Source organism: Acetobacterium sp. MES1, assembly GCF_002237635.1.
In the GTDB taxonomy this organism is placed as follows: Bacteria; Bacillota; Clostridia; order Eubacteriales; family Eubacteriaceae; genus Acetobacterium; species Acetobacterium wieringae.
This window is the reverse complement of the sequence record NZ_MJUY01000022.1, coordinates 1-42,523: the sequence shown is the minus strand read 5'-3', so window position 1 is coordinate 42,523 and position 42,523 is coordinate 1. Positions and strand designations below refer to the sequence as shown.

Here is a 42,523-nt window from a genome sequence, read left to right as displayed (position 1 = left end):
GGGGCAAGCAAAAGTGGCAAAGGCCATAGAGCCTGAACGAAGTGAAGGCCAGCGTCTTGAGGCGCCGGCCGGTAACAGAGGCTTATAGCCTCAGAGCAAACCACCCGTTAGACGGGTGGTGCTGATTGGAGGGAAAATGAATCTAGACAACAAACGGATCGCATTTTATGGCAAGGGCGGGATTGGTAAATCGACGATTGCTGCCAATGTATCGGCAGCGCTGTCAAAGGCTGGTAAAAAGGTCCTCCATATCGGCTGTGATCCAAAATCGGACTCGACCCGGATTCTGATGAAGCGACGGATTCCCACCGTCTTGAAAACACTCAAGGAAAAAGGGGAGCAGCTGAATCAAGCAGATATTTTGTTTACGGGGGTCTACGGTGTCACCTGTGTTGAAGCCGGCGGCCCGGAACCAGGGGTTGGTTGTGCCGGGATGGGTATTTCGGCGGTGATCGAGACCCTGGAAAAGCTGGACGTCTTTACTATGGACTGGGATCTGATTGTCTATGATGTGCTGGGTGATGTGGTCTGTGGTGGTTTTTCGATTCCGATGCGTAGGCAATGTGTTGATGCGGTTTATATTGTGACCTCGTCGGAATTTATGTCGTTGTACGCCGCCAATAATATTTTAAAGGGCATTGCGCACTACGAAACCCCGGCCCAAAAACTATTTGGTGGCTTTATTCATAATCGCTGGTCGTCTCAAACTGATAAAGAGGTGGTTGATCATTTTATCCAAATGACCGACAGCCGTCTGTTGGCCTCAATTGAACAAAACCAGGCGATTAAGCTGGCCGAGTATCAAAGAAATACCATGATTGAGGCCGCTCCCCTGGCCCCTCTTTCACAGGTCATTGAAACCTTGGGGAAGGATCTGTTTTGCGAGGTTCCAGCCTGTGATTCCCGTCCGCTAGATGATGACGCAATGGAATCCCTCTTTGATTTTGTTTCCGCAAAGAACCAGGAAATCACCAGATGAGCAGTATTACCATTGAAGCGTCGGTCAATAATTTAGGTGATATGGAATTGGCCAAACGAATTTTTGAGATACCAGACACCTTAGTAGTAGCCATCGGACCGCCAGCCTGTATTCGCATTTTATACTTCAGGGCCTTGGAATGCGGGCACTTGTCCAAGCTCAAACTCATACCCATTGGTGCATTGGATTACACCTTTGGGGATTATCTGAAAAAAATCAAGGGAGCTATTGCAGCGGCGTTACAAAAAACCTGCTATCAGGGTATTATTCTCTATGTTTCTTGCCCCGATCTGCTTTGCCAAACCGATTTTGATCGGATGGTTCAGGAACTTGATAATCCCCAACAGATACCGGTCGAGATTTTCAAACGTGGTCCCATGGAGAAACGAAAAACCAGCCCCTCCCAACGTTTAGATAAGATTGCAGCAAAAATCGCGGACTTTGTTAAGACCCGGCCGCTGGTTTTATCAAAAAATGAAGCGGTTTGTGAGTTGCCGCCGCTGGCCGCAGATTATACGGGAGTACTTTCTTTATTCCCCGATGATCCGGCTGTTTGTCAGTTTTTGATGACCGGCTCCGGCTGCGCAAACTGTCCCAGTTCCATTGATAAATTGAATCACAACATGTTTATTTTTTCCCGCTTTGATGACTTGCAGGCGGTTTATGGCTGCACAAATGACATCGGTGAAGCCATTACAAAGCACTTTCAAATGTACCACCAAACCAAAGAGAGTGAATTATTGCTATCCATTGGCACACCGGTTACCTATATGACCGGGATGAATGATCATTCTTTACAAGGCTGTGATCTGTTTGCGACAACCGCTAGGATTGAGACCAACGGTTTTCAGACCGCCGAAGAAGGGGTCGCCATGGCGCTGTTAAAAATCGCCAAAGCGACGCTTAAAAAAATCGAAACCCGCAAAAAACGGATCAATCTTATTGGTTATAATCCTTTTTTATTTGGGACAAGGCAACACTTTCATGAAATTGAAACCTGCCTGACGTCCCTGGGCTATACGGTGAATTTTCTCGGTTATGAGAGTCTGGATTCGTTTAAAATGGCAGCAGAAGCTGAGCTGAATCTCGTTTTTTCCAGACACGGTCTGAGTTTGGCAAAATGGATGGCGGAGGTGTTTGAAATTCCCTATCATTTTGCGATGCCGATCGGCATTGATGGCTTTAATCAGTGGCTCAGAGCCGTCGGTGAGTTGTTAAAGACTGTGGTCCCGGCATCGTATTACATAAATAGAGCGCCGCAGCCATTCCCGAACATTCGAGTACTGCTGCTGGGCGAAAATGAAATTCTGGATCAGCTTGTAACAACGATCCCCAATGATTTTGGGATTCCAACCATTCGGGCAAGCAAAATTACGGATCAGGAATTATCGCAAATGAAGGTTACCCACATCATTGCTGATCCGCTTTATCAAAATAGAATCAACATGATGTCATATCAATTTATCCCCATGCCCTATCCCAGCCTCAGCGGTAATACGTATATAGAGTTGGAGTATCAATACATGGGACAAACAGGTTATGCTTATTTAAAGCGTTTCTTTACAAATGAAGTGACAGCTTAAATTAAGAATAAAATAAAAATTTGAGGAGTAGAAGAGATGAAAAAAAGATTGTTATTGGTTATCTGTATCGGTCTGTTTATGTGTATCGCCATGGCTGGCTGCGGCAGTCAGATCAAGGAGTCGGAAAGTAAAACACCCGAAAAACTGACAGCGGTGATGGATCAGGGTGGCAATGAGGTGCAATTACCGGAAACTATAACCAAGGTTGCCATTACTCCGATTCCCTGGGCGTCAGCGATGTGGACCATTGACGGCGGCAGCGAGCGGATCGTATCGATTAATCCCAGCGCAATGGCACAATATAAGGGCAGCTTTATGCCCACCCTTGACCCGGCTTTTGCCTCTATTTCAACAGCCGAAATCACCAAAGATTTTGCCATCAATGTGGAAGCCTTGATGAACTTAAAGCCGGAAATCGCCTTTATCTGGAATGATCAGACAGCCGAAGCTGAACAATTAAAAGCGGTCGGGATCACCCCGGTGATGCTGAATTATGCGGAAAACCTGGAAGACTTGAAAAAGGATCTGCTGCTGGTTGGTCAGGTCTTGGGTAAAGAAGAAGCAGCTGAAAAACTGACAGATTATCATACCGAGGTCGAAAATTATTTTATCGACAAAAAAGCCAAACTTGATACTGTGACAAAAAAGAAAGTGTTGTATTTGCAGAACAGTAAACTCAGTGTGGCTGGGGCGAAAAACATCAATAATTATTTGTTAGAGTTAACTGGTGGCACCAATGTCGCATCCGGACTCGATAAGAAATGGTCGGAAGTGAATATGGAGCAAATTATGGAATGGAATCCGGAAATCATCTATCTGTCAAATTTTGATGAAACAATGCCGGAAGACCTGTATCAAAATAAAATAGAAGGTCAGGATTGGAGCAATATCGATGCAGTAAAAAATCATCGGGTTTATAAAACACCAGTTGGGATTTTGCGTTATGATGCCCCCTGTGTGGAAACACCACTGATGCTTAAGTGGATGGGTAGTATTCAACAACCGGAACTGTTTAAAGATTACGATCTCCGTAAAGATTTGAAAGCTTTTTATAAAGAGTTCTTTGCCTATGATCTGACCGATGAAAATATTGATACGATTTTGAAAGTTGATGCGAATAAATAAGTCGGCCCAACCGCAAAATCAGAAAGTTGTAGTGAATGTTTAAAAATATCAGTATTAAAGAAAAACGTATGAATTTTTCAGCCTTGCTGGTGCTGTTAGTGATTATTTTAGGCGCCCTGGTGATTGTTTCATTATGCTTGGGACGCTTTCCCATCTCAATTCCAGAAGTGATCCATGTGCTGGCGGCCAACATTTTACCGCTGCCATCAGTCGGGGATGCGAATGTGGAGAGTGTGGTTATGACGCTGCGTTTCCCCCGGGTGGTGGCAGCGATTCTGGTGGGTGGTTCATTGGCCTTGTCTGGGGCGGTGTATCAGGGGGTTTTTCAAAACCCTCTGGTTTCCCCGGATTTACTGGGGGTGTCTTCCGGCGCCTGTGTCGGAGCCGCCATTGCGATTTTAATCGGGATCGGAACCTTTGGTATTCAGATTGGGGCCTTTGTCGGCGGTATTCTGGCGGTGGCGTTGACAACAACGGCGCCGAAGCTGATTAAAAACAGCTCCAACATGATGCTGGTGATGTCAGGGATTATTGTCGGGGGATTGATGAGCTCAATCATGGGGATCATCAAATATATTGCTGATCCGGAAACCGAACTGGCTGAAATAACCTATTGGCAGATGGGTAGTATTGCCAAGGTGTTGCCAAAGAGTATCCTGATGGTGGCACCGGCGATGATTGTGGCAATCATTATTATCATGATTCTGCGTTGGAAAATCAATGTGTTGTCATTAGGCGAAACGGAGGCCCGAAGCCTGGGGATCAATGTGAAAACCACCCGGCGGATTGTCATTATCTGCGCCACCTTGTTGACGGCCAGTTCTGTTTGTATCAGCGGAACAATCGGCTGGGTTGGTCTGGTGGTGCCGCATCTGGGGCGATTGATAGTCGGCCCCAACAATATGAAATTATTACCGGTTTCTTTCGTTTTGGGAGGAATCTTTTTGCTGATGATTGACACCATTGCCAGAACCATCACCAGCGCCGAACTACCGCTGAGTATCTTAACCGGTTTGATTGGCGCACCATTCTATTTTTATCTGTTAAAAAAAGAGAGGATGAATCTGTCATGAATTTAAGGATCACTGAACTGGGCTTTGCCTATCCCAACGGCAAACAGATTTTTACAGAGGTTGATTTCAGTCTGAAAAAGGGCGAAATCTTCACCATCTTGGGGCCCAACGGTGCTGGAAAATCGACCTTGCTGAATTGCATCGGCAATCTGAGTGAGCCGACACAGGGGGGCATCTTCTTAGAAGAGGATAATATTAAAGATCTGACGCTGCGCCAGTTTGCTAAGCGGGTTGCCTATGTGCCCCAGATCCACCAGCCGACCTATGCCTTTACCGTTGAAGAATTTGTTGCCATGGGCCGAACCCCCTATTTAAGTGCCTTTAAAAAACTGGGGCATCAGGATCAGCGGATGATTGAAGAAGCCATGGAACTGGTCAGGATCACCCATCTTAGGAGCAAAGCCTATACGCAGATAAGCGGTGGGGAACGACAGCTGGTAACCATTGCCAGAGCCATTGCCCAGCAACCGGACTTTATTTTACTGGATGAACCTACCGCCCATCTGGATTTCGGGAATCAGATCAAAACCATGAAGCTGGTTAAGAAATTGTCGGATCGCGGCTATGGCATTATTATGACAACCCATAATCCGGATCAGGTGTTTTTTATCGGTGGTCGAGTCGGGGTGCTTAATCGCTCGGGGGTCTTTGAAATCGGCGTGGTGGAGCAGTATTTATCCGAAGATTTGTTAAGTCGACTCTACAATGAACCGGTCCATCTGTTTTACTCAAATCAACTGCATCGTAATATCTGTACTGCTGGGGCTTAGATATTTAGATTTGGGGCAGGGATATGATTTTTATACTAATTTCACAATATGTTATTGACAAATGTTAATAATTAGAGTAAACTAACGTCAGCTTAATCGTATTATAAAAGGTAGCCAATGAGGCATTTTCTCCTTGAAAGGAGTTGTGTTTTGTTGGCTTTTTTTGCACAGGCGAATTAACAGAATCTTAAGGAAATTGCTCAGACTCGATTTGAAAAAAGGGCTGTCACTTTTGAAAAGTGTCGTAGGAGTAAAGTGTCTTTGTTGTATTGGTAAAAACAGTTTAATATTGATATCAACTATGTGTCTGAAGACTCACTTATGTGGGTCTTTTATTTTTTGAAAATTTAAGGAGAAAAGAAAAATGAATCAGGAATTATGGGAAAAATCAGTTGAATTTCATGGACATCATTGTCCTGGGTTGGCCATTGGCGTCAGAGCTTCACAGGAAGCGATTAAGGCACTCAACATCTCTTTTTCAGAAGATGAAGATGTGGTGTGTATCACCGAAAACGATGCCTGCGGTGTTGATGGGGTGCAGGTTATTTTAGGCTGCAGCGTGGGAAAAGGCAATCTGTTGTTTAGAAATCGGGGGAAACAGGCTTTTACTTTTTTTAATCGCAACAGTGGCGAAAAAATCCGTCTGGTTTTAAAAGCTTTGCCGGAAATGGAACGGGATGAAATGGAAGCGTTCATTTTAAATGAGCCCGACGCCAGCAAGATCTTTGACTTTAAAACCCCGGATTATGAGCTGCCGGAACGGGCCCGGATTTTTCAAAGTGTGATCTGCGAGGAATGCGGTGAAAAAACGGCCGAGCATATGATCCGGCTGGAAAACGGCAAGAAAGTTTGTGTTGATTGCTCGAATCCCTACACCCGAGGTTTTTAATTAATTTTTGAGTGGGAAATGCAGTGAGTTGAAAGAGGAGAAAAGTAATGAAAAATAGAATAAAAAAAGTGGCGATCATTTTGTTAAGTTTAGTGATGATGGTATCTTTTGCGGCCTGCAGCAATGCAAAAGCAGATGATACCGAAAGTAAAGAAGCAGAGGCCACCACAAAGGTAGTAACCGACAGCCTCGGCCGTCAGGTGGAAGTGCCAGCCGAAATTGACAGTGTTGGTTCCCTTGGGGTGATGCGGCTGTTAACCTACATGGATGCCGTTGATCTGGTTAAAGGTGGAACTGATATGGACAATGTTCAGGTGTTAACCCGTCCTTATACCCTGGTTAATCCAAATTTTGCCAGTTTAACGCAAATTGGGCAGGGTGGTTCCGGTGGTATTGTTCCTTTTGACGAAGAAATCGTTAAGTTGGCACCCGATGTCATTTTTGTCGTGTCGGATTATACCCAGTCTGATGAGTTGCAGGCAAAAACCGGTATTCCGGTGGTGGCCGTAGCCAGCCCCGGCTTATTTGATGGAAAAATGAGTGCCTCCATGGATCTAATTGGTCAGGTATTGGGCAAAGAAGATCGGGCCAAGGAAGTCAATGAGTATATGGATCAGGCACAAAAAGATCTCAATGACCGCACCAAAGATATTCCGGAAGCCAGTCGACCCAGTGTTTATAATGGCGCTCTGAATTTCAAAGGCAAACACGGCTTTGACGGCACCAGCGGGAATTATGGCCCCTTTGTGGCCATCAATGCCAATAACGTGGTCGACCAAACCGGTCAAAAATCGGCCTTCTCCATTGACCTTGAACAGGTTCTGGCCTGGAATCCGGAGATCATTTTCCTGAATCCGGAAAATATGGATCTGGTCAACGAACAATACACCCAGAACCCGGATTTCTTTAATTCCTTGCAGGCGGTTCAGAATAACAAGGTTTACACCCAATTGGCATATAATAATAACTACACCAATGTCGAAATTGCCCTGGCCGATGCCTATTATGCCGGTACCATTATTTATCCCGATAAATTTAAAGATGTCAATATTGAAAAGAAAGCCGATGAAATTTTTGAGTTTCTGCTGGGCGAAAAATTATATGCTAAATATACGGCAGCGGGACAGGGCTTTGGTCCACTGACAATTGGAAAATAATGGTTAATCAAAAAAAGACAGCCTGCGGCGTCAACTATGATCAATACATCTACCGTAAGATTCTGACGATCGTGATTCTGGTGATACTGACATTTCTAACCGCACTTTTTGCGATCACCGCCGGTTCGGCTGATATTCCGGTTACCGAAGTGTTAAAGGCCTTATTCGGATTGGGTGCCGCCAAAAATGTATTGGTTACCGTCAACATCCGTCTGCCCCGGATTCTGATGGCCATCGTCGGCGGGATTGGCTTGGCAGCGGCTGGCTGTGTCATGCAGAGTATCTTAAAAAACCCCTTGGCATCATCATCTACCCTGGGGATCTCCCAGGGGGCTTCCTTCGGGGCGGCCATTGCTATCACCTTCCTGGGTGGTGGTGCCGTTATGGGGAACACTGCCGATGCGGTGACCGTCAACAACCCCTATTTAACCAGTATCTGCGCTTTTATTACCTCGATGTTTGTCACTTTTGTGATTTTGGGTTTATCGAAAGCCCGCAAGGCATCTCCTGAAACTATGATTCTAGCCGGGGTGGCCCTCAGTTCCTTGTTTGCTGGTGCTACGGCGCTACTGCAGTACTTTTCCTCAGATGTTCAGATGGCCGCCATTGTCTTTTGGACTTTTGGCGATCTGGGCCGGGCCAGTATGCAAAATATCCAGGTGGCGGCAATAGTGACGGCCGGAGCGCTGATTTATTTCATGTTTAACCGCTGGAACTACAACGCCCTGGAATGTGGCGAACATACCGCCACCGGCTTGGGGGTTAATGTCTCCCGGGTACGGCTGATTGGGATGACGGTCGCTTCGCTGACGGCGGCGACGATTGTATCTTTTGTGGGGATTATCAACTTTATTGGTCTGATTGCTCCCCATATCATGCGGCGCTTTGTTGGCAATGATTACCGTTATCTGCTGCCGGCATCAGCCCTGATGGGGGCGCTGATGCTATTGATTAGCGATACCTTTGCCCGGTTAATTATTTCACCGATCATTCTGCCCATCGGAGCCATTACCTCATTCCTGGGGGCTCCGCTATTCTTATATCTGATATTTAAAGGAGTGAGTCACAATGCTGAAAATTGATGCTTTGGAATTTGGTTATCGATCCAACCGAAAAATTCTGGATCGCATTGAATTTGATGTTGCTAATGGCGAATGCGTCGCGATTCTAGGCAATAACGGGGCGGGCAAAAGCACCATGCTAAAGTGTCTGAATAAGATTATCGCACCTCAAAAAGGCCGGGTCGTCGTCAATGAGGTCGATATTCTCAGGATGACCCGCCTGGACATTGCCAAAAATACTGCCTATGTTGCCCAGAAAAGTGAAGGGAGTCAAATAACGGCTTATGATGCTATTTTATTAGGGCGCAAACCCTATATTAAACTGGCGCCGAAAAAAGAAGATTACGAAATAGTTGAAACGATTATTGCCAGTATGGGATTGGAACAATTATCACTGCGTTATATCGATGAGTTAAGCGGCGGTGAACTGCAAAAGGTGATGATTGCCCGGGCTCTGGCCCAGGAACCGAAAGTGCTGCTGCTTGATGAGCCCACCAGCTGCCTGGATTTAAAGAACCAGCTGGAGGTACTAAAGCTGATTCAGAATATTACCAAAGAAAAAGAGATAGCGGTGGTCATTGTCATCCACGATTTAAATTTGGCGCTGCGATACTGTGACAGGTTTCTCTTCTTAAAAGACAGTGAAATTTTCTGTTACGGTGGTTTGGACATAATGACCTCCGAAAACATTGGCGCAGTCTATCAGGTGCCGGTGGTTGTGGAATCCTATCAAAATCAGAAAGTCGTGATCCCTTTAACGTAAAAAGAAAAGCTCTGGTTTGCATGTTGAATCAGAGTTTTTTTTATTGCCGTTGAGCTAAATAATACGATTGTCGCCTTTGAAGAATTCTGATAAAATGAATAAAAAACCAAAAGGAGGGCTTTTTATGTCAGCATTCAAAAACACCGCACCGGTCGTCTGGTTATTGATATCCATTGCCGTATTTATTGGCGGCATGATTATGCTTTTGGACGTGAAATTGGCCTGGGATATTATTATCACCGGCATATCGATTATGTTAGTCGTCGTTGGAGTGATGTACCTGTCAGCCATTTTTTTAAAAAAAGATGAAAGCAAGCTAAAAGAGTTGGGAATCGGGTTATTGTGCCTGTTTGGGGGAATTTTTACCTACGCCAACCCGCAATTTTTGAAAGTGCCGTTTAGTTTCGCTATTGGTATGCTGGGAATCATTATCGGTTGTTTTGTTTTAATCAGTAGTTTGAAACTTAAGAGCGATGGAGCCTCCTGGGGCTGGACCATGCTGGTGGCCCTGGTTTATATCGGGTTGGGGATTGATATGGCCTTTTTTGCCACCACCGGCCGGATTTTTGGCATCATTTTTGGAGTATATCTGATTTTCTTCGCTTTTAATATCTTCGGCGATGCACTGGTCAGTTTAATGAAACACAATAGCGGCGCTCAAAAAGCCAAGAAGCACATGCGGGTCACCCTGCCTCTGGTATTTGCGGCTTTTTTACCGATGCGGATGTTAAAAAAGGTCAATCAACTGGTTGAAGAAGAACCGGATGCGCTGTTGTTATTGGAAGACCACAGCATTGAACGAACCACCGATATGGAGATATTTATCCACACCCGAGAAGGCCTGATTCCGGGAATGGGGCATGTGGATGCCTCAATGGGGGAGTGCGTTTACAGCTATGGCAATTATGATGATTCCACCTGGAAATTAGGAGGATTCTTAGCTGATGGTGTGTTGGTGGAGATGCCTAAAGAGGAACATGTAAAACAAGCCCTGAAAGTTGAAAAGAAAATTTTAATGGGATATGGTTTGTCGCTGACTCCGGAACAAAAAAGTGGGGTTCAGGAACAACTGGAAAAATTGCTTTCGCAAACAATGCCCTGGGAACCCAAAGCAGAACAGGCCGATAAAGGTGAAATAGCAGGCGAGCCGAGAGATTTTTCCGATGTTTCCAGTCAGCTTTATAATGATGCCAAAGCAAGTTTTTATAAATTCAAACAGGGCAATGAATTTAAAACCTATTATGCCCTGGGAACCAATTGTGTTAAACTGGTCGATACCATTGTCGGTAAAACCGGGATTGACCTGATCAAGGTCAATGGCATCATCACCCCCGGCGCCTATCTCGACTATCTGGATCGGCTTTATGACCGCGGCGATTCGATTGTGGTTTCCCGCACGCTTTATCAGGATATCGAAAATAATATGGCAAAAGATAACCGTGTCAGTTCGGTGTAAAAGTTGTGAAACCGTGCAATTAAATGTTACAGCAGTTTGAAATGGTTATTGGTGTATTCAATGATGCCTTCTTTCTGAAGCTTGGAAAGCACCCGGGATAAGGCAGAGCGATCCACACATAAAAAATCGGCCAGCTCATTGCGGCTAAAGGGAATCTCAAAAGCGAGGTTTCCTTTTTTTTCGGCCTGCAGCGACAAATAGGAGAGGACCTTGTCCTGAATGGTTCGACGGGATAACAGCTGATTCTTATTACTCAGCAGAATGTTTTTACGGGCCAGAATTTTTAGCAGGTTTTCGATCAGGTGATTGTGAAAAACGCAGGAGTTGGGGCAGGTATTGATAATCCGTTCGATGCCCAGAAACATGACACTGGCGTTGGTCTTGGCAAGCACCGTTACGGGACTTTCTTTAATCCCGGCACTGGCAAAGGCTTCGCCGAAAATATGGCTGGGGCTCAGTTCGGTAAGAATCGAGCGATTGCCATAATAATCCTCTTGAATAACCTGAACTTCTCCCGATAGAATAACCCCGACTGCGGGAACTGGTTGGCCGGTTAGCAGGATGATTTCCCCCCGATCATAGGTTTTTACCTCGCCACCGAGACACTGCAGCATGGCTTCGAGATTTTCATCAATGCCATCAAATAGTTTAACTTTTCTTAAGACTTCGATATTTTTATCCATATTTTCCCTTTGTGTTGCATATGCAACGGTAGTTTTGGGTAGATTATATTATGATTAGCTCAAGAAATCAATACATGATATTTCAAGGAGGAAAAAAAGATGATCCGAAAAATAATTTCGATAGATGAACAAAAATGTAATGGTTGTGGCTTATGTGCCGAAGCCTGCCACGAAGGCGCCATTGGTATGGTGGATGGGGTGGCCAAGCTACTGCGCGATGACTACTGCGATGGATTGGGGGATTGCCTGCCCAGCTGTCCCACTGGGGCGATTACCTTTGTGGAACGGGAAGCAGCTGCCTATGACGAAGCTGCCGTGCTGGAAAATATGAAAAAGAAAGAAATGGCTCAAAACAGTGGCGAGAAAAAAGCTGGTGGTTGCCCCGGAACGCATGCAAAAACGATTGTCCGGGAAAGTGCAGCAGCGGATGATGGTTTGGAACCACTGGCCTGTGGGTGTCCGGGCTCCTCGTCCAAGGCGATTGTTCGAGAGTCAGCAACAGCGCCGGAATCAACGGAATCGGCTGCTCCGGAGTCACAATTGCGACAATGGCCAGTGCAGATTAAATTAGCACCGGTTAATGCCCCCTATTTCAATGGTTCACATCTGCTGATTGCGGCAGATTGTACCGCCTATGCCTATGCGGATTTCCATAATCGCTTTATTAAAAATAAAATCACATTGATTGGATGTCCAAAACTGGATGCCGTTGACTATGCTGACAAGCTGACGGAAATAATAAAGCTTAATGACATCAAAAGTGTGACAGTGGTGCGGATGGAAGTTCCCTGTTGCGGTGGTATAACAGCAGCCGTGACCACGGCTCTTCAGAATTCCGGAAAAATGATTCCCTGGCAGGTGCTAACCGTCACAACAGACGGAAAAGTGCTGGAAAATGTCTAAAATACCATCGTAAAAAAACAACGAATTACAGAAACGGGTGGAGACATTATCCATGTGGTTTCGGCAAAAGAACAATCCATGAAGCATTTGATTGATATTTTTCTGCTGCCGTGGAAGTCTCTCACGATGAATGAACACGGATTTGTTTTCAATAAGTGACCTACTGATAAAAATTTGTCCTCAAATTTATTGCCTAAAAAATACGGCCATATCCCGAATCTCCGGGGATATGGCTTTTTTTCGATCAGAATAAACAAAGGAAGGACCATGGCAATGAGAAATTAAATGAATTTCAGATCATGGAAGGTCAGATCTGATGCAAAAAAAACGCAGGTCTTATCATGGTTTCGTAAACCTTTGCAAAAATTGTTTAGAAATATTTTGCAAAGGCCTTAATTTGTGCTTTAAGTGATAAAGTTATGTTGTAAAATCAGAATGATTATGATATGATAGCCCTGTCGATACATATATATACAAGTTGACAAAATACGAATTTTTCCTGTTGAAAAATCAGTGATAATAACATACACTGTTTAAAGAAAATTGACCGGAGAAACGATAATGGAGGAAAATATTATGGCTTTTAATATTGCAGTTGCAGGTAAAGGTGGCGTTGGTAAAACAAGTCTTACTGGTATGCTTATTGAATATTTAGTTGCAGAAGGTCTGGGTCCTATTTTAGCAGTAGATGCGGACGCCAATGCAAACCTTAACGAAGTACTGGGGGAAGAAGTTGATCTTTCCATCGGTGAGATCAAAGAAGAAGTAAATCGGGCTGAAATGGAAGGTGTGCCACTGCCTCCCGGTGTAACGAAAACAGACTTTTTAAGACTTCGTTTAAATCAGGCAGTTGCTGAAGGAAATGGTTATGACCTGCTGGTTATGGGTCGCAGCCAGGGAGCCGGTTGTTACTGTTACGTTAACGGAATTCTGAAAACGCAAATTGATATGCTGGCAACAAATTATCAATATATCATCGTCGATAACGAAGCGGGGATGGAACATCTAAGTCGCGGAACTCTTGGTAAAATTGATATGCTGATTCTGGTCAGTGACTGTTCACGTCGTGGTATTCAGGCCGTTGGCCGAATTAAAGAGCTGGTTACCGAACTGAAACTAAAAGTACCGGTGATCAAGCTGATCGTTAACCGGGCGCCTGATGGCGTTTTAAACGAAGGAACCGCCGAAGAAATCAAAAATCAGGGCCTTGACCTGATTGGGGTTGTGCCATTGGATCAAAATGTTTTTGAATATGATGCCTATGGTAAACCACTGGTTCAGTTACCTGCTGATTCACCAGCCAAGGTTGCCTTAAGAGATATTGTCAAGAAACTGGAAATTATCAAAAACGGCAAAAAATAGATCTGAAATAACAAACGGGGCTGGTATCCAGCCCTTTTAGACGGAAACTGCGGAAAAGGGGAGATTGTTATATGAAAAAGGTACGATTTAATATTAAAGGAAAAAGAACGGTTGATTTAATTGCAAGCGATGGAGAAAACTTACTGGAAGCAGCCAGAAGAGCCGGTGTCATGATTGACTCACCCTGCAGCGGGAATGCGACCTGCGGTAAGTGCAAGGTGAAGATTGTATCGGGTCAGGTTAAAACCGAAAAAACCAGACATATTTCTGAGGAAGAAATGGCCAGTGGGATCGTTCTTTCCTGTAATGCAACGATCATTGAAGATATCGAGGTGGAAGTACCAGATTTAGCATCTTCTTTTGTAAACGAAATGCAGATTACCGATCTATCAAACAATGAAAATGAAAACATCAAGTATGTTCGAAAAAAAATGATCAAAGAAGGCATGACTAATCAGAGCCGATTGTGGTCGGAAATTATTCAGTTGCCATGCCCCACTATTGAAGACAATTGTGCGGATGAAGATCGGCTGAAGCTTTATTTTAAACACAATTTAGGCTATGAAGATATTACCATCAGTTTGAACGTGATGAAAAAACTGCCGGATGCCTTCAGGAAAAATGATTTTTTAATCGAAGTCGTCTATTTAAAACGTCGGGAAGTAGCTGAAATTCTCGATGTCAAACCGGCCAATAGCGAAAAATCAGTGCTGTACGGGATCGCCCTGGATATTGGTACAACTTCTGTATCAGCCTGTCTGGTGGATATGAATACCAATGAGATTTTAACAAAGGCTTCGATGGGCAATGCCCAGGTTAAATACGGGGCTGATGTGATCAATCGGATTGTTTATTCAGAAAAACCCGGCGGATTGGAAAACCTTCGTCATGCCATCGTCGATGAGAGTATCAATAACCTGATCGAAAAGATGGTTAAAACCGTTGGGATTAAAAAAGAAGACATCTACGAGGTCTGTGCCGCTGGTAATACCACCATGAACCACCTGTTGTTGGGATTAAATCCCGATTATTTACGGCGTGAGCCATTTATTCCAGCCATCAATGACATTCCCGAAATGAAATGTGCTGAGTTGGGTATCAATGTTAATCCGGAAGGAAAAATATATCTGGCCCCATCGGTGGCCAGCTACGTTGGTGGCGATATTACCGCCGGAGTCTTTGCGGTACCAGTCTGGATGCGCGAAGACTTTACGATGCTGGTGGATCTGGGAACAAATGGCGAAATTGTCTTTGGTAACAAGGATTTCTTAATGACCTGTGCCTGTTCGGCGGGTCCGGCTTTTGAAGGTGGCGAAATCAGCTGTGGTACCCGGGCCGTGCCTGGTGCCATCGAACAGGTTACCATCAATGAAGAAGATCTTAGGCCTTTTTATAATACCATTGGCCATGTCAGTCCGGTGGGAATTTGCGGATCGGGGATTATCGACCTGATTTGTGAAATGAAGCGAACCGGCATTATCAACGGCAAAGGTCGAATGGAACGGGATCTGAACCATCCCCGGATCAAATTTGACGAATACGGAATTGGCCAGTATTATCTTTATTCCAAGGAACTGGATAATGGCTCTAAAGATATTTATATCACTGAAATTGATATTGACAGCTTTATCAAGGCCAAAGGAGCCGTGTTTTCGGCGATTTATATTTTAATGGAAAGTTTGGATATGCCCATCGATGTGCTGGAAAACATTTATGTTGCCGGTGGCATCGGCACCAATCTGGATATCACCAATGCCATTGCTCTGGGAATGCTGCCAGATATACCAGTCGATAAATACTTCTATATTGGCAACAGCTCAATGCAGGGGTGTTATCTGGCTCTGACCCTCAGTGAAGGAAAAGATAAGATCCGTGAGATCTCTCAAAATATGACTTATATGGAATTGAGCGTCCACCCGACCTATATGGATGAGTTTATCTCAGCTTGCTTTATTCCGCATACCAACATGAATTTATTTCCGTCTCTGGAAAACTGAAACAGGAGATTTTAAATGGAAAATACCTTACGGGATGAAACCGCAATTGAAGAAAAAAGAAAAGATAAAATACCCTACGAACACTACAAGAGCTTGTTAAAAGACCTGGATCCCCAGACTGTTGCCAAAAACAGCACCTGTCCTTATGATGAAGAAGGGCGCTTCTTTACGGCTACGCTGATGGGAACCCCTTATAAGGTCGCCTATCCCCAGGGTGATGTGACCGATATGAACGGACAGGACTTTGATAATTATAAACTGAAAACCATGATTTTACGTTATCTGATCAATGCCAAAGGGATTAAGGCCACCGGTGAAAACATTGCCTACCGGGATGTTTCCGGCGGGAATATTTATTATCCCTGCTTTGAAGGCCGTTGTCTTAAACGTTTTGCCTTCACCTTCAACTATAATCTCGACGGTTTGAAAAAAGCAATGGCAGTTCTGGACGCCGAACCTCAAAAAATCGGTGATCTGTCCTGGCGTTTTGAGGTCATTAATAATATGTTTATGACCGTAATTTTATGGATCGGTGATGATGAATTCCCACCAGAAGCACAAATACTATTTGATGCTAATTTCCCCAGTGCTTTCAGTGCCGAGGATATGGCAGTGATGGGTGATATTTTTATCCCGGCATTAAAAGAACTTAGTAAGAAATAATGAAGCAAACAAAAATACATAATATTGATCCCCATTTTTCGGAAAGTAGTTATGTCATTAACCGTGATTTATTTAAAAACTATGATCCCGGTGAGATGAGTAAAAACTCGTCTTGTCCCTATACACCGGAAAGTGGGCGGTTTGAAATGACCGTCCTGGGTGAAACCTATTTTGTTGACTACCCCAGTGGTATGGTTGTGAATGCCCGGGGCGAGGATTTTGATAATTATTCGGTCAAAATTTTTATTCTCAGATATTTAATGAATGCCAACGGAAACGAAGCGACCAATGAATGGATCAGTTTTAAAGAGTTTCCGGATGGCCCCATTTACTATTCTAATTTCCATAAACGCTGTCTTCAAGTTTTTGCACAAATCGGCAATGAAATGCCAGAACAACTTAAAAGTTACATGAGTTGGTTAAAAGCTGTGCCTTACAGCAAGGGTGACCTTGCCTGGCAGTTCACAGTGACAAGTGGTGTTGATATCATCTGGATTTTATGGTTTGGGGATGATGAGTTTGAAGCAGAGGCCCAAATCCTATTTGATAAAAAATTAACAGATGTCTTCAATATTAAAGATTTAGCAATTTTAGGGGATGTTTTAATGATTTCACTGAAAACCTTTACTTTCTCTTTAGACTCTAAAAAAAATTAGGATAAATTTTAGAAAAATGCCGAAAATTAATTGACAAACTTTTAACTAATATAGTACAATCTGTGTATACTTATATATACAGGTAAAAAGCTGTAGAATATGCAATGGTTTTAATTTGGTTTTAAAGTGTCATGCTTTGAAATAAATATTTTGAAAAAAGGTAACAGGTTAGGAGGAAACAAAAAAATGCCATACAAAAAAGCAGAACAAAAATTTAGTGGCAAGATCAACGTATGCGAGTTAGGTGTAGGAGATGCAGCTATCAGCATAGGTGGAGAAAACTCATTACCATTTTTAGGTACTGAAGGATTCAAGACCGCAGTTGGAATCGCAATCTCAGATACCACCGATGAGTGGGCAGATTGCTTCAAAGCACTTTACGGAGATGATTTGAAAAACCCTGCAGCTTTAGCAAAAGCAGCAGTAGAAAAATCAGGTGCTGATTTCTTGTTAATTAAACTTGAAAGTGCTGATCCAAACGGCGCTGATGCATCAGTTGAAAGCTGTGTTGCTACAGCTGTAGCAGTAGAAGCTGCAATTAACGTACCTTTAGTTGTAGAAGGATGTAAAAACGCAGAAAAAGATGCTAAGTTATTAGAAGAAGTAGCTAAAGCTCTTGAAGGAAAAAATGTCGTTTTATTCTCTGCAATAGAAGATAATTACAAAACAATCGGTGCTGCTGGTGGAATGGCTTATGGTCAAAAAGTTTCAGCGGAATCATCAGTTGATATCAACCTTGCAAAACAATTAAACATCTTATTAACACAATTAGGCGTTAATAGTAAAGAAATTTTAATGGATGTTGGATCATCAGCAGCCGGTTACGGCTTTGAATATGTTGCTTCAACAATGGATCGTATTCGCCTTGCTGGCCTTGGTCAAAACGACGAAAGTTTACAAATGCCAATTATAACAAATATTTCTGGCGAAGCCTGGGGCGTTAAAGAAGCTGTAACAACAGTTGAAGATGCACCAGAATGGGGCGATCAGGAAGCTCGTGGGATTGGTATGGAAGTTTCGACAGCAGCATCTTGTGTTGTTAGCGGATCAAACGCAATCGTTGTAAGACATCCAGAATCAGCTAAAACTATTAAAGCTTTAGTTGCTGGAATCATAGGTTAGGAAAGGAAGGCGAATACAAATGGCAGTAAAAGGTTTAGATATCTTTAAACTCACACCAAAAACAAACTGTAAAGAGTGTGGTTTCCCAACATGTATGGCTTTCTCAATGAAAGCAGCAACAGGCGCTGTTGCTATTGAAAAATGTCCATATATTTCAGAAGAATCCAAAGCATTGTTATCAGAAGCAACAGCTCCACCAATGAAAACAATCAAATTTGGAGCTGGTGATACAGAAAAATCACTAGGTGGCGAAACAGTTTTATTCAGACATGAAAAAACATTAGTTAACAAAAACTTGTTTGCAGTTGAATTATCAGATGCAATGAGCGATGCTGAAATTGATGCAGCTTGTGCAAAAATAATGAAAGTTAACTATGAACGTATCAGTGAAATGATGTTTGTAGAAGTTGTTGCAGTTCGTTTTGTTGCTGATGCAGCTAAATTTACAGCACTCGTTAAAAAAGTAGCTGAATGTGGCAAAATCCCAATGATCATTACAACTGATGCTGAAGTAGCAAAAGCAGCGGTTGCTGGTGCAGGTGCTGGCGCAATTATCATGGGTGCAACTAAAGACAATGCAGCGGCTATGGTTGAAGTTGCAAAAGCAGCAGCAGCTGTTCTTGGTGTTTCAGCGGATACGATTGAAGCATTACATGATTTAGTTGAAGAAATTGAAAAAATGGGTTATAAAAACCTAGTCTTAAATGTAGGCGAAACCACAATTAAAGATGCTTACGCAAATGCAGTTAATATTCGTACAGCAGCAATCAAAGGAGATGATCGTTCATTCGGATATCCTTCAGTTGTATTTGCAAATAAATTGGCACCAGCTAATACCAACCTGCAAATTGCTTTGGCATCGGCTTTCGTTCTTCGTTATGGTTCAATCATCGTTATGGACGAAATGGACTTCAACGCTGCTTTACCACTGTTTGGTTTAAGACAAAACATCTTTACCGATCCTCAAAAACCAATGCGTGTTGAACCTAAGGTTTATGAATTCAATAAACCAACAGGTAAAGATCCAGTGCTAGTAACAGTTGACTTCGCTTTATCTTACTTTGTAGTTGCTGGCGAAATCGAACGATCTAAAGTTCCTGCTTACCTGGCAATTCCAGATGCAGGCGGTTACTCAGTTCTTACTGCTTGGGCTGCTGGTAAATTTGGTTCTTCAGTTATTGCTAACTTCATTAAAGAAGCCGATGTTGCCAGCTTAACTACCTCTCGTAAGTTAATCTTACCAGGTAAAGTTGCTGTACTTCAAGGCGATTTAGCTGAATTACTGCCTGAATGGGAAGTAATCGTTGGACCAAACGAAGCAATGCAATTACCTAAGTTCTTAAGAGATATGCAAGCATAATATCAATCTGTGTCCGGGGTTATTCCCGGACACACCTAAACATTTTTTCAATTTGAAAGGGGAACAATATGTCAAAATTTATGGTTATTGGTGAAAGAATTCACTGTATTTCTCCAGCAATTCGTCAAGCGTTTGCAGATAGAAATCCAGAACCAATTCTTTTAAGAGCAAAAGAACAATTAGATGCTGGGGCAGATTATCTTGATTTAAATATCGGACCTGCTGAAAAAGGCGGCGAAGAATTAATGCAGTGGGGAGTAAAAATACTTCAAGAAAACTTTGATAATGTGCCAATCGCTTTAGATACAGCCAATATGAAAGCAATCGAAGCTGGGATTAAGGTTTATAACCGATCAAAAGGAAAACCAATCGTAAACTCAGCTGATGCTGGCGACCGAATTGGTTACCTGGATTTAGCAGCAGCTAATGATGCTATGTGTATTGCTCTTTGTTCTAAAGAAGGTGTTCCAAGCAATAATGACGAACGGATTATGTATTGTTCTGAATTATTAGAACGTGGTATGGAACATGGTATGGAGCCTACAGATATGTTATTTGACCCATTATTTTTAGTTATTAAAGGTATGCAGGACAAACAACCTGATGTATTAGAAGCAATTCAAATGATTTCAGACATGGGACTTTTGACAACTGGTGGGCTAAGCAACGTATCGAATGGCGCACCAAAACACATCCGTCCATTATTAGATAGCGCTACAGTTGCTATGGCAATGCAATGTGGATTCAGTTCTGCTATCGTTAATCCTTGCGACAAACGATTAATGGAAACCATTGTTGCCTGCGATATTATCAAAAATAATATCCTTTATGCAGATTCAGTACTTGAGTTCTAGAAATACCTTTATAAATCAATAAAACAGGTATTTGAAAATACTCATAAAAAAAGCCCCCGACCACAATTCACCACTTGCCGCACAAGTTAAGATGAAAGTCAGGAGCAAACAACTATGTATAATGTATCACTCACCTACATTGTATAACATTTAACAATGTTTGTAAAGGGTAATTTGATTATTTTTTTCGATATGATAAAACTTTTTACAAATCCGTAAAAAATAACTATTATACGAAACAGGTGCGTTGATATAAATTATAAAATTTAGAGAGGTAGAAAAAATATGAGCAATGAAGTTTTGAATTATGATAAGATTGCTGAAGCATCTCTAGCGAAAGCTCAAAGAGATGGCGCAGAAACAATGTGGGATCGTCGTGCAGCCCAAAAAACCCAATGTGGTTTTGGAGAAGCAGGGGTTTGTTGTAGAATTTGTACAATGGGTCCATGTCGAGTTAGTCCAGTTCCTGGAAAAGGTGCTGAAAGAGGTATTTGTGGAGCTAACGCTGACACAATTGTAGCAAGAAACACAGCAAGAATGGTCGCTGCTGGAGCATCTGCTCACTCGGATCATGCCCGTGATATCGTTCATGCATTACATCATTCAAAAGCCGAAGGTCCTTACAAAGTTCGTGACGAAGCTAAATTAAGAAGAATTGCTAAAGAATGGGATGTTGTTGATGCCGATACAAAAGAAACCTATGCGTTAGCACATGAAATGGCTGAATTAGCATTAGAAGAGTTTGGAAAACCTTTTGGTACCCAACGTTTCTTAAAAAGAGCTCCAAAAGCCCGTCAGGAAATCTGGGCAAGAGAAGACATTGCACCACGTGCTATCGATATGGAAGTTGTAACCTTAATGCATTCAACACATATGGGTTGTGCAGCTGATTACGAAAGTCTTTTCCGACGTGCGATGAGAACTGGTATGGCAGATGGTTGGGGCGGTTCCATGATCGGTACCGAATTCTCTGATATCTTATATGGTACCCCAACTGCTCGTGCTTCATCTTCTAACTTAGGTGTTATTGATGCTGAAATGGTAAACATCATGGTTCATGGTCATGATCCAAACCTTTCCGAAATGGTTGTTCTAGCAGCTCAAAACCCAGAAATGGTTGAATTAGCTAAATCTAAAGGTGCCAAAGGCATTAACATCGTTGGGATGTGTTGTACTGGTAATGAAATGACCATGCGTCATGGTATCAAAATTGCCGGTAACTTCTACCAACAGGAAATGGCAATCATTACTGGTGCCATGGAAGCCGTTGTCGTTGACGTTCAATGTATCTTCCCAGCACTGCCAGAACTTGCTAAAACTTACCATACCCGATTTGTTAGTACCTCACCAAAAGCTAAAATAGCTGGTGATATCTTCATCGAATTCTCAGAAGCAACTGGTTTAGACAATGCAGCTGAAATTGTTAAATTGGCAGTCGAAAACTTCCCAAATCGGGATGCTTCAAAAGTAGAAATTCCAGATATCAAACAAGACACAATGGTTGGTTACTCAGTAGAAACCATTATCGAACATTTAGATGCAGTTGTTAACTCTCAATTAGAAGATGAACTGGGAACCGTTAAACCATTAACCGATGTTATCTATGCAGGCGTTATCCGTGGTGCTGCTGGTGTAGTTGGTTGTAATAATCCAAAACAACAACATGACTATGCTCATATTACTGTTATGGAAGAACTGATCAAACGTGACGTCATCTGCGTTGTTACCGGTTGTGCTGCTCAAGCTGCTGCCAAAGCTGGTTTATTAACATTAGAAGCAAAAGACAAATGTGGTCGTGGTCTTAAAGAAGTTTGCGAACGTGTAAACATTCCACCAGTTCTTCATATGGGTTCTTGTGTAGATATCAGCCGTATCCTGCATATTGTAAACTTATGTGCTGACCAACGAGGCGTTGACCCTGCATTATTACCAGTTGTTGGGATTGCACCAGAATGGATGTCAGAAAAAGCCGTAGCGATTGCTAACTACGTAGTTGGTTCTGGTATTAATACTTATCTGGGCGTTATTCCACCAGTTTTAGGCGGACCTAACTTTACAAAATTAATGACCGAAGATTGCCAGGAATTTATTGGCGCTCACTTCGTATTCGAAAAAGATCCAATTGTCATGGTTGACAAAATCATGGAAGATATGGAAGCAAAACGAGTAGCTTTAGGTATCTAATTTATAAAAGATAGACAGGTGATAAAATGAAGATAGCATTAACAGGAAAAGGCGGGGTTGGGAAAACAACCATCTCCGCAAGCTTAAGCCGATATTTTGCCGACCAGGGATATAATGTATTAACAGTTGATGCTGACCCCGATGCCAATCTTGGCCTGGCCTTAGGTATGACTGAGGAAATGATCGCCAGTATTGTTCCCATTTCTGAAATGAGAGACTTGGTGGAAGAGCGAACAGCGGCGGAAACCGGTTCTTTTGGATCAATGTTTCGAATGAATCCTGAGGTTGCTGATATTCCCGAGCGTTATGCCAAAGAGTTTAATGGGGTTAAGTTACTAACCATGGGAACCGTCGACACCGGAGGATCCGGCTGTGTATGCCCGGAGCATGTTTTATTAAAAATGCTGATGAGCCATCTGGTATTATACCAAAAAGATGTGGTTATCATGGACATGGAAGCCGGCATTGAACATCTGGGTCGGGGAACTGCTGGGGCAGTCGATGCCTTTATTGTTGTCGTCGAACCGGGAGTCCGCAGTATTCAAACGTTCCATAAGGTTAAATCCATGGCAATGGATATTGGTGTAAAACAGGTTTATGTTATTGGAAATAAAATCCGCAATGACGGAGATATCGCCTTTCTTACCGAAAAAATCGGAGCAGACAACATCATTGGTTTTATGAACTACCGGGATGCCATCTCTGAATCTGATCGCAACAATCAATCGCCCTATGACGACCCTGTTATGAAGGAAGATATTGCCGTATTAGGCAAGAAAATTCTGGCAATTGTTGAAGAAAAAAAGAAATAACGTAATTTTAAATAGTCAACAAAAATCTAATGTTAATTGAACGAATCTAAGGAGGAAAAAGTCCATATGAATATGAATCTTTTTGATATTATTTACGACGGTCAAGCCCAGTACCTTCAACGTGCTGAAGAAATGGTTGCCAAAGTCGTTGCTGAAAAGGGAAAAGAAACACCAGTGAAATTCCCAGGAACTGCTTATGCTTTACCTTGCATCTATGCAATCACAGGTAAAAAAATCACCAATGTAGGTGAACTGGAAGATGCATTGGCACTGGCGAAAGAAAAAATTCACCGTACCAATTACCTGCAAGACGCTTTAGATGCTGGAACCGCTTCAGCAATGTTAGCGGAAATTATCGAAGCAGTAAAATATGTTTACGATGAACTTCCATACGCTGGCCGTCACGTAGAAGATTTAAATACAACAGATGTTCGTTACTTAGGACATATTACTGATGCTGAAGTACGTAACTTCGGTGTGCCACTGGTAACAGATGACATCCCAGGTGTTGCCGTAATTATTGGTGAAGCCAAAGATGCTGAAACCTTAGCCGGAATCGTAAAAGATTACCAGGGTAAAGGTCTGTTAACCTTCATGGTTGGTAAAGTAATCGACCAGGCAATTGAACAAAAAATCAAAATGGGTATCGACCTTCGTGTTATTCCTTTGGGATACGAAATCGAATCAGTTATCCATGTAGTATCAGTTGCTATCCGTGCCAGCTTAATCTTTGGGGCTACACCTCCAGGCGACTTCCTGGCTCACCGAACCTATACCAAAAACCGTGTAAAAGCGTTTGTTAACGTATTTGGACCATGGGATAACAAAATTATCGCTGCTGGTGCCGCTGCCATCGAATTGGGCTTCCCAGCTGTTACCGAAACTTTCATCAATGAAGTACCAACCTTATTATTACACCAACCAGATAACAGCAAAGTTGTTGCCACTTCTTTAGAAGCCCGTAACATCAAAATCAAAGTTACCGAAATTGACTGTCCAGTTGCTGTTTCTTCAGCTTTCGAAGGTGAACGTGTACGTAAAGATACCATGTTTGCTGAATTTGGTGGAAACAAAACTGAATGTTGGGAACTTGTAACAACCGGTGATGTTGCTGAAATGGAAGACCACAAAATTACTGTTGTGGGACCAGATATTGACGATGCGATGTTCGAAGGCAAAGACGTTGTTCGTCTGCCAATGGGTGTTGTTGTTAAAGTCGGCGGTAAAGCAATGCAAAAAGACTTTGAAACCGTACTTGAAAGACGTATCCATTACTTTACAAACTATATTGAAGGCGCTATGCATGTTGGTCAAAGAAATATTGCATGGATCCGTTTAACAAAAGAAGCATTTGAAAAAGGCTTCCGTTTAAGACACATCGGTGAAGTTTTATATGCAAAAATGCGTTCTGACTTTGATAAAGTTGTTGACAAATGTGAAGTTACCATTTACACCAATGCAGAAGATGTAAAACGTCTTGGCGAAGAACTGGTTAAACCGATCTATGCTGAACGTGACGAACGAATGGGCGCTCTGACAGATGAAAGTGTTGATGAATTCTATACCTGTCTGTTATGTCAATCATTTGCTCCAAGCCACGTTTGTGTTGTAACACCAGAACGTTTAGGTCTTTGTGGTGCTGTTTCCTGGTTAGATGCTAAAGCAACTAAAGAATTGGATCCAACCGGACCTAACCAACCAATCGTTAAAGGCGAAGCTACTGACGAACGTTTAGGACGTTGGGATTCTGTAAATGAAGTAGTAGCCAGAGATTCTCAAGGTGCTGTTGAAGCAGTTACACTGTACTCAATCCTTGAAGATCCAATGACATCATGTGGTTGTTTCGAATGTATCTGTGGTATCATGCCAGAAGCAAACGGTGTTATCATTGTAAACCGTGAGTTCGGCGATACTTCTCCAGTTGGTATGACTTTCGGTGAATTGGCTTCAATGACTGGTGGTGGGGTTCAAACTCCAGGCTTCATGGGTCACGGTCGATTCCTGATCGGTTCTAAAAAATTCATGTCAGCAGAAGGCGGTTTATCTCGAATCGTTTGGATGCCAAAAGAATTAAAAGACGACGTAGCAGAACGTTTAAATAAAGCTGTTAAAGAAATGACCGGTATTGAAAACTTCGCAGACATGGTTTGTGATGAAACAATTGCCAGCGATTCTGAAGCAGTATTAGAATTCTTAGAATCAAAAGGACATCCAGCACTTGCTATGGATCCAATTATGTAATACATTTTGACCCTGTCAAAATAAAGACATGCCTGAAGGCAGAACACAGACGTGTTCTGCCTTTTTTTAACCCAAAGCATAAACTTACACAGTTTAGAATAATTCAAAATAGCTATCGATTTATTAAGAAAAGGATGCTATAATTATAAAAAAATCAGATCAACAGGAGGAAACAATATGTGTAGCAATAAAGAACAACACAGCCATGGTGAGCATCATGAGCATGAAGAAGGCCATCCGCATTTAGGTGGAGCCCAACACGAACATCAACATTCGCATCCGCATACCGGGGATGAAGGTCATGAACACATTCATGAGCATAATCACGAACATGGACACACCCATAGTCACCCTCACAGCGATGACCATGATCATGGCAGTGAACATACCCATACAAAAGAGCATGAACACGAACACACCCATCATCACGCCCATCCCCATCCTCATCAACATGAGCACCCGCATGGTCATGAAAGTCAGGCCCATGCCCATGGCCATGATCATTCGCATGGACACGATCACACACACGGCCATGATCATCCCCACCCCCATGTTCACGGTGATGGCCATTGTGGACACCACAATAAAAACGGCGCCGGTTGTTGCCATGGTGGTGATGTCGAAAATAAGGATGTTGAAATCCTGGGATTGCTACTCGATCACTGGGTGGCGCACAATCAGGATCATGCCATGGAATACAACACCTGGGTTGAAAAAATGAATCGTTTGGGTAAAAATGATGTTGCCGAGTCCTTAATCGAAGCAATTGCACTGATGAGCGAAGCTGATAAGCATTTGGTGGCAGCTAAAAAAGAGTTAGGTTAAGCAATTCAAAAATTTGCACATTACTCGACCAGTGCGGATGATACGAATAGCGATGAAAGTCGTTTAAAAACTTATAATAAACCAGTTGCCCCCTGACTTGTGTTAGGGGGCAGACTATGTTAAAATAACCTCAATTAGAAGAAAGGAGACTGAGAACATGTGTGAATCTTCAGCTTATATGATCACTCCTGAAGGAGAAACTAAAATTATGGACTACGTTGTTGATATCGTTCCAAATGAAGATGGCAGTTTAACCCTGTCGGATTTATTGGGCGGTACAAAAATTGTTCAAGGCAAATTAAAAGAAGTCAAGCTTCTTAACCACAAAATTATTATTGAAGGAACAACGGTCTAGACGATGAACATAGTAGTGCTAGACGGCATGGGAGGAGGCATTGGCTCTCGAATTGTCGGTATTTTAAAAGATGAAATACCACCATATATTGAAATATATGGTTTGGGAACCAATGCGCTGGCCACTGCGGCGATGTTAAAAAAAGGCGCCAATAAAGGTGCTACTGGCGAAAATGCCATTGCTGTTACCGTGAAAAAAGCTGATTTTATCATCAGTTCAATTGCGATGACCATTCCAAACTCGATGATGGGAGAAGTCACTCCGAAAATGGTTGAAGCCATTGGAAATAGTGATGGATTTAAAATCTATATTCCGATTCTACCGGAAAATCACCATATTGTTTCACTGGAGGAAAAACCATTACTACTTCAAATTCGTGAAGCAGTATCCTTGATTAAAAAAGAACTCAATTTGGGAGACGTATAGATGGATGATAAATTAAATATGGATAAAGAAGCCGATATTTTCAAGGTGTTTCTTGCTCATTGGATTAATCACACCGGAGACCATATTGCAGGCTATCAGGAATGGGCCGATAAATTGCAGGGAACATCAAAGGACAATGTGTCCCAGGAGATTTTAATAGCGATCGCTAAAATGCGAGAAGCTCAAAAGAAGATTATGGAAGCGAAAATGCGCTTTTAATAACAGAATAATAAATCGCATCATAATGATTATTGCCATGCTTGAAAGCAGGACTTTTTGTTCTGTTTTTTTTATTGTGGCATCGAATTAAACCTGTTAATGTGACAAATCCCCGGAAGAATATAATGTTCGACCGGGGATTTTTTCATAAAAAATTATGCGAACTTTTAAAAGTTGGTGTATAATGAAATTATAAAAAAAGAAGAAGGTTTAAAAATGCGAATCAAAGATAAAAAACGTTTTATCGTTGCATGTGGTGGTCTGGCGGCTATTTTGATTCTGGCTATTGCAGTTTTAACGCTCGGTTTTTGGCATCGGAACGAAACCCAGTCAGAAACCACCAACCAGAAAAATTCACAGGCATCAACGGCGCAAACAACGAATGCAAAAACAGAGTCTGATCCGGTGACGACAAATCAGGCGGCTGTAACCGAACAACCGGCACAGAGCGAAACAAAAGAAGAAGAAAAAAACAACGCCGCAGAAAGTGGAACCGGCACAGATAGTATCACGACACTGGTTAATAAAAACCATAGTATTTCAGCCAGCTATATCCCCAGCGATCTGGTCACTGTTGACTTACCATCAACCCGGGATACCCAGCTGAGAAGTGTCGCTGCTGACGGGTTGACAAAACTGTTTAAAGCGGCAGAGAGCGCTGGTTTAGAATTATACTGCTGCTCGGGTTATCGTTCATACGAAACCCAGTCCGAGCTGTATGCCTGGAATGTGGACACGTATGGGGTTGACGGGGCCGAACTGGTCAGCGCCCGACCGGGAATGAGTGAGCATCAATTGGGCTTAGCCATGGATGTTACCAGTGCGACTGTCGGTTTTGATCTGTTAGAGAGCTTTGGTGCAACACCTGAAGGACAATTCATTAAGGATAACGCCCATAAGTACGGGTTTATTGTCCGTTATCCTCAGGGTAAAACCGATATTACCGGTTACGCCTACGAGCCCTGGCATTTGCGCTATTTGGGTGTGGATGTGGCGACGGCGATTTACAATAGCGGAAAAACCATGGAAGAATACTATGGCACAAATTAGGGTCTGGTTAAAAAATATAAATGCACAAAAGGATATCCTAGGGTATCCTTTTGTGAAATTTCAGTGTGTTTCCTGAGACAGAATGGATAAAAAAACTATTTTCAAAGAATTAATTGTCTGATATAATAAGCAAGTATTTTGTGCGCCCGTAGCTCAGGTGGATAGAGCAGTAGTTTCCTAAACTGCGTGCCGGAGGTTCGAATCCTCTCGGGTGCACCATTTGAATGTGGCGGCGATGGCCGTTTTTTTTATTGGCGGAATTAACTATCGGCGTTTAAAATACAGATGGATGTAAATAATTAATTAAATAAGTAAGAAACGGTTGCAAAGTGTGACAACAAGGCTTATACTTCTTAGAGTTATTAAACGGTAGCAATGCCACAAAGCGGGGGGAGTGCTGATGGAAAATTATAAAAAGTATTTAATTGTCTGTGGACTGCTTCTATTGTTTGCGCTCATTTCTCCGATCATTATTGCCTGGATCAGTGTGATCCTCTCTCCGCTGATTACAACGGTAGGGGTCGTTGCCATTATTTTTATCGCAACGGTGATAATTGCCTGGTTTGGGAAAATTGGTCGCAAATAAACGGTTGATAACGAGTTTTTAAAAATCATCCGAACACAAAAAAACAATCTGAATGATACAGGAGATAATTGACACATTGGAAATACGATTAGTAGAAGAAAGAGATTACCTCAGAGTGCTGGAAATTCTGAACGAATCCATTGCGGCCCGAAAATTTACGGCCCAGCTTTCGCCGGCAACCATGGAGATGCGTAAAGACTGGTTCATTCATCATTCGGCGCCACGACATCCGATGTATGTGGCCGAAGTCGATGGCAAGGTGGTTGGTTGGGTGACGCTCACTGAATTTCGCGCTGGCAGAGAGGGGTTTCGCTTTACTTCAGAAATAAGTTATTACCTGGACAGCCATTTTCACCGCCAGGGCATTGGTTCAATGTTAATGCAGCGAGCGATTGAGGCGGCCCGGGAAATCGGATTCAGAAACCTGGTGGCAGTCGTATTTGACACCAATATCAGCAGTCGCAAGCTTGTCAAAAAACATGGGTTTCGGTTATGGGGGCATATGCCAGAGGCGGTTGATATCGACGGAAACTTAATCGGCTGTGATTATTGGGGATTAAAAATAGAAAAATAGTAAATGCTGCTTGATTATTTTCGGCGTTGCTGATATAATTTTAATGTTGTTCAAAAGGCTATATGCCTTTTTTTATTTGAACCGCAACAGCAATAATCGGACAGTCACTGATAAAGAAAATCATGGATGATTAGCAATGTTTTCATTGACAAAAATCAGGGTCTTATGGTATTCTATGTTAGTGACTATGAAAATAGGGAACGTGTGCCTGCATGTTCCTGCGGGTGTTGATATAAGGATGTAGGAGGTGCTGGAATGAGAGTAAAAGTTACTTTAGCATGTACAGAATGCAAGCAAAGAAATTACGATACCATGAAAAACAAGAAGAATAACCCTGATCGTTTAGAAGTGGATAAATATTGCAAGTTTTGCAAGAAGCATACACCACATAAAGAAACGAAATAATGGATAAAGAGGAATATCATGGCAACTAACAAAAAAAGTAAAAATGCCAGTAGTAAACAAGGAAAAGATAACACCCCACAACAGGCACAAAAAACCGATGATAAGGCTGCAAACCTTGTAAAAGAGGAAAAGAAAGCGCCTCAGTCAACGGCAAAAAATGAGAAAAAAACAGCAAAGAAGTCAAGCGATAAAAGCAAGGAACCGAATATTTTTCAGAAGATGGTCGGCTTTTTAAAAGGCGTTCATCATGAACTGCGAAAAGTTACTTGGTTAACTAAAGATGAATTGATAAAGAAATCTGGCGTTGTTGCCGGAATTGTTGGGATATTCACTTTTCTCGTTTGGGTTGTTGATTCAGGATTAGGTGCACTTGCCGCGTTATTTATGAACATTTAGGTAAGGGAGAACCATGGATACTAATCAACAGGAACAGGCCCAATGGTTTGTTGCACATACCTATTCCGGTTATGAGAATAAGGTAAAGGCAAGCATTGAAGCCACCGTAGAAAACAGAAATATGGAGGACGTGATCCTTGAGGTTCAGGTTCCCGTACAAGAAATAGTGGAAAGTAAAAACGGCAAAAAAGTCGTTAAGGAGAAAAAGCTATTTCCAGGTTATGTCATGATTAAAATGTTCATGACAGATGATTCATGGTATGTTGTCCGAAATACCCGTGGTGTAACCGGGTTTGTTGGTCCTGCCTCAAAACCTGTTCCGCTCTCAAAGTCAGAACTTAAGAGTATGGGCATTCGTCAGCAGCGTGTGGAAATCAGTATGCATGTTGGTGAAGAAGTGAAGGTCATTGAAGGACCACTAGAAGGGTTCACCGGTGTTATTGAAGAAGTGCATGCCGAGAAATCAAAGGTCAAGGTCAATGTTTCCATGTTTGGTCGAGATACCCTCGCTGAACTGGGATTTGAACAAATAGAAAAAATAAACACTTAAGGAAAAAACTATTCTTCATGCTACTCCAATTAGGAGAAAAAAAACTATAATAAAATGAAGGAGGTGTTATCATGGCAAAAAAAGTAATTGGTATGATTAAATTACAAATTCCTGCCGGTAAAGCAACACCAGCACCACCAGTTGGTCCTGCATTAGGTCAACATGGGGTTAATATTATGGGATTCTGTAAAGAATTCAACGCAAAAACTGCAAATGAAGCAGGAATGATTATTCCTGTTGTAATCACTGTTTATCAGGATCGATCTTACTCATTTATTACAAAAACACCGCCAGCTGCGGTTCTATTAAAGAAAGTTGCTGGTATTGAGTCTGGATCTGGGGTACCTAACAAAACCAAGGTAGCTAAGGTTACAACTGAACAATTAAGAGAAATTGCAACATTAAAGATGCCTGACTTAAACGCAGCATCTGTTGAAGCAGCGATGAGAATGATCGCTGGAACTGCCCGTAGCATGGGTATCACAATCGAAGAATAATTTTAGAAGGTAGAAACACCTTAAGTGGGAGGGAAACCGCTATTACCACAAGGAGGCAAAGATGAAAAAAGGAAAAAAATATCAGGATTTGGTAAAAAGCTTTGACAAGCAAGAGCTTTTTGAAATTGATGCAGCAATTGCACAAGTCAAAAAACTGGCGACAGCAAAGTTTGATGAAACCATTGAATTGCATGTTAAATTGGGTGTTGACTCACGTCATGCAGATCAACAGGTTCGTGGAGCAATCGTTCTGCCACATGGTACTGGTAAATCAGTTAAAGTTCTGGTTATCGCCAAAGGCGACAAACTGAAAGAAGCTGAAGAAGCTGGCGCTGATTTCTTTGGTGAAGACGATATGATCGATAAAATTCAAAAAGAAAACTGGTTTGATTTTGATGTAATGATTGCTACTCCAGACATGATGGGTAAGGTTGGTCGTTTAGGTCGGGTATTGGGACCTAAAGGGTTAATGCCAAATCCTAAATCAGGAACGGTAACTATGGATATTGCCAAAGCTGTAGCCGATACCAAAGCCGGTAAGGTTGAGTATCGTTTGGATAAGACCAATATTATTCATGTGATCATCGGAAAAGCATCGTTTACCGAAGAAGCCTTAAAAGAAAACATGATGGTATTATTGGAAACTGTTAAAAAAGCAAAACCAGCTGCTGCCAAAGGTCAATACTTCCGCAGTGTAACCCTGGCAAGCACCATGAGTCCTGGAGTTAAAGTCAATACAGGAAAAATCTAGAAGTTTATTGCTTTTAAAATAATAAACTTTGAAACGACTTGACATAGAAAATGACAAATGATACAATAACGTCGTTGTAAAAGACGCATTCATCCATAGACAGTAGGTTTGTAAATCCTACCGAGGTTGAAGAGATAAACGCTTATGAATAATAAAGCTCTCTTCACGCTGTGGAGTGAGCTTTTTTGATACGATTTTATAAAGGAGGTGCAGATAATACATGCCAAAAATTGAAGAAAAACAAGTGATTGTCCAGGAAATTGCGCAAAAACTTCGTAACGCTCAAACAGCGGTTCTCGTAGATTATCGTGGGTTGAATGTTGAAGAAGTAACTGAGTTACGTTCCCTGGCGAGAGCAGCAGGTATCGACTACAAGGTATATAAAAATTCAATGATGCGGTTCGCTGCAAAAGAAACCGGTTTTGAAGGTTTACTTGACGTTTTGGTTGGACCTACTGCAATTGCTTTCTGTGATACAGATCCAGTTGCACCAGCTAAATTACTCAGCGAGTTTGCAAAAAAACATAAGGCTTTAGAAATTAAAGCAGGTATGGTAGATGGTAAGGTTTTAGACGTCAAAGGCGTCTCAGATCTAGCTGAATTACCACCACGAGAAGTATTGGTTGCCAAGGTTCTTGGCGGCTTAAACGCACCAATTTCAAGTTTTGTTAACGTACTTAACGGAAACATGCGTGGATTGGTTGTCGCATTAAATGCGATTGCAGAACAAAAACAAGCATAATTCGAAAACAAACTAAATTAAAGAAAGAATATTTGGAGGTTTTATAAAATGGCAAGTGAAAAAGTAACACAATTAATTGAAGACGTAAAAGGTTTAACCGTATTAGAATTATCTGAGCTGGTTAAAGCATTAGAAGAAGAATTCGGCGTTAGCGCTGCTGCTCCAATGGCTATGATGGCTGCTCCAGCTGCTGGTGGTGCTACTGAAGAAGTAGAAGAAAAAACTGATTTCGATGTAATCCTGGCTTCTGCTGGCGATCAAAAAATCAAAGTTATCAAAGTTGTTCGTGAATTAACAGGCTTAGGCTTAAAAGAAGCAAAAGCATTAGTTGACGAAGCTCCAAAACCATTAAAAGAAGGCGCTACTAAAGAAGAAGCTGATGATATTAAAGCTAAAATTGAAGAAGTTGGCGGAAGCGTCGAAGTAAAATAATTACTCGATAACCACTAAAAATCACTTGCTTGCGCAGGTGATTTTTTTGTTTAACAGACGAAGTCTGAGAAAGAAGAACAATGGGAAAAAAACAGACAAATCAAGTGAAAGAAATCACCCCCATGGCGGTAGACTTCCCCCAATGGTATACAGATGTTATCTCTAAAACTGAATTGGTGGACTATTCTCCGGTAAAAGGATTTATGGTGATTCGGCCCTACGGTTATGCGATTTGGGAGCTGATCCAGGGTGCTTACGATAAACGCTTTAAAGAAACCGGTCATGAGAACATGTATTTTCCGCTTTTGATTCCAGAAAGCCTTTTAACAAAAGAAGCTGAACATGTCGAAGGATTTGCTCCAGAGGTCGCCTGGGTTACCCATGGTGGCGGCAAAGAACTGGCCGAAAAACTAGCAGTGCGCCCGACATCAGAAACGATTATTTGCAGTATGTACTCAAAATGGCTCAATTCCTATCGTCAGCTGCCTTATTTGTATAATCAATGGTGTTCAGTTGTGCGGTGGGAAAAAACCACCCGACCGTTCCTTAGAACCTCTGAGTTTTTATGGCAGGAGGGCCATACCCTCCATGAAACTCCGGAAGAAGCTCAGGAAGAAACCATGCAAATGCTGGGGATCTACCGGGAAATCGCCGAAAGCCACCTGGCCATGCCGATGGTCGTTGGTCGAAAAAGTGATAAAGAAAAATTTGCGGGTGCCGATGCCACCTATACCATGGAAGCATTGATGCACGATGGTCAGGCCCTGCAATCAGGGACTTCTCATAATCTTGGCCAGCATTTTACCAAGGCCTTTGAAATTACCTACCTGGATCGCAATAATGAGCAGTCCTTTCCTTTCCATACTTCCTGGGGGGTATCGACACGCTTAATCGGTGGGATTATCATGGTTCATGGTGATGATAATGGTCTGGTTCTGCCTCCGAAAATTGCCCCGATTCAGGTGGTGGTCATTCCAGTGGCCCAACATAAAGAAGGGGTATTGGATAAAGCCTGGGAAATCAGTAAAGCGCTGGGGAAAGATTTCAGAGTTAAGGTTGATGATCTGGATGGCTATTCTCCTGGCTGGAAGTTTAACCAGTGGGAAATGAAGGGTGTGCCAATCCGTCTGGAAATTGGTCCTCGGGACATTGAAAATGGTCAATGTGTACTGGCCCGACGGGATACGGGTGAAAAAATTCAGGTCAGTTTGGATAATGTCAGCCAGGCTGTAGATGACTTGTTGGCGGAAATTCAGGCCAACTTGTTTAATAAAGCGCTGAAAATGCGGGAAGAAAAAACCTCCACTGCGGAAAACATTGATGAATTCAAAAAGAATTTATCAGAAAATCCGGGGTTTGTCAAAGCGATGTGGTGTGGTGAGCGAAGCTGTGAAGATCAGATAAAAGAAGAAACTGGCGCATCGATCCGTTGTATCCCATTTGAAGATGAACAGGAAGTGTTGTACGCAGGCAAATGTGTCTGTTGTGGTAAGCCAGCACAAAAAATGGCCTACTTCGCCCGAGCTTATTAGGAAGCATGAGCGTGTGAAAATGAGCAGCATTGCAATGACCAACCTGGGATTTTTCTTGAATGAAGGCGAATTTTATGAACATATCCGGATGAAAAAAGGATCAAGACGGGCCCTGCCCATTGAGCGAATTCTTGAGTCAGCAAGAAATATTCCGAAGCCAAAGGTGCTCTATCGGGTATCCGAAGCGAAAATCATTGATGCTACGCACTTCACCCTGGATGGCGTCGAATTTGTCAGTGAAGCTGGAGTGGAAAAAATTGCCAAGTCTACCTATGTTTTTCCGAATATTGTCACGGCTGGTCGGGAAATTGAGAATTATTGTCTTTCCCGGGAGAACGTTCTGGATCAGTACATTATCATGGAGCTCTGCAATTTCGCCTGCGAATTTGCCAGAGAAGCGCTGATACGTGATGTTAGGAATCGCTATGGTGTGTCGATAACGGATTGTATCTATCCGGGTGAAGATGGATTTCGTCTGGAATCGGGTAAAAAAATATTTGATTTATTTGAAAATGTCGAAGACCAAATTGGTGTTACAGTCACTGAGATGGGGCTGACCACCCCGAGTCGAACAGCCTACGCAATTTATTTTGGCTAATCAATTAAATCGATAAAACGTATAAAGAGGCCCTAAGTTATCCTTAGATGGCCTCTTCTTTTATGCATTTTTTAAATTGTTAAACAATTCGATCATTCGTATATTGAGCAGGGGATGGACGAAGTAGGGCGCAATTTCAGCCATTGATTCCATTACAAAAGTCCGTTCCTGAATCCGGGGATGGGGGAGAATCACATGGGGATCATCACTGATCAGATTATCGTAAAATAAAATATCCAGATCAATAGTCCGGGGGCCCCAGTGGATCGTTCGTTCCCGTTTAAGTTCCAGCTCGATCTCTAGCAGCCGGTTCATCAGGACAGGAGGCGGCAGGGTGGTTCTGATTTTTAAAACGCAGTTGAGAAAGGCATCCTGATCGGTGTAGCCCCAGGGCTCGGTTTCGATAATTGTGGATTGGGTCAGTCCTTCAATGCCAGGGGTATTTTTTATGGCAGTAATGGCTTCGGTTAGATTTAGATTGCGGTCGCCCATATTGGTGCCCAGTCCGATAAAGGCCTGGTGCCAACCGCGGTTTATTTCAATGGCGACGGTATCCATCGATTTAAGTATCGGGGCCCAGGGCTTTTTAATGGTAAGGCTGACATGTTTAACCATCGGGTAGTGTTTTAAAACATAGGTCGCCAGCATTTCGCCAGCGGTTTCAATCAGGTCGTAGCTTTCTTTTTTAAATTCGATCTCCAGGGCATGACAGAGTTCGCCATAATGAACGGATTTTGTCAAATCGCCGGTGAGGGCCGCTTCCTGCATATCCAGAGATAGAGTTACAGAAATCAGAAATTTCTGGCCCAGGGTTTTTTCTTCGGGGAAAACCCCGTGATAGGCAAAGACCTCAAAGTCTTTTATATAGAGTTTGTCCATGGTGCTCCTTTCAGAATACTGGCGGTCATTTGTGCCGCCCGTTTATTTTCCAGGACATCATGAACCCGAATAATCGAGGCTCCCTTCATAATTCCGATAACCGTGGTGGCCACAGTGCCCTCCACCCGTTCGGTTACCGGCAGATCCAGGGTCAGGCCGATAAAGCCTTTGCGGGAGGTACCCAAAAGAACCGGGTAGCCGAGAGTTTGCAGGTCTTCCAGATGGTGCATTGTTTCCATATTCTGGGCGTAATCCTTGGCAAAGCCAATGCCGGGGTCAAGGATGATGGCATCCTTGGAAATGCCAGCGCTTACGGCGATATTGATGGATTCCTGAAGATCGCCATTAATATCGGTCATCAGGTTGTGATAATTCTGATTAGTGCGGTTATGCATCAGGACGCAGGGAACCTGGTATTTGGCAGTAAACTCGGCCAGGGACGGATCATATTTAAAGCCCCAGATATCATTGACCATGTCGGCACCAGCCGCTAAGGCCGCTGCCCCAACAGACCCCTTGTAGGTATCAATGGAAATGGGAATGTCAAAGCGCTGGCGGATTGCTTCGATCATTGGAACGACTCGCTCGATTTCTTCGGCATCACTGATTTGAGTATGACCGGGACGGGTCGATTCGCCGCCAAGATCAATAATATCAGCACCATCGAGGATCATTTTTTCTACCTGCCTCAGGCTGGCATCCAGGTTATTGAATTTGCCGCCGTCAGAAAATGAATCGGGGGTAACGTTTAAGATCCCCATAATGAGGACCTGATTGCTTAAGTCAAAATTTTTATTGCCAATTCGCATGAATACTCCTTTAATAAACAATGGTCAGGTTTTTCTTTTCACGTGACCAATCACATTCGGTTTCAACCGGGCAGCAAAAACAGGCCCGGGATAATTTGTCGCTTTGATAAACTAGTTTACTGAATCCCTGGGCTTTTGGATTACGATGATTAAGGATTGCCTCGAGGATCAGATTATTTTGATCGTCAGTATAATCAAGGGTTTTCAGCAGGGGAATTGCCAACTGGTGAGAGGCGATTTCATGGGGTGTTTTGTCCTGATATTGAACAAAACGACCAATGTCGTGGAGCAATGCGGTGGTATAAATCAGATCCCGGGAGAAGTTTAGTCCGGCTTCCATAGTCTTGATACTGGCAATGCGGGCGACTGATAAAAAATGGTCGATGTCATGACGACAAAACGGTCGATTGACCTCGCAGGTTTCTATTTTTTTTAGATAATTCTGATAATCATTCATGTGAAAAAGGGTGTTGGTATTTTTTAACTGATCCATTAACCACGTCCTATTTGATGCTTAAAAGTTTATGGACTTCGTCTTTGAGCTCCTTGTTATGCTCAAATATACCGGCTTGCATCGCAGTAACGGTACGGGTGCCGGGACGTTTGACGCCGCGCATATTCATGCAGAGATGTTCGGCTTCAACGATAACCATGACGCCGCGGGCTTGCAGGTATTCCATAACGGCTTCACCAATTTCGGTGGTTAATACTTCCTGAAGCTGTGGTTTTTTGGCATAAACATCAACTGTTCTAACCAGTTTAGACAGCCCGGCAACCCGACCATTGGGAATATAGGCAATGTGAACCTTACCGTAAAAGGGTAACAGGTGATGTTCGCACATCGAATAAAAGGGAATGTCCCGTTCAATGACAATATCATCTGATTTTACGGCAAAGGTTTTGGCCAGGTGAACTTCGGCAGTATGGCCCAGACCTGAAAAAATTTCTGCATACATCCGGGCAACCCGGGCAGGGGTTTCAACCAGGCCTTCCCGGGTGGGATCTTCGCCGATGGCTTCTAGAATCATTGTGACAGCTTCTTGGATTTTCTTTTGATCAATCATTTTTCTCCTATCGCCGAATCAACTTCAATTTGATCCGGAATGGTTTTTACTAAAACCAAATAAAAAAAGCATTACTTAAATAAAACAAATGTTTTAAGCAATGCTTCCGCAACCCTTAATTGGTTGTTAAGGGGTCCAGCGGAAGCAACAAGATATCGCAATGAGTTCATTTCGTTTAAAGGCAACTTCCCATCCTCTAACACTTTACGCATCTTGTCTACTCTGTTATATTTAATTGGGTGTATTTTAACATGGGACGGGGCAGGTTACAAGGGTAATATAACGTATTCTTAAACGTTCTAAGTATCGATTGGCTGGAAATTTGCGGATAAAAAAATCAAAAAAAAGTTACTAAAATCAACAAAAAATGTAAAGAGAAAAAATTTAACCATTTTTTTAACAAAGTCGCTCAGTTGATGTAATCGATTGGCAATATTTTTACTTGTCGGTCACTGAAAGATGAAAGATAGTTGCGAAAGTTGACAACCGAAAGCGGAGAGAATTACGAATTACATCGTTTACTTAAGCCGGATATGTTAAAATAATTCTGCCAAATAATCAGAAAATTGAAATATAGTTAGAAATGAGTGGAACGATGACCGAATCAGATATATTAACAGCCAACGTGCCAAGTGGCGATCAATTTATTAAAAAAACGTTATATATGCGGGGGATTCCCAAATGGGAATTTGACCGTTATCTGAGAAAGAAAGCCGAAACAATTGGGAAAGATTGCTATACCGGTGCGGGCTGGCAGGTAACCTTGTCGCCAGAGCGACAGGAAAGTATTGGGGTCTGTTCACTGGTGGCAGTGGATGTTACCCTGGTGGTGGAAAAGGATCAGTTTGACGACTTTTTGCGCAGCTTTCGAAAGAACTTTCTTCGAGGTGGAGGTTGACCATGGAAGAAAAGAATTCCAAGAAGAGTTTTTATTCGCTGGATAACGCGGGTGTCCTCTACACGGCCATTGCCTCATCACGAATCACTACTGTATACCGGATGACCGTGGAATTATCAGAAGAAATCCAACCAGTGACATTACAAAAAGCGCTGGAACAGATTATTCATCGGTTTCCCTATTTTCAGGTGACGTTAAAACGTGGTTTTTTCTGGTACTACTATGAACACACCGAGGCGATACCAAGGGTAGAGGAAGAAACCTATTATCCCTGTAAAACAATGCGACAGCGGCAGGGCAAGACCTTTCCCTTTCGGGTGCTCTATTATAAAAAATACCTCCATGTCGAATTTAATCACAGCATCTGTGATGGTAGCGGTGGCCTGGCCTTTTTGCAAACCTTGATTATCGAGTATTTTAAGCTGTGCAAAGAGATTTTTCCCAGAAATCTGGGTAAAGCCATGGATATTGATACGGATGTGGATCCAGGGGAGTTTGAAGACTCCTTTAAGGTCTATTATGAAGAAAATGTACCGCCGCCGCCGGGTAGTAAAAAGGTCTTTCATTTTCCCTTTGAACTACTGGATAAGGGGGAGTACCTTTTGCTGACCGGTTTTGTGCCGGTAGCGCCCTTATTGGATCTGGCTAAGCGTCATGGTTGTACCCTGACCCAGTTTATTCTGGCTCTTTACTTTGAAAGTATTCAGGAATATATTATGGAGCTGCCAATCAGTGAGAAAAAAAAGCGGCGCCAACGGATTGCCATCAATGTACCGGTCGATTTGCGAAAGATGTTTCCTTCGATTACACTGCGAAATTTCTTTATCAGTCTTAATCCGGAGATTGATCTGGCCCTGGGCTATTATACCCGGGCGGAGATTATTGAGCAGATCAAAGGTTATATGGGTTTATATATGAATCGGAAGCATATTAACCGCTATATTTCCCGTAATGTACGCAATGAACAACTGATCTTTCTTCGGATCATTCCCCTGTGGGTAAAAAAGCTGCTGATGCCTCTTGTCTATAAACGTTATGGCGAGCGGGGCTATACCAGTGGTTTATCCAATTTGGGGGTGGTCACGGTTCCGGAAGAGCTGCGCCCCTATGTGAAGAGTTTTGAAGTCTTTCCTTCCCCCAGCGCTGAAAGCCGACTAAAGATGGTAACGGTCAGTTATGAGAATCGGCTGGCCCTGTGTTTTGGCAAAACCACTGGAGAAACGGTCATTGAAAAGATCTTTTTTGGAAAAATCAGACAGCTGGGAATTCCGGTAAAAATTGAAACGAATAAGAGGTGAGAATCATGGCCTATTGCCCAAAATGTGGTGTTGAAGTTGAAGATGATGTGAAAAACTGTCCGCTTTGCGACTTTCCCGTTCCGGATGTCAATGATGGAATTTTTTCTCAGGACAGTAAATATCCTCAGGCGATCAATACCTATGAAGAAGATCATCTGGGAAAAAAGAATCAGGCGTTTTTTTCGATTACGATTATTGCGGCCAGCATTATGGTGATTATTGGCGTCATCTATCTGGTTTATCCCTGGAATCATGTTTTGCTGAAATATATCGCCCTGGCGGATCTCAGCATTTTTGCCATTGTCTTTTTTGCCATGGGTTACCTCAAACCGAACTATAATTTTCTGGGAGCCTATATTACCGTGGTGATTACCTGCCTGTTTGTTTATATGATTGGTGGAAGCCAAACCAACTGGTTTTTAAGTTATGCCTTTCCGATTGCCACCCTGCTTTATCTGGATGTCAGCCTGTTTCGCTTTATTCTGAAACACACCCGGCATAAAAGTCAGTTCATTTTTATTCCCACCAACCTGATTCTTTTTGTGATTGTACTGGCAATCGGCATTGATGGAATTGTCAGCTTAAATGTACTGGGGGAAGTCCAATTAACCTGGTCATTGATTGTAGCGGTCTCGGGCCTTTGCATCATTGGCCTGCTCCAGACGATTTATCATCGGATTCCGGAAAAAACCCGGAGAATGCTAAAAAAGAAAATGCATGTATGATCGGTAACGGATCAGTCAATTGATGTGATTAATGTTGACTTTAATAAGTGAAAATAAAGAGTTTCCCAAAAGAAGGCTGGAAAAGATAGCATCGCTATTTTATCCAGTCTTCTTCTTTTTTTTGACTAAATAAGACATATATGAGTAAAATATCGTTATATAAATTGTAAAAAAATCATAAAATTTTAAATAATCGAACTAAATCTTTAAAATACTTAATAAGTCTTAATGAACAGATATTATTCAGCGAATGCTTACTTATAAGATAGTTCTTGAAGTGGATTAAAGACACTCCAAATACGAATATAAGGGTAACATTAATATCTCAAAGACACGCTTAAAATATATTGAATTTAACCCTAGAGAAATAGTATGAAAAATTCCATTTATCAGTCAAAAAATTCTCGTTTCAATTGAGCGGTTTCGTGTTAAATTGAGGAACCATCTTAAATGATTTGGGTAATTATCACGTACAAAGGAGGTCATTGAAATGGCAGTGCAAATTACGACAGCAGAAGCCGTAAAAAAAATTGTTGATCAATCTTCTGTTATGATCGGAGGATTTTTAGGGGCTGCTGTTCCACTAAAAATGATCGATGAAATAGCAGCAGCTGGCGTTAAGGACCTGACCGTCATCAGTATTGGCGCAGGGTATCGGGGTGGCGGTGTGGATGTTGGCAAATTGGTCTTAAATAAGCAGATTATCAAATATGTGACATCACATGTGGGCACTGATCCCAATTTGATCAAACAAATTGTGGGTGAAGAAGTGGAACTGGAGTTAAGCCCCATGGGCACCTTTGTGGAGCGGGTGCGCGCTGGCGGTGCCGGATTGGGTGCTGTTGTCACACCGGTGGGGATGGGAACAGAGGTCGAAGCGATGGCACAAAAAATTACCGTCGATGGAAAACCTTACCTGTTATTTAAGCCGATCCGGGCTGATGTGGCGATAATTAAAGCCTATCGGGCTGACCCTTTGGGAAATTTGCAATATCAGGGAATGAGTAATACGAATCTGATTATGGCCACGGCTGCCGACATTGTCATTGCTGAGGTGGATGAGATTGTCGAGATTGGCGAGATTGCTTGTGAACAAATTGGGACCCCGGGAATCTTTGTGGATTATATTGTTAAAGGACATCGTTATGAAGAACGTAAGATGATTTATGAAGAAATGTGGATTGCCACAAATAAATTATAGGAGGGTTCAAAATGCCTA

General features: G+C 42.5%; 46 protein-coding genes, 1 tRNA gene, 1 riboswitch and 1 other annotated feature. Of the genes, 42 read left to right on the top strand and 5 right to left on the bottom strand.

Annotated features, from left to right (window positions below; genetic code table 11):
• Nucleotides 1–136: 136 nt before the first annotated feature.
• From BI182_RS08070 to BI182_RS08025, 10 genes are all read left to right on the top strand, one after another.
• Nucleotides 137–979 carry a nucleotide-binding protein gene (locus tag BI182_RS08070; RefSeq protein WP_286806740.1) on the top strand — a complete coding sequence of 281 codons (843 nt, stop codon included), beginning with the start codon at nucleotides 137–139 and terminating at the stop codon, nucleotides 977–979.
• Complete coding sequence (locus BI182_RS08065) at nucleotides 976–2,562, top strand: nitrogenase component 1 (RefSeq protein WP_286806738.1); 1,587 nt, start codon at nucleotides 976–978, stop codon at nucleotides 2,560–2,562. Before BI182_RS08070 ends, BI182_RS08065 begins: the two co-directional genes overlap by 4 nt.
• 36 nt (nucleotides 2,563–2,598) lie before the next feature.
• A complete protein-coding gene (locus BI182_RS08060; protein WP_286806736.1) occupies nucleotides 2,599–3,687 on the top strand; it encodes an ABC transporter substrate-binding protein in 1,089 nt (362 codons plus the stop codon).
• 35 nt (nucleotides 3,688–3,722) lie between these two features.
• Nucleotides 3,723–4,760 carry a FecCD family ABC transporter permease gene (locus BI182_RS08055; protein WP_286806734.1) on the top strand — a complete coding sequence of 346 codons (1,038 nt, stop codon included), beginning with the start codon at nucleotides 3,723–3,725 and terminating at the stop codon, nucleotides 4,758–4,760.
• On the top strand, nucleotides 4,757–5,530 hold the full coding sequence (locus tag BI182_RS08050; RefSeq protein ID WP_286806732.1) for an ABC transporter ATP-binding protein: 774 nt from the start codon (nucleotides 4,757–4,759) through the stop codon (nucleotides 5,528–5,530). Before BI182_RS08055 ends, BI182_RS08050 begins: the two co-directional genes overlap by 4 nt.
• Nucleotides 5,531–5,894: 364 nt before the next feature.
• Nucleotides 5,895–6,419: an FmdE family protein gene (locus BI182_RS08045; RefSeq protein ID WP_148636667.1), complete on the top strand. Its 525-nt coding sequence runs from the start codon at nucleotides 5,895–5,897 to the stop codon at nucleotides 6,417–6,419.
• Between the two features lie 47 nt (nucleotides 6,420–6,466).
• Nucleotides 6,467–7,576, top strand: coding sequence for an ABC transporter substrate-binding protein (locus BI182_RS08040; RefSeq protein ID WP_228882593.1), 1,110 nt, complete (start codon nucleotides 6,467–6,469; stop codon nucleotides 7,574–7,576).
• Nucleotides 7,576–8,658, top strand: coding sequence for a FecCD family ABC transporter permease (locus BI182_RS08035; protein ID WP_286806728.1), 1,083 nt, complete (start codon nucleotides 7,576–7,578; stop codon nucleotides 8,656–8,658). Before BI182_RS08040 ends, BI182_RS08035 begins: the two co-directional genes overlap by 1 nt.
• Nucleotides 8,645–9,400: an ABC transporter ATP-binding protein gene (locus tag BI182_RS08030; RefSeq protein ID WP_070372452.1), complete on the top strand. Its 756-nt coding sequence runs from the start codon at nucleotides 8,645–8,647 to the stop codon at nucleotides 9,398–9,400. The genes BI182_RS08035 and BI182_RS08030 overlap by 14 nt, the downstream gene beginning before the upstream one ends.
• A 124-nt stretch (nucleotides 9,401–9,524) precedes the next feature.
• A complete protein-coding gene (locus tag BI182_RS08025) occupies nucleotides 9,525–10,856 on the top strand; it encodes an HdeD family acid-resistance protein (RefSeq protein ID WP_228882595.1) in 1,332 nt (443 codons plus the stop codon).
• Nucleotides 10,857–10,882: 26 nt separating this feature from the next.
• On the opposite strand, the gene BI182_RS08020 is transcribed toward BI182_RS08025, so the two are convergent.
• Nucleotides 10,883–11,539, bottom strand: coding sequence for a Crp/Fnr family transcriptional regulator (locus BI182_RS08020; protein WP_286806725.1), 657 nt, complete (start codon nucleotides 11,537–11,539; stop codon nucleotides 10,883–10,885).
• 99 nt (nucleotides 11,540–11,638) lie between these two features.
• Between BI182_RS08020 and BI182_RS08015 the strand changes: the two genes are divergently transcribed.
• The 28 genes from BI182_RS08015 (at nucleotide 11,639) to BI182_RS07880 (ending at nucleotide 35,631) form a co-directional block, all read left to right on the top strand.
• Entirely contained in the window at nucleotides 11,639–12,442 is an 804-nt protein-coding gene (locus BI182_RS08015) for an ATP-binding protein (RefSeq protein WP_228882597.1), read from the top strand.
• A gap of 576 nt (nucleotides 12,443–13,018) precedes the next feature.
• A complete protein-coding gene (locus tag BI182_RS08010) occupies nucleotides 13,019–13,804 on the top strand; it encodes an ATP-binding protein (protein ID WP_286806744.1) in 786 nt (261 codons plus the stop codon).
• Nucleotides 13,805–13,875: 71 nt separating this feature from the next.
• Entirely contained in the window at nucleotides 13,876–15,801 is a 1,926-nt protein-coding gene (gene acsV, locus BI182_RS08005; RefSeq protein ID WP_286806723.1) for a corrinoid activation/regeneration protein AcsV, read from the top strand.
• A gap of 15 nt (nucleotides 15,802–15,816) precedes the next feature.
• The gene (locus BI182_RS08000; protein ID WP_286806721.1) at nucleotides 15,817–16,464 is read left to right on the top strand and encodes a DUF3786 domain-containing protein; all 648 of its coding nucleotides are present in this window, start codon (nucleotides 15,817–15,819) and stop codon (nucleotides 16,462–16,464) included.
• Nucleotides 16,464–17,120 (top strand): DUF3786 domain-containing protein, encoded by a 657-nt coding sequence (locus BI182_RS07995; RefSeq protein WP_286806720.1) that lies wholly within the window; start codon nucleotides 16,464–16,466, stop codon nucleotides 17,118–17,120. The genes BI182_RS08000 and BI182_RS07995 overlap by 1 nt, the downstream gene beginning before the upstream one ends.
• A 186-nt stretch (nucleotides 17,121–17,306) precedes the next feature.
• Nucleotides 17,307–18,242, top strand: coding sequence for an acetyl-CoA decarbonylase/synthase complex subunit delta (gene acsD / locus BI182_RS07990; RefSeq protein WP_286806718.1), 936 nt, complete (start codon nucleotides 17,307–17,309; stop codon nucleotides 18,240–18,242).
• A gap of 19 nt (nucleotides 18,243–18,261) precedes the next feature.
• Nucleotides 18,262–19,602 (top strand): acetyl-CoA decarbonylase/synthase complex subunit gamma, encoded by a 1,341-nt coding sequence (gene acsC / locus BI182_RS07985; protein ID WP_286806716.1) that lies wholly within the window; start codon nucleotides 18,262–18,264, stop codon nucleotides 19,600–19,602.
• A 68-nt stretch (nucleotides 19,603–19,670) separates the two neighbouring features.
• Nucleotides 19,671–20,456 carry a carbon monoxide dehydrogenase/acetyl-CoA synthase methytransferase subunit gene (gene acsE, locus BI182_RS07980; RefSeq protein WP_286806714.1) on the top strand — a complete coding sequence of 262 codons (786 nt, stop codon included), beginning with the start codon at nucleotides 19,671–19,673 and terminating at the stop codon, nucleotides 20,454–20,456.
• A 285-nt stretch (nucleotides 20,457–20,741) separates the two neighbouring features.
• Entirely contained in the window at nucleotides 20,742–22,640 is a 1,899-nt protein-coding gene (gene cooS / locus BI182_RS07975) for an anaerobic carbon-monoxide dehydrogenase catalytic subunit (RefSeq protein WP_286806713.1), read from the top strand.
• A 26-nt stretch (nucleotides 22,641–22,666) separates the two neighbouring features.
• Complete coding sequence (locus BI182_RS07970) at nucleotides 22,667–23,452, top strand: ATP-binding protein (RefSeq protein WP_263992692.1); 786 nt, start codon at nucleotides 22,667–22,669, stop codon at nucleotides 23,450–23,452.
• Nucleotides 23,453–23,524: 72 nt separating this feature from the next.
• Nucleotides 23,525–25,693, top strand: a complete 2,169-nt coding sequence (gene acsB / locus BI182_RS07965; RefSeq protein ID WP_286806742.1) for an acetyl-CoA decarbonylase/synthase complex subunit alpha/beta — start codon at nucleotides 23,525–23,527, stop codon at nucleotides 25,691–25,693.
• Between the two features lie 177 nt (nucleotides 25,694–25,870).
• Entirely contained in the window at nucleotides 25,871–26,518 is a 648-nt protein-coding gene (locus BI182_RS07960; protein WP_070372465.1) for a DUF8180 domain-containing protein, read from the top strand.
• Between the two features lie 157 nt (nucleotides 26,519–26,675).
• A complete protein-coding gene (locus BI182_RS07955) occupies nucleotides 26,676–26,873 on the top strand; it encodes a CooT family nickel-binding protein (RefSeq protein ID WP_070372466.1) in 198 nt (65 codons plus the stop codon).
• Between the two features lie 3 nt (nucleotides 26,874–26,876).
• Nucleotides 26,877–27,299 carry a DUF3842 family protein gene (locus tag BI182_RS07950; RefSeq protein ID WP_070372467.1) on the top strand — a complete coding sequence of 141 codons (423 nt, stop codon included), beginning with the start codon at nucleotides 26,877–26,879 and terminating at the stop codon, nucleotides 27,297–27,299.
• Entirely contained in the window at nucleotides 27,300–27,518 is a 219-nt protein-coding gene (locus BI182_RS07945) for a DUF8180 domain-containing protein (RefSeq protein WP_070372468.1), read from the top strand.
• A gap of 216 nt (nucleotides 27,519–27,734) precedes the next feature.
• The gene (locus BI182_RS07940; protein WP_139142397.1) at nucleotides 27,735–28,568 is read left to right on the top strand and encodes a M15 family metallopeptidase; all 834 of its coding nucleotides are present in this window, start codon (nucleotides 27,735–27,737) and stop codon (nucleotides 28,566–28,568) included.
• A 142-nt stretch (nucleotides 28,569–28,710) separates the two neighbouring features.
• Nucleotides 28,711–28,787, top strand: a tRNA-Arg gene (locus BI182_RS07935).
• Between the two features lie 181 nt (nucleotides 28,788–28,968).
• A complete protein-coding gene (locus BI182_RS07930) occupies nucleotides 28,969–29,154 on the top strand; it encodes a hypothetical protein (RefSeq protein ID WP_070372470.1) in 186 nt (61 codons plus the stop codon).
• Nucleotides 29,155–29,230: 76 nt separating this feature from the next.
• Nucleotides 29,231–29,728: a GNAT family N-acetyltransferase gene (locus tag BI182_RS07925; protein ID WP_250933417.1), complete on the top strand. Its 498-nt coding sequence runs from the start codon at nucleotides 29,231–29,233 to the stop codon at nucleotides 29,726–29,728.
• 255 nt (nucleotides 29,729–29,983) lie between these two features.
• A complete protein-coding gene (gene rpmG / locus BI182_RS07920) occupies nucleotides 29,984–30,133 on the top strand; it encodes a 50S ribosomal protein L33 (protein WP_014355470.1) in 150 nt (49 codons plus the stop codon).
• An 18-nt stretch (nucleotides 30,134–30,151) separates the two neighbouring features.
• The gene (gene secE, locus BI182_RS07915) at nucleotides 30,152–30,529 is read left to right on the top strand and encodes a preprotein translocase subunit SecE (RefSeq protein ID WP_084633762.1); all 378 of its coding nucleotides are present in this window, start codon (nucleotides 30,152–30,154) and stop codon (nucleotides 30,527–30,529) included.
• A 13-nt stretch (nucleotides 30,530–30,542) separates the two neighbouring features.
• Nucleotides 30,543–31,079 (top strand): transcription termination/antitermination protein NusG, encoded by a 537-nt coding sequence (nusG, locus tag BI182_RS07910; RefSeq protein ID WP_070372471.1) that lies wholly within the window; start codon nucleotides 30,543–30,545, stop codon nucleotides 31,077–31,079.
• A 71-nt stretch (nucleotides 31,080–31,150) separates the two neighbouring features.
• Nucleotides 31,151–31,576: a 50S ribosomal protein L11 gene (rplK, locus tag BI182_RS07905; protein ID WP_070372472.1), complete on the top strand. Its 426-nt coding sequence runs from the start codon at nucleotides 31,151–31,153 to the stop codon at nucleotides 31,574–31,576.
• A 61-nt stretch (nucleotides 31,577–31,637) separates the two neighbouring features.
• On the top strand, nucleotides 31,638–32,327 hold the full coding sequence (rplA, locus tag BI182_RS07900) for a 50S ribosomal protein L1 (protein ID WP_070372473.1): 690 nt from the start codon (nucleotides 31,638–31,640) through the stop codon (nucleotides 32,325–32,327).
• 75 nt (nucleotides 32,328–32,402) lie between these two features.
• Nucleotides 32,403–32,523 (top strand) — a sequence feature (ribosomal protein L10 leader region).
• Nucleotides 32,524–32,547: 24 nt separating this feature from the next.
• On the top strand, nucleotides 32,548–33,069 hold the full coding sequence (gene rplJ / locus BI182_RS07895; RefSeq protein ID WP_286806700.1) for a 50S ribosomal protein L10: 522 nt from the start codon (nucleotides 32,548–32,550) through the stop codon (nucleotides 33,067–33,069).
• A gap of 48 nt (nucleotides 33,070–33,117) precedes the next feature.
• The gene (gene rplL, locus BI182_RS07890) at nucleotides 33,118–33,501 is read left to right on the top strand and encodes a 50S ribosomal protein L7/L12 (protein ID WP_286806698.1); all 384 of its coding nucleotides are present in this window, start codon (nucleotides 33,118–33,120) and stop codon (nucleotides 33,499–33,501) included.
• An 80-nt stretch (nucleotides 33,502–33,581) separates the two neighbouring features.
• Complete coding sequence (gene proS, locus BI182_RS07885; RefSeq protein ID WP_250933415.1) at nucleotides 33,582–35,033, top strand: proline--tRNA ligase; 1,452 nt, start codon at nucleotides 33,582–33,584, stop codon at nucleotides 35,031–35,033.
• Nucleotides 35,034–35,052: 19 nt separating this feature from the next.
• Nucleotides 35,053–35,631 carry a hypothetical protein gene (locus tag BI182_RS07880; RefSeq protein ID WP_228882630.1) on the top strand — a complete coding sequence of 193 codons (579 nt, stop codon included), beginning with the start codon at nucleotides 35,053–35,055 and terminating at the stop codon, nucleotides 35,629–35,631.
• Between the two features lie 60 nt (nucleotides 35,632–35,691).
• Here BI182_RS07880 and folK read toward each other — a convergent pair whose 3' ends face one another.
• From folK to folE, 4 genes are read right to left on the bottom strand one after another with little or no spacing between them, the layout of a single operon-like run.
• Complete coding sequence (folK, locus tag BI182_RS07875) at nucleotides 35,692–36,510, bottom strand: 2-amino-4-hydroxy-6-hydroxymethyldihydropteridine diphosphokinase (protein WP_228882632.1); 819 nt, start codon at nucleotides 36,508–36,510, stop codon at nucleotides 35,692–35,694.
• Nucleotides 36,492–37,319 (bottom strand): dihydropteroate synthase, encoded by an 828-nt coding sequence (gene folP / locus BI182_RS07870; protein ID WP_228882634.1) that lies wholly within the window; start codon nucleotides 37,317–37,319, stop codon nucleotides 36,492–36,494. Before folP ends, folK begins: the two co-directional genes overlap by 19 nt.
• Before the next feature lie 10 nt (nucleotides 37,320–37,329).
• Nucleotides 37,330–37,812 (bottom strand): HD domain-containing protein, encoded by a 483-nt coding sequence (locus BI182_RS07865; RefSeq protein WP_070372480.1) that lies wholly within the window; start codon nucleotides 37,810–37,812, stop codon nucleotides 37,330–37,332.
• 10 nt (nucleotides 37,813–37,822) lie between these two features.
• The gene (gene folE, locus BI182_RS07860; protein ID WP_175440967.1) at nucleotides 37,823–38,380 is read right to left on the bottom strand and encodes a GTP cyclohydrolase I FolE; all 558 of its coding nucleotides are present in this window, start codon (nucleotides 38,378–38,380) and stop codon (nucleotides 37,823–37,825) included.
• 137 nt (nucleotides 38,381–38,517) lie between these two features.
• Nucleotides 38,518–38,610: riboswitch (THF riboswitch) on the bottom strand.
• Between the two features lie 368 nt (nucleotides 38,611–38,978).
• On the opposite strand from folE, the gene BI182_RS07855 reads away from it, so the two are divergent.
• The 4 genes from BI182_RS07855 to BI182_RS07840 all read left to right on the top strand — a co-directional run bounded on the left by BI182_RS07855 (nucleotide 38,979) and on the right by BI182_RS07840 (nucleotide 42,505).
• A complete protein-coding gene (locus tag BI182_RS07855) occupies nucleotides 38,979–39,281 on the top strand; it encodes a MoaD-like domain-containing protein (protein WP_070372482.1) in 303 nt (100 codons plus the stop codon).
• Between the two features lie 2 nt (nucleotides 39,282–39,283).
• Nucleotides 39,284–40,579, top strand: a complete 1,296-nt coding sequence (locus BI182_RS07850; protein WP_148636703.1) for a hypothetical protein — start codon at nucleotides 39,284–39,286, stop codon at nucleotides 40,577–40,579.
• Between the two features lie 5 nt (nucleotides 40,580–40,584).
• Nucleotides 40,585–41,304, top strand: coding sequence for a hypothetical protein (locus BI182_RS07845; protein WP_070372484.1), 720 nt, complete (start codon nucleotides 40,585–40,587; stop codon nucleotides 41,302–41,304).
• Nucleotides 41,305–41,794: 490 nt separating this feature from the next.
• Nucleotides 41,795–42,505 carry a CoA transferase subunit A gene (locus BI182_RS07840; RefSeq protein ID WP_286806690.1) on the top strand — a complete coding sequence of 237 codons (711 nt, stop codon included), beginning with the start codon at nucleotides 41,795–41,797 and terminating at the stop codon, nucleotides 42,503–42,505.
• Nucleotides 42,506–42,523 lie beyond the last annotated feature (18 nt).

Bases quoted from the DNA above. Each gene is read 5' to 3' on its own strand.
- BI182_RS08030 (WP_070372452.1), top strand. From the start codon at position 8,645: ATGCTGAAAATTGATGCTTTGGAATTTGGTTATCGATCCAACCGAAAA.
- BI182_RS07995 (WP_286806720.1), top strand. From the start codon at position 16,464: ATGAAGCAAACAAAAATACATAATATTGATCCCCATTTTTCGGAAAGT.
- BI182_RS07865 (WP_070372480.1), bottom strand. From the start codon at position 37,812: ATGGATCAGTTAAAAAATACCAACACCCTTTTTCACATGAATGATTAT.
- BI182_RS08010 (WP_286806744.1), top strand. From the start codon at position 13,019: ATGGCTTTTAATATTGCAGTTGCAGGTAAAGGTGGCGTTGGTAAAACA.
- proS (WP_250933415.1), top strand. From the start codon at position 33,582: ATGGGAAAAAAACAGACAAATCAAGTGAAAGAAATCACCCCCATGGCG.
- BI182_RS07880 (WP_228882630.1), top strand. From the start codon at position 35,053: ATGAGCAGCATTGCAATGACCAACCTGGGATTTTTCTTGAATGAAGGC.
- folK (WP_228882632.1), bottom strand. From the start codon at position 36,510: ATGGACAAACTCTATATAAAAGACTTTGAGGTCTTTGCCTATCACGGG.
- BI182_RS08040 (WP_228882593.1), top strand. From the start codon at position 6,467: ATGAAAAATAGAATAAAAAAAGTGGCGATCATTTTGTTAAGTTTAGTG.
- BI182_RS08070 (WP_286806740.1), top strand. From the start codon at position 137: ATGAATCTAGACAACAAACGGATCGCATTTTATGGCAAGGGCGGGATT.
- BI182_RS08060 (WP_286806736.1), top strand. From the start codon at position 2,599: ATGAAAAAAAGATTGTTATTGGTTATCTGTATCGGTCTGTTTATGTGT.
- BI182_RS07970 (WP_263992692.1), top strand. From the start codon at position 22,667: ATGAAGATAGCATTAACAGGAAAAGGCGGGGTTGGGAAAACAACCATC.
- BI182_RS08025 (WP_228882595.1), top strand. From the start codon at position 9,525: ATGTCAGCATTCAAAAACACCGCACCGGTCGTCTGGTTATTGATATCC.
- BI182_RS08045 (WP_148636667.1), top strand. From the start codon at position 5,895: ATGAATCAGGAATTATGGGAAAAATCAGTTGAATTTCATGGACATCAT.
- BI182_RS07855 (WP_070372482.1), top strand. From the start codon at position 38,979: ATGACCGAATCAGATATATTAACAGCCAACGTGCCAAGTGGCGATCAA.
- acsE (WP_286806714.1), top strand. From the start codon at position 19,671: ATGTCAAAATTTATGGTTATTGGTGAAAGAATTCACTGTATTTCTCCA.
- rplJ (WP_286806700.1), top strand. From the start codon at position 32,548: ATGCCAAAAATTGAAGAAAAACAAGTGATTGTCCAGGAAATTGCGCAA.
- acsV (WP_286806723.1), top strand. From the start codon at position 13,876: ATGAAAAAGGTACGATTTAATATTAAAGGAAAAAGAACGGTTGATTTA.
- BI182_RS08020 (WP_286806725.1), bottom strand. From the start codon at position 11,539: ATGGATAAAAATATCGAAGTCTTAAGAAAAGTTAAACTATTTGATGGC.
- BI182_RS07945 (WP_070372468.1), top strand. From the start codon at position 27,300: ATGGATGATAAATTAAATATGGATAAAGAAGCCGATATTTTCAAGGTG.
- BI182_RS07960 (WP_070372465.1), top strand. From the start codon at position 25,871: ATGTGTAGCAATAAAGAACAACACAGCCATGGTGAGCATCATGAGCAT.
- rplK (WP_070372472.1), top strand. From the start codon at position 31,151: ATGGCAAAAAAAGTAATTGGTATGATTAAATTACAAATTCCTGCCGGT.
- acsC (WP_286806716.1), top strand. From the start codon at position 18,262: ATGGCAGTAAAAGGTTTAGATATCTTTAAACTCACACCAAAAACAAAC.
- BI182_RS07930 (WP_070372470.1), top strand. From the start codon at position 28,969: ATGGAAAATTATAAAAAGTATTTAATTGTCTGTGGACTGCTTCTATTG.
- cooS (WP_286806713.1), top strand. From the start codon at position 20,742: ATGAGCAATGAAGTTTTGAATTATGATAAGATTGCTGAAGCATCTCTA.
- rplA (WP_070372473.1), top strand. From the start codon at position 31,638: ATGAAAAAAGGAAAAAAATATCAGGATTTGGTAAAAAGCTTTGACAAG.
- BI182_RS07845 (WP_070372484.1), top strand. From the start codon at position 40,585: ATGGCCTATTGCCCAAAATGTGGTGTTGAAGTTGAAGATGATGTGAAA.
- BI182_RS08000 (WP_286806721.1), top strand. From the start codon at position 15,817: ATGGAAAATACCTTACGGGATGAAACCGCAATTGAAGAAAAAAGAAAA.
- BI182_RS08065 (WP_286806738.1), top strand. From the start codon at position 976: ATGAGCAGTATTACCATTGAAGCGTCGGTCAATAATTTAGGTGATATG.
- BI182_RS07840 (WP_286806690.1), top strand. From the start codon at position 41,795: ATGGCAGTGCAAATTACGACAGCAGAAGCCGTAAAAAAAATTGTTGAT.
- BI182_RS07850 (WP_148636703.1), top strand. From the start codon at position 39,284: ATGGAAGAAAAGAATTCCAAGAAGAGTTTTTATTCGCTGGATAACGCG.
- folP (WP_228882634.1), bottom strand. From the start codon at position 37,319: ATGCGAATTGGCAATAAAAATTTTGACTTAAGCAATCAGGTCCTCATT.
- BI182_RS07940 (WP_139142397.1), top strand. From the start codon at position 27,735: ATGCGAATCAAAGATAAAAAACGTTTTATCGTTGCATGTGGTGGTCTG.
- secE (WP_084633762.1), top strand. From the start codon at position 30,152: ATGGCAACTAACAAAAAAAGTAAAAATGCCAGTAGTAAACAAGGAAAA.
- acsD (WP_286806718.1), top strand. From the start codon at position 17,307: ATGCCATACAAAAAAGCAGAACAAAAATTTAGTGGCAAGATCAACGTA.
- BI182_RS07955 (WP_070372466.1), top strand. From the start codon at position 26,676: ATGTGTGAATCTTCAGCTTATATGATCACTCCTGAAGGAGAAACTAAA.
- BI182_RS08050 (WP_286806732.1), top strand. From the start codon at position 4,757: ATGAATTTAAGGATCACTGAACTGGGCTTTGCCTATCCCAACGGCAAA.
- acsB (WP_286806742.1), top strand. From the start codon at position 23,525: ATGAATCTTTTTGATATTATTTACGACGGTCAAGCCCAGTACCTTCAA.
- BI182_RS08055 (WP_286806734.1), top strand. From the start codon at position 3,723: ATGTTTAAAAATATCAGTATTAAAGAAAAACGTATGAATTTTTCAGCC.
- rplL (WP_286806698.1), top strand. From the start codon at position 33,118: ATGGCAAGTGAAAAAGTAACACAATTAATTGAAGACGTAAAAGGTTTA.
- BI182_RS08035 (WP_286806728.1), top strand. From the start codon at position 7,576: ATGGTTAATCAAAAAAAGACAGCCTGCGGCGTCAACTATGATCAATAC.
- BI182_RS08015 (WP_228882597.1), top strand. From the start codon at position 11,639: ATGATCCGAAAAATAATTTCGATAGATGAACAAAAATGTAATGGTTGT.
- rpmG (WP_014355470.1), top strand. From the start codon at position 29,984: ATGAGAGTAAAAGTTACTTTAGCATGTACAGAATGCAAGCAAAGAAAT.
- nusG (WP_070372471.1), top strand. From the start codon at position 30,543: ATGGATACTAATCAACAGGAACAGGCCCAATGGTTTGTTGCACATACC.
- BI182_RS07950 (WP_070372467.1), top strand. From the start codon at position 26,877: ATGAACATAGTAGTGCTAGACGGCATGGGAGGAGGCATTGGCTCTCGA.